Source organism: Bacillus sp. SJS (genome assembly GCF_000732485.2).
In the GTDB taxonomy this organism is placed as follows: Bacteria; Bacillota; Bacilli; order Bacillales; family Bacillaceae; genus Metabacillus_B; species Metabacillus_B sediminis.
The window spans coordinates 170,525-228,195 of record NZ_JAQV02000022.1 but is presented as its reverse complement, the minus strand read 5'-3'; the positions used below and the strand labels follow the sequence as shown (position 1 = coordinate 228,195).

The following is a 57,671-nucleotide window of genomic DNA, read 5'->3' as shown; positions in this document are numbered from 1 at the left end:
TATGTGGATGAAGGAATGGACACAGGTCCGATCATCGACCAGATGAGAGTCGCTATTCCAGAATCTCTTGAACAGCTAAAAATAAATATTCACAAGGCGGAGCACGCTTTTTTTCCCGCCGTCCTTCAGCATGTACTGAAAATCAAGACAGAGGTGAAGCAATCATGACGATTAAACGAGCACTGATCAGCGTATCCAATAAAGAAAATCTTGTTCCGTTCGCGAAGCGCCTTGGTGAACTTGGGATTGAAGTGATCTCAACCGGCGGTACGAAAAAAATGCTTCAGGATGCGGGAGTAAAGACAATCGGTATCTCCGAGGTAACAGGCTTCCCTGAAATCATGGATGGCCGCGTCAAAACTCTTCATCCGGCCATTCACGGCGGACTTCTTGCCGTAAGAGACAACGAGAGTCATATGAATCAGCTGAAAGAGAACGGCATTCAGCCAATCGACTTAGTTGTCGTGAATCTATATCCGTTCAAAGAAACGATTTCCAAACCGGATTTCACATTCGATGAAGCAGTTGAAAATATCGATATCGGCGGCCCCGGCATGCTTCGTGCATCGGCTAAAAATCACGGGGATGTTACGGTGATTGTTGATCCTGCTGATTATAATTCCGTTCTGGATCAAATTGAAAAAGACGGAGACACAAATCTTGAATTCAGACGCAGGCTTGCTGCGAAAGTATTCAGACACACAGCTGCCTATGATGCTCTGATTGCAGAATACATGACATCCATTACAGGAGAAGAAAATCCTGAAACGATGACCGTTACATATGAAAAGAAACAGGATTTGCGCTACGGAGAAAACCCGCATCAGCAGGCTGTATTCTATCAAACGCCTCTTAAACGGAAGGCATCCATTGCGGAAGCGAAGCAGCTTCACGGCAAAGAGCTTTCCTATAACAATATTAAAGATGCAGACGCTGCCCTTCAAATTGTCCGTGAATTCGCAGCGCCGGCAGCTGTGGCCGTTAAGCATATGAATCCATGCGGAGTCGGAACAGCCGATAGCATTGAACAAGCCTATCAGCGTGCTTTTGAAGCAGATCCCACCTCTATTTTCGGCGGAATCATCGCGTTGAACAGAGAAGTGAATGCGGCAACAGCTGAGAAACTGCATGAAATTTTCCTTGAGATTATTATTGCGCCTTCCTTTTCAGAGGAGGCATTGGAAATTTTGACGTCCAAAAAGAACCTCCGACTCTTGACGATTGAACAGGAGGAAAAAGGAGCAGCAGCCAAGCAGCTTGTGTCCGTTGCAGGCGGTATGCTGGTCCAGGACGAGGATACGCTGACAATTGATGATGCGGAAGTTTCCATTCCAACAAAGCGTGAGCCGACGGAACAGGAGTGGAAGGATTTGAAACTTGCCTGGCAAGTGGTCAAGCATGTGAAATCCAACGCGATTGTTTTAGCGAAGGATGAAATGACAATTGGAATCGGAGCAGGACAGATGAACCGAGTCGGCTCTGCAAAAATTGCGATTGAACAAGCCGGAGCAAAAGCAGGAGGAAGCGCAATGGGATCCGACGCATTTTTCCCAATGGGAGATACAGTGGAAGCCGCAGCAAAAGCCGGCGTCACGGCCATCATTCAGCCGGGAGGCTCCATCAAAGACGAAGATTCCATTCGCGCTGCAGATGAGCATGGCATCACAATGGTATTCACAGGCATTCGCCATTTCAAGCATTAAGAAGGGAGAGCGATCCTTTTGAACGTACTCGTAATCGGACGCGGAGGCCGCGAGCATACCATCGCATGGAAGCTCGCTCAATCCGGCAGGGCAGAAAAAGTATTTGCGGCACCGGGAAATGACGGAATGACCGATTGTGCGGAAAGAGTTCCAGTGGACGAGCTTGATTTTGCCGGCCTTATTGCTTTTGCAAAAGAGAATGAAGTCGGATTAACGGTGGTTGGTCCTGAAGTCCCTTTACTCGAGGGAATCACAGAAGCCTTTGAAAAAGAGGGGCTGCGGATTTTTGGACCGTCAAGCCAGGCGGCGATGGTGGAAGGCAGCAAGCAGTTTGCGAAAGAGCTGATGGAGAAATCCCGCATTCCGACAGCGGGATATGCGGCTTTTACCTCCTATGAAGAAGCACGGGCGTATGTGGAGACAAACGGGGTTCCGATTGTGATCAAAGCGGACGGACTGGCAGCCGGAAAAGGGGTCACGGTTGCCATGACAATGGAGGACGCACTTCAGTGCCTGAAGGATTTCCTCCTCGATGAAAAGTTTGGGGAGGCGAGTAAATCCGTTGTCATAGAAGATTTTCTAGAGGGAGAAGAATTTTCCCTCATGGCCTTCGTGAATGGAGAAAAAGTGTATCCAATGGTCATCGCGCAGGATCACAAACGTGCATTTGACGGCGACCGCGGACCGAACACAGGAGGAATGGGCGCCTACTCTCCTGTACCGCAAATACCGGAAGAGGCGGTGGCTGAAGCGATCCGGTCCGTGCTTGTGCCGGCTGCGAAGGGCCTTGTACAAGAGGGGACACCTTTTACCGGAATCTTATACGCAGGACTCATGCTGACGGCAGACGGTCCGAAAGTCATCGAATTCAACGCGCGCTTCGGTGATCCGGAAACACAAGCCGTTCTTCCGAGAATGAAGAGCGACCTGGTCGACGTGATCGAAGCAGTGATGGAAGGCCGGGACTTTGAAATTGAGTGGACAGATGAAGCCGCCGTTGCCGTGGTGCTTGCTTCAGAAGGATATCCGGAAGCGTACGAAAAAGGAACGATGCTGAACGGACTGGCTGAAGCCGGGGGTGAAGCTGCGGTATTTCATGCAGGTACAAAACGCTCTGGAGACACCTTCGTTTCCGACGGCGGCCGGATTCTCGCAGTTTCTGCAAACGGCAGGACCATACAGGAAGCACAGGAAAAAGCATATAAATCGATTCGATATATGGACGGGAACGGCGTTTTTTACCGGACGGATATTGGAAATAAAGCTATTACAGCAAAAACCCCCTACTGAAAAGGGGGTTTTTAGTATATGCTGCTCCGATATCGGCGAAAAAAAGGATATATCGGCGAAAATATCAATATATCGACGATTTTTATAGGATATCGACGATTTTTTATTTTTATAGGCGAAAATAGGAGAATATCGATTATTCGGGAGAATTCGATAACGCCCTCCCCTTACAAAACAAGCCATACTAAAAAGAACCCATATCCAATAAAATATAAGGAAGGAGGAATGAGCCATGGACGAAAAGTACCCGATAGGAACCTTCCAGCATGAAGGGAACATTTCAAACGAACAGGTGGAGAAATGGATCACTCAAATTGAAGAACTGCCTCAGCAGCTGCGCCAAGCGGCAGGCCACCTTACGGAACAGCAGCTGGATACCCCATACCGTCCCGGCGGATGGACTGTACGCCAAGTCGTCCACCATCTGGCTGACAGCCATATGAATGCGTTTATCCGATTTAAGCTTGCCATGACAGAAGAACGGCCGCTCATCAAACCATACAATGAAGGCGCATGGGCCAGGCTTTCGGACTCAAGTTTGCCTGTTGAGCCTTCGCTTCAGCTGATTGAAGCCCTTCATATCCGGCTGGTGGATGTGCTGCGAAGCCTGACTCATTCTGATCGAAAACGGGTTTTCGTACATCCAGACTCCGGCGAGGTATCACTCGGGAGAAACATTGGTCTGTATGCCTGGCATGGAAGGCATCACCTTGCACATATTAAGAGCACCATATAAAACAAGCCTCCGCACATGCGGAGGCTTGTCCTCATTTTTTATAGGATGTTGCCTAGCAAACCGCCAAGCAGACCATCATCATCTTCGTCTTCGTTATCACTGCTGCCTTCATCCTCGTCATTTAAAATACTGCTTAACGATAAGCTGGCCCCAACATTTAAATCAAGCTCCTGGCTTTGCTCATAGCTCCAGCCCATGCTTTCCATCCAGTCCTGCATTTCATCTTCGCTCATGCCTTTTTCATCGGCCCATTTTTCCAAATCACCGGCTTGCCAGTCATTTTCTTCAGCCCATTTGCTGAATTCATTGTAAGAAAAGGACTGTTTGGACTCATACTTCGCATCCAGCACCGTTTCTAAATCCAAGTCTGTTGATTTCTCTTGTGCAGATGCGGCTCCGCCTGCTGCTCCCAAAGCGAGTGAAAGGGCTAATCCTGATGTTGCGATGGTTTTAAACATTCAAAATCTCCTCCTTAAAATTTAGAATCACCAAGCATACGGAGGAGGTTCATATAAAGATCAGTATATTTCAGGGGTTGGGAGGAAGGGGCTATGATCTGTAAAGGATGTTATTTACCTGTCATAATTAATAGATTTAAAGGGGTTTTCTGTGATTTTAAGGTTTTTGGAGATATTAAAGGGAGAGAAAAGATGTGGAATTTTCAATATGCTGCTAAAAAATAGAGACTATGATCATGCTTTTAATTTGTTTCTGGCAGAGTACCCAAATACAAAGCTGAGAAATGATAGAAACGAATAAGGGACAAGGCTGCTATAAAACCGTCAGCGTTGACCCTCAAAAAGCAGTTTGGAAAAAAGGATTTTTATTTGGCCGTTTCTTCAAATTCAGTAATCGTAGCGGAAAATTTTATTTGAGTCTCTTTGATGATGGTTTGGAGGCTGTTTGTGATGCTGCTGACTTTTTGCGCTTCTTTTGTGATGTTCTCCACGTTGGAGTTAACTTTATCAATTGCTTCGTCAACGTTCGTTGATAATCTGCGGATTTCATCTGCGACCACTTTAAAGCCTTTTCCTTGCTCGCCAACCCGTGCTGCTTCAATTGCCGCATTTAAGGCGACCATATTGGTCTGTGATGAAATATGACTGATGGTTTTGGAGGTCTGGCTAATCAAATCGGTTTGGTTTTGCAGGGCCTGGACTGCCTGAATGCTTTCCTTTGTATTGGCAACGACCAGATCCGCTAATTCTTCAGGCATGCTTTTCAGGTCGGATATAATGGTATGCGTTCTGCTTTCATGATCCGTTATATTGGTAGCAATTTTTAAAACGGCTGTTACTTCTCCGGTTTCATCTGCCACGGGAATATAGGTTGCCTCAAACCAAAGCAGACTACCGTTTTTGCTCACGCGCAATATTTTCTCCTGAAACTTCAGCCCTTTTTTCAAATTTGACCACAGGGCCTCGTATTCCTCGCTATTCTGAAATGCTTCTGTGCAAAACTCCTGGTGCTTCATCCCGGTCATTTCTTCGGGCCGGTAGCCCATCGCTGAAGAAAAATTCCCGTTTACCCAGATGACTTCTTTGTTCAAATTGAATTCAATCATAGCCAAATGTGTTTCCAGCGCTTTTAAAACGGCATCTGTACTTAAGACCTGAGTAATTGTCATTCGATTGTCCTCCAAATCCCACGTATATATTAGGTATATCGGACCATAAAGCGAATTCTTTAGTAAAATAAAGAACGTCCCGCAAACAGGACGTTCATCTATCTAACCCGTCTTTTCCTTCTTACAAAAACAAACGCCAGCGCCACAATTCCGCCGATCAGAGAAGCGTAAACAAAAATCATGTCTCTCATGTATTCAAGAAACCCCAATACATCACCTCATTTTGAGGGGTCTGTCCCCTGGTGTGATAAAAGAATAAAGCTTGGGCACCGGTTACCGAGAGGCTTTGCCGCTCAAAGGCCCGCGGCTATTCGTCTTAGTCCCCTTCTCCGTTAAAGCAGTGCAGGACTGGCACCGGGTCAGTCCCGCACTCTAATAAAGAAGTAAAGCTCCGGCACCGGCGCTGGAACACATTGCAACTAAAGGCTTCCCGGTGTTTGGTCTCCGTCCCCATTTGCTTTAAAGTAAAACGGGACTGACCCGCTTGCAAATGTTACGATCTCAAGAAGGATTATAGGTTTCACCGCTGTGCTCATCATCCTGATTCGTTTCTTTCGCCTGATCATACATAAGCGTCAGCGGGCAGAAGCGCAGAATTCCTTCTCCAACTTTCATAGCTCCAAGAATGATCAGAAGAATGAGTGACTCTCTCCATGGTTTTTTTGAATATTTGGCAGAAGCAACAGCAACTAATGTTAATCCGGCCGTAATGCGAATCAGGGCATTCACAATGCCGATATTAGGTTTAATCATGGGAAGACCTCCTTAAATTGTGAAAAGTTTTCAAATTATTTTGTTCTTTTATGCATTAACGTATTAATTGTGATAACATGAAAAGGAAAATTAAGGACGCAAACTGCACTTTTGTGAAAGCGTTTGCCTAATGATTTCAGAAGGAGGATTCTTCGATGCCGGAACACCGTGCCGTTTGGAAAAATGACCAGATTCGCGAACAAATCCAAGTACTTGACCAGGAAATGGCGCCGACAATCCTCTTGAAGAATGCGGTCATTTTAAACTCATACTTGAAGCAATGGATCCATGGAAACGTTTGGATATATGGAGATCGCATTGTTTATATAGGCGAAGAGCTTCCGAAACATTCAGACCAGACCGAAATCATGGATTGTGAAGGGCTGTATCTTGTACCGGGATATATTGAGCCTCATGCCCATCCTTTTCAGTTATATAATCCCCAGACATTGGCCCGATATGCGGCTCAATATGGAACAACAACGCTGATTAGCGACAATTTAAACCTGCTGTTTCAAAACGATCAAAAGAAAGCGCTTACTTTGTTGAGACACTGTTCAGAGGAGCTCTTTCATCATTTTTGGTGGGCTCGGTTCGATCTTCAATCTGAAGTTGAAAAGGAAGATTTCATCCTTTCTCCTGACAGGATTTCCGCATGGCTCGACCATGATTGCGTCTTGCAGGGAGGCGAGCTGACGGGATGGCCAAGCCTGCTTTCCGGAGATGACCTCATGCTTGACCGGATTCAGGAGGCTAAAAAGAAACGCAAGCGTGTGGAAGGGCATTTCCCTGGAGCATCTGAAAAAACACTAACTAAGATGAAGCTCTTTGGAATAGATGCCGATCATGAAGCAATGACTGGCAAAGAGGTTTACTCGCGGCTGCTTGCAGGCTACACGGTTGCACTCAGACACTCTTCAATCAGACCGGATCTTCCCAAACTGCTGAAGGAAATCAAGGAACTGCCGATCGCCTCCTATGAGCATTTATTTTTAACGACAGACGGGGCAACCCCGGCTTTTTATCAAAACGGGGTGACGAATCCTTTAATAGAGATGGCGCTGAACGAAGGAGTCGATCCAATTGATGCGTATCATATGGCAAGCTTCAATATTGCACGCTACTATGGAATTGAACATATGCTTGGCTCGGCTGCAGCAGGCCGTTTTGCAACATTGAACTTCTTAGAGGATCCTTCAAAGCCGAATCCGGTTCATGTCATGGCAAAAGGGAAATGGCTGAAAAAGAATCGTCAAAATGTTCAAGAGGATTTGGAGGAGCTGCCGTGGAAGGACTGCGGATTTTCTCCTCTCAGCATGACGTGGGGGCTGACGATGGATGACCTTCAGTTTTCCATGCCGCTCGGTTTGCACATGGTGAATGGCGTCATCATGCAGCCCTATTCCGTCAGCCGGGATTTGGCCACAGATGAATTATCCACTGACCATGATGAATCATTTCTGGCTTTGATTGACCGGAATGGAAATTGGAGAATTAACACCGTACTGAAAGGATTTGGCGGAGTAAAAGGCCTGGCAAGCTCCTTCTCGGCTACTGGCGACATTTTGCTTATCGGCAAAAATAAGGAAGATATGATTGCCGCTTATAAACAGATGGTTGAAATCGGCGGCGGCATTGTCATCTGTGAGGATGGCAGCATCCGTTATGAACTTCAGCTTGAACTGAACGGGACGGCTTCCAAAGCAGAGCTGCCTGAGCTGATGGATAAATACCGGGAGTTCCATTCCTTTCTTAAGGAGAGAGGATACGCATTCGAGGATCCGATTTACACGCTGTTTTTCCTTTCCTCCACCCATCTCCCATTTGTCCGGATTACACCAAGGGGAATTTTCGACGTGAAGAAAAAAACGATACTCTTTCCGTCGATAATGCGTTAAAATAGGAAAGGATAACGAATAATTATAACTAATATATTATTTTCTTCCATTTCCTTTGAATTTTAGACTGAATGCCATAGATTAACATATAAAAAGGAGAATGACTGCATGCAAATTGATAAATTGCGCGGCAAAGAGCTTGATCAACTGTTTGAATCAGTGCTCTCCCTAAAAGATTTGGATGAATGCTATCGGTTTTTTGACGATTTGTGCACGGTGAATGAAATTCAATCTTTGGCACAGCGCCTTGAAGTGGCAAGAATGCTTCGCGAAGGGTTTACGTATCATAAAATTGAGACGCAAACGGGTGCAAGCACAGCAACCATTTCCAGAGTAAAGCGCTGCCTGAATTATGGAAACGATGCTTATACAATGGCGCTTGAGCGCATTCATAAACAGCCAAATGAATCATAAGAGAGACGCCCGCTGAGGTGTCTTTTTTTTGTGCTTCTTTTCCATCAATCAATGCCCGGCTAATAGTGTTCAACCCACCTTAATTTGATATAATAATGAAATGGTTAAAAGGGAGGCGTACATGATGTACGATGTAAAAGAATGGCGCCACGCGTTTAAGCTAGACCCGGACAAGCTGATTACGGATGAAGACCTGGAGCAGGTTTGTGAATCGGGGACAGATGCGATTATTATTGGCGGAAGCGATCATATAAACGAAGAGGATATTTTAAATTTAATGTCCCGTGTTAGACGGTACCTGGTACCATGTGTTTTGGAGGTTTCGAACCTGGAAGCCATTGTTCCCGGATTTGATCTTTATTTTATCCCGACGGTTTTCAACAGCCGCGATCCAAAGTGGATTGTCGGGCTTCATAAAAATGCGCTAAAAGAATTCGGGGAATTGATGGACTGGGATGAAACGCTTGTGGAAGGCTATTGCATCTTAAATGAAGACTGCAAGGCCGCTAAACTGACGGATGCCGATACTACCATTGAGCTTGAGGATGTAAAAGCCTACGCCCGGATGGCGGAAAATATGTTCCATCTGCCGATATTCTATTTGGAATACAGCGGTACATATGGAGATCCTTATGTTGTGGAAGAAGTGAAATCCGTTTTGAACAGCACAAAGCTGTTTTACGGAGGAGGCATCACGACTCCTGAGAAAGCAGCGGAAATGGCTGAATTCGCGGATACGGTCATTGTCGGGAATGTCATTTACGACGATTTAAAGGCAGCTCTAAAAACCGTTGGCGCAGTGAAAAGCTGATTGCAAAAACAAGTGGATAGAATTAAAATAAAAGTAAGAACAAACGTTTGGTTAGGCGGTGGAAATAGTGGATTTTATAGCACAGCAGTTATTAAACGGATTAAATGAAGAGCAGGGGAAGGCCGTAAAAGCTACTGATGGCCCTCTTTTAATTATGGCTGGAGCGGGAAGCGGAAAAACCAGAGTGCTTACTCATCGGATTGCTTATTTAATGGCAGAAAAACGAGTGGCTCCCTGGAACATTCTTGCTTTGACCTTCACAAATAAAGCAGCAAGAGAGATGAAGGAGCGGATTGGACGCCTTCTTGGACCAGGAGCCGATGATATTTGGATTTCAACGTTCCACTCCATGTGTGTCCGTATTTTACGAAGGGACATCGATCGGATCGGAGTGAACCGGAATTTCTCCATCCTCGATTCAGCCGATCAGCTGTCCGTCGTAAAGTCCATCCTTAAGGAACGGAACCTTGATCCGAAGAAATATGATCCCCGTGCCATTTTAGGCTCGATCAGTTCGGCAAAAAATGAATTGATTGATGCGGAGGAATACGCCAAGTCCTCAACTGGCGGTATGTTCGAGCAAATCGTCAGCGATATTTACACCGATTATCAGAGAAAGCTGCTGAAAAATCAGTCGCTGGACTTTGATGACTTGATTATGACGACCATCCGCCTATTTGAAAGAGTTCCTGAGGTCCTTGAATTCTATCAGCGCAAGTTTCAATATATTCACGTGGATGAGTATCAGGATACAAACAGAGCACAGTATCTTCTTGTCAAAATGATGGCCTCCCGTTTCCGTAACCTGTGTGTGGTAGGGGATTCGGATCAGTCCATTTACGCATGGCGCGGAGCGGATATTTCCAACATTCTCTCCTTTGAAAAGGATTATCCGAATGCAGAAGTGATCATGCTTGAGCAAAACTACCGGTCAACACAAAGAATTTTGATTGCAGCGAATCAGGTCATTCAGAATAACTCCAACCGCAAGCCGAAAAATCTTTGGACGGAAAATGCTGAAGGAACGAAGCTGAGCTACTATCGCGCAGACTCTGAATCAGCAGAAGGCCAATTCGTCGCGGGGAAAATCAAGGAGCTGTACGATCAGGGAAAAAGGAAGTTTTCAGATTGTGCGATCCTTTACCGCACCAATGCACAATCACGGGTAATGGAGGAAATCCTGATCAAGTCCAGCATTCAGTATCAAATCGTCGGGGGCATCAAGTTCTATGACAGGAAAGAGATCAAGGATTTGCTCGCCTACCTTCGGATGATTGCGAATCCGGATGATGACATCAGCTTCGCCAGAATCGTTAATGTGCCGAAGCGGGGAATTGGAGCGACTTCAATCGACCGTGTGGCAGGCTATGCGGCAGAAAATGATCTTTCCATGTACCAGGCCATTCACGAGGTAGACTTCATTGGATTGCCGGCAAAGGCGACGAACGCACTGATTGAATTTCGTGATTTAATCCGCAACCTCACCGGTATGCAGGATTATTTATCCGTCACAGAATTAACGGAAGAAATTCTTGAGAGATCCGGCTACAGAGAAATGCTGAAATTGGAGAAGAGCATCGAAGCACAAAGCCGCCTTGAGAATATCGATGAGTTCCTGTCTGTAACGCAAAACTTTGAAAAAAACAACGAAGATAAAACCCTTGTTTCCTTCCTGACGGATCTCGCGCTCATTGCCGATATCGACTCGCTGAGTGAAGAAGAACAGGAAAAACAGGATGCGGTCGTTCTTATGACGCTCCACTCGGCAAAAGGGCTGGAATTCCCTGTCGTTTTCCTTATGGGAATGGAGGAGGGAGTATTCCCTCACAGCCGTTCTCTCATGGAAGAAGGAGAGATGGAAGAAGAGCGCAGACTTGCATATGTAGGGATTACAAGGGCTGAAGAAGAGCTGTATTTAACCAATGCCCAGATGAGGACGCTTTTTGGCCGGACCAATATGAATCCCGAATCCCGGTTCATTGCTGAAATACCTGAGGAATTATTGGAAAACCTAAATGAGAGTAAAAAAATGATGACCACCCCGTTCGGCAATACGAAGCGGGACCGCCAGCGCATGGCCCAGGTCCAACGTCCGGTTAAAGCTTCAACTGGTGGAGAAGGATTTGACTGGGGTGTTGGCGACAAAGCCGAGCATAAAAAATGGGGTGTCGGAACCGTTGTCAGTGTGAAGGGCGAGGGTGACAGCAAGGAACTTGATATCGCCTTCCCGAGTCCGGTAGGCATTAAGAGGCTTCTTGCAGCATTTGCTCCCATAAAAAAAATGTAATAATCACGGATAGCTTTAGGAAAGGGTTGGGATTATGACCGATTTTCAATCATCCCAGAAGAGAGTTCAGGAGCTGCATGAGCTTTTAAACCGCTACAATTATGAATACCACGTCTTGGACAAACCAAGTGTGCCTGATGCCGAATACGATCAGCGCCTTCATGAGCTGATCAGTCTTGAAGAGCAGTTTCCGGAGCTGAAAACGCCTGATTCCCCTTCCCAGCGTGTTGGCGGAGCGATTTTGGAAGGCTTCAGCAAGGTCGAGCATAAAACGCCGATGCTCAGCCTCGGCAATGCATTCAATGATCAGGATCTGCGGGATTTTGACCGCCGTGTCCGCCAGAATGCAGGAGACGATGTCCAATATGTCGTAGAGTTAAAGATCGATGGCCTCGCTGTATCGCTCCGTTATGAAAACGGAGTGTTCGTCCAGGGAGCGACAAGAGGGGATGGCTCCATCGGGGAGGATATTACCGAAAACCTCCGTACGATCCGCTCAATTCCGCTCCGCCTGAGAAAATCCTTATCCATTGAGGTAAGAGGCGAAGCATTTATGCCGAAAAAATCGTTTGAAAAGCTAAACGAGAAAAAAATTGAGCTGGAGGAAGAGCCGTTTGCAAACCCACGGAATGCGGCTGCCGGCTCTCTGCGCCAGCTCGATCCGAAAATTGCCGCGAAACGTAATCTCGACATTTTCGTCTATGGTATTGGAGACCTCGGTGAAACAGGAGTTGAAAGACAAAGTGAAGGTCTTGATCTTCTGGATGAGCTTGGCTTCAAAACGAATCTTGAAAGAAAGAACTGCGAAACCATTGATGAAGTCATTGAAATTTTGCACACCATTCAGGAGCAGCGCAATACACTTCCATACGAAATTGACGGAGTTGTCATCAAAGTAGATGCGCTAAGCCAGCAGCAGCAGCTTGGATTTACAGCGAAAAGCCCGCGCTGGGCCATTGCCTATAAATTCCCGGCAGAAGAAGTGATGACAAAGCTGCTTGATATTGAACTGAACGTGGGAAGAACCGGAGTCATTACACCTACAGCCATTCTTGAACCTGTCCGGGTAGCGGGGACGACTGTTCAGCGCGCTTCCTTGCACAATGAAGACCTGATTCGTGAAAAGGATATCCGTTTAGGTGATTACGTGATCGTGAAAAAAGCGGGAGATATTATTCCAGAGGTCGTAAATGTTCTCGCCGACCACCGAACCGGTGACGAAAAAGAATTCGCGATGCCAACCGAATGTCCGGAATGCGGCAGTGAACTCGTCCGCATCGAAGGGGAAGTGGCATTAAGATGTATTAATCCGATGTGCCCTGCCCAGCTTCGCGAAGGTTTGATTCACTTCGTTTCAAGAAACGCCATGAACATTGACGGTCTTGGCGAGCGCGTGATTGCCCAGCTTTTTCAGGAAGGATTAATAACCGATGTGGCAGATTTGTACGAGCTCACAAAAGATCAGCTGCTCGCACTTGACCGGATGGGTGAGAAATCAACGGAGAATCTATTGAATGCCATTTTAAAATCAAAAGAGAATTCTCTTGAAAAACTTCTGTTCGGACTCGGAATCCGCCATGTAGGCTCAAAAGCTGCAAAAACACTGGCTCAGAATTTTGAAACGATGGACCGCCTTATGGAAGCAGGCCGTGAAGAACTGCTCGCTATTAACGAAATTGGGGACAAAATGGCCGATGCCGTCGTTACGTATTTTGAAAAACCGGAAGTGGCCCAGCTCATCGATGAATTGAAAAGCCATGGAGTAAATATGAATTATAAAGGGCCGAAGCTTGTCGCACCTGAAGAAATCGACTCCTACTTTGCCGGCAAAACCATTGTGCTGACCGGCAAGCTTGAGGAAATGGGCCGAAATGAAGCAAAGGCCGAGATTGAAGCATTGGGCGGAAAAGTAACAGGCAGTGTCAGCAAAAGCACAGATCTCCTGATAGCCGGGGAAGCAGCAGGGAGCAAGCTGTCAAAAGCACAAGAGCTAAGCATTGAAATATGGGATGAAGTAAGAATGATAGAGGAATTAAAGAAATAAAGCAGGGAGTGGGCATTCTTTGAAAAAATGGATCGTCATCCTGGCGGCCTGCAGCATGCTGTTAAGTGCATGCGCACCAAGCTTCGGAGATGACAATGAAGTCGTTCAGGAAACAAACAACGAAAAGCAGAAGGCGATTATTCCGAAAAGCACCATCTCTGACGCTGACTACAGCGTTGTCCTCCCGTTCAAAACGGGAGCAGCAAGAGGTCTTACGGCTGAAAACCTGAACACAAGACTTGACCTTGACCAGTTCGAAACAGGCTTGATGGACCTCGCTCAAGAGTCATTTCCATCGAAAAACAACTACTATTATCAAGAAGGCCAATATCTGAAAGAAGATCAGGTACGCGGCTGGCTAAGGTATAAGTACGAAGGAAAAGCACTCGAAACAAAAGAAAAAGAAGCTAAAGACAGCAAACAGGAATTCAGCAACGCCGGGCTCAATCCGGTCATATCCGACCTTGAAGCAACAGACACTCCAAAATATCTGGCAAGTGTCCTTGAACAAAACTATTTCAAGAGGGTAGACGACAAAACGATCGAGCTTGGCGGTGTCATGATCGGGGTTGCCTTAAACTCCGTTCATTATTATAAGCAGGATGATATTGCAAAAGAGACTAAACTGGACAGCTCCACCATCCGCAAGGAAGGCGAAAAAATTGCCGCTCAAATTGTAAAGCAAACACGCCAAAACAAAGAACTGGCAGATGTCCCGATAACAGTAGCACTGTATGTCCAGCAGCCGAAATCCTCAATCGTGCCAGGAGAATTTATCGCGAAAAGCGAAGCAAAACCGGGAAGCAGCAACCTGGAAGGCTGGAAGGATATCAACGAAAGCTATCAATTCTTCCCATCACCGGAAGCCAAATCAGAAAAACCGGAAGACGCGGATACATTTGAACGCTTCAAAGAAGAAATCGGCGATTACTTCCCTAACTACACGGGCGTAATCGGAAAAGCCCATTATAAAGACGATGAACTGAAGGAACTGAAAATCGAAATTCCCATGCAGTTTTACGGAAAAGCAGAGGTCATCGGCCTCACCCAATTCGTCATCGAAAAAATCAACCAGTACTTCCCGCAGGACTACATTGACCTGGAAATCAACATCACCTCCACCGGCGGACAGGAAGCCCTTATCACCCGCAAAGCAGGGGATAAGAAACCTGTTACGCATATATTTAAATAATGTTTTTGAGACTGTCTGAATGATGCGGGCAGTCTTTTTCTGTGCGGTGGGGGGCGGTTGTGGCGAATATTCGTGTGACTGGTGCAGCTGAGCGCTGGGTGGAGACCTGTGCGCAATTGAGTACGCCGGTGGACCAGTGGACCTGTGCGCGCCTGACCCGCACTCTGCTAAAGCATGAAAGCTCCGGCACCTGCCCGGGAAACCGCTGGGACGCAAGGGTTTGCAGAACACTGCCTCTGTCCCCCGATGCGGTGAAGGATGAGGGGACTGGCACCGTGCCAGTCCCGCTGTTCTCTGCCAGATTAAAGCTCTGGCACCTAAGCGATTAACTGCCTGGTATAGAAGGGATTGCAGACATTAGTCTTTGTCCCCCGATGCTTTAAAGGATAGCGGGTCAGGCGCCGCGTTTACATTTCTGTTCTTTCGGCCGCTTCGCCGGCCCTGTCAAAGTCAAAGGAAGAACGACTTTGTCAGTTCCGGCTCCACCGTCTCTCAGCGCTTGGCAAGCGCCCTTTCGAACTTGGTTTCCGTGTCTAGCTCCGGCGGCTAGCCTCTCGAGGTCATAAGCCCCTCATCCTACGGAGGCCCGCAGGAGGCGGGTCAGTTCGGGGGAGCGACAGGACGTCGCGAACTTCCCCCGAACTTCCTTTATGCCTTCCTCCGGCTGATTGTCTTATGCTTGTCGAGGCTTAGCAAGCCGCCTCCGCTTTTCTTAGTGTCCAGCTCCGGGCGCTAGCGCTTCGGCCGCTTCGCTGGCCCTGTCAAAGTCAAAGAGCGACTTTGTCAGTTCCGGCTCCACCGTCTCTCAGCGCTTGGCAAGCGCCCTTTCGAACTTGGTTTCCGTGTCTAGCTCCGGGCGCTAGCGCTTCGGCCGCTTCGCCGGCCCTGTCAAAGTCAAAGAGCGACTTTGTCAGTTCCGGCTCCACCGTCTCTCAGCGCTGAGCAAGCGCCCTCCGCTTTTCTTAGTAAAATAAAATTTGTAACAATCATTTCTATGTTTGAATGGTTGGGAATAATCAGTTAAGATAGATTTGTAACCGTTTTATTTTAAAAGGAGGCGTATTTTAATGGTAGTACCTTACAAGCATGAGCCGTTTACGGATTTTTCGGTAGATTCTAATAAGCAGGATTTTGAGAAAGGATTGGCAACAGTAGAATCCTATCTTGGGAAAGATTACGATTTGATTGTAGGTGGAGAGAGAATTTCCACTGAAGATAAAATTGTTTCTATTAATCCGGCAAATAAAGAAGAGGTAATCGGACGCGTTTCTAAAGCAACTCGCGAGATTGCGGAAAAAGCGATGCAGGTTGCTGATGAGACGTTCAATACATGGCGCAAGACGAAGCCAGAGGTTCGCGCAGATATTCTTTTCCGTGCTGCAGCCATTGTACGCCGCCGCAAGCATGAGTTCTCTGCCTTGCTTCTTAAAGAAGCTGGTAAACCATGGAATGAAGCAGATGCAGATACGGCAGAAGCCATTGATTTCATGGAGTACTATGCGCGTCAAATGCTGAAGCTGAAAGACGGACAGCCGGTTGAGAGCCGTCAAGGCGAATACAACCGCTACAGCTATATTCCGCTTGGAGTAGGTGTGGTCATTTCTCCTTGGAACTTCGCATTTGCGATCATGGCTGGAACGACAGTTGCTGCACTTGTAGCAGGAAACACAGTTCTATTAAAACCAGCTTCCACGACGCCGGTTGTGGCAGCGAAATTCATAGAAGTTTTAGAAGAAGCAGGCCTTCCGAAGGGCGTTGTCAACTATATTCCTGGAAGCGGTGCAGAGGTTGGAGACTATTTGGTTGACCACCCGCGCACTCGTTTCATTTCCTTCACAGGTTCCCGCGATGTAGGCTTGCGCATTTATGAGCGCGCATCCAAATTGAGCGAAGGCCAAATTTGGCTGAAGCGTGTAATCGCTGAAATGGGCGGTAAGGATACGATTGTAGTAGATAAAGAGGCAGACCTTGAGCTTGCTGCACAATCGATTGTAAAATCTGCTTTCGGATTCTCCGGTCAAAAGTGCTCCGCTTGTTCCCGTGCGGTGATCGTAGAAGATGTATACGATCAAGTTGTAGATCGTGTGATTGAGCTGACAAAAGAGTTAACGGTTGGCGATACGACTGACGGTTCTATTTTCATGGGTCCGGTTATCGACCAGGCTGCTTTTGATAAAATTATGGAATATGTTGAAATTGGACGCAGCGAAGGACGTCTTCTGGCAGGTGGAGAAGGGGACAGCTCAAAAGGCTACTTTATCCAGCCGACTGTTGTGGCAGACGTTGATCCAAAAGCCCGCGTTATGCAGGAAGAAATCTTTGGACCATTTGTTGCCATTGCCAAAGCGAAGGATTTCAATGAAGCGATTGAAATTGCCAACAACACAGAGTATGGTCTGACTGGTGCTGTTATTACAAACAACCGTGATCACATCGAGCAGGCGAGAGAAGATTTCCACGTCGGAAACCTTTACTTCAACCGCGGATGTACGGGTGCCATTGTAGGTTATCAGCCATTCGGAGGATTCAATATGTCCGGAACCGACTCAAAAGCAGGCGGACCTGACTATTTAGTTCTTCATATGCAAGCGAAAACGACTTCTGAAACGCTTTAATAGAATAAGAGAAAAGCCCGCTGAGTTCGTTCAGCGGGCTTTTTTACACGCGAAAAAAGCCATTCAACCCTTAAGCTGAATGGCTTTTCCTAAATTTAAACAAACGTTTATTTGGTCTCTTTGGCCAATACGGTTTCCATCTCTTTGAACCCCTCTATCACTTCATTAGAAGGCTCTGCTGTCATCTTGCTAACCACAATTACAGCGAGAAGACTTAAGAAGAATCCTGGAATCATTTCATACAAGAAATCTGTTAGTCCAGGAATGGTCAGCCAAATCAGTACAGTGACTGCACCAGTAATCATGCCGGCAAGTGCCCCCCATTTCGTCATGCGTTTCCAGTAAAGGCTTAGCAGGATCGCGGGTCCGAAGGCGGAACCGAATCCAGCCCATGCATTTCCGACCAGATCAAGGATCGTTCCGCTTGGCTTAAGGGAAAGCAGGATTGAAATGATCGCTACAACGAGCACAGCCAGTCTTCCGACCATAACCAGTTCTTTATCTGAAGCATTGCGTTTAAAGAAGGTTTTATAGAAATCCTCTGTCAGAGCACTGGATGTAACAAGCAGCTGAGAGGATATCGTACTCATAATCGCCGCGAGAATTGCAGATAGCAAGAATCCTGTAATAAGCGGATGGAAAAGAACATCTGAAAATTTGATAAAGATCGTTTCCGGGTTACCTAAGTCAATTTGATTGGCTTTTACATAAGCAATACCGACAAGTCCAGTCATCAAGGCACCAACAATCGAAACAATCATCCAGCTCATCCCGATGCGGCGGGCCGGCTTTAATTCTTTAATAGAATTGATTGCCATAAAGCGGACGATAATATGAGGCTGTCCGAAATAGCCTAGTCCCCATGCAAGAAATCCGATGATTCCTAGAACGGTCGTTCCGCGAAATACATCAAACAATTTCGGATCGATGGCTTTTACTTGATCAACAGTTGTTCCTAAACCGCCTAAATCAATCAGGGCAACCACAGGTACGAGCACTAACGCTAGAAACATGATGATTCCTTGTACAAAGTCCGTCAGACTCACTGCAAGGAATCCGCCAAATAGTGTATAGGCGATTACGACACCAGCTGTTATCAGAAGTCCGGTCATATAGCTTAATCCAAAGGAGGATTCAAACAGCGTGCCTCCAGAAACCATTCCTGCAGAACAATAAAGCGTAAAGAATATCACGATAACAATCCCGGAAAAAAGGCGAAGCATTTTGGATTTGTCGTGAAAACGATTTTCGAAGTAATCCGGAATTGTAATCGAGTTATTCGCTACAATGGTATACGTTCTAAGTCTTGGAGCAAGTATTAAGTAGTTTGCATAAGCTCCCAGCGTTAATCCGATGGCAATCCACATGGCAGCAAGCCCTGTTGAATACATTTCCCCAGGCAGTCCCATGAGCATCCATCCGCTCATGTCGGAAGCACCTGCAGAAAGAGCCGTAACAGCAGGACCGAGTCCTCGTCCTCCAAGCATATAGCCTTCTACATCACCGGTAGATTGCTTAAACGCATAAAACCCGATTCCGAGCATCATAATGAAGTAGAGAGCTAATGATATATAAACTCCAATTTCCACAATATCTCTCCTATTCTCATTTTTTTTTGCTACTAAACAAACCGCTCAAAACCTTTCACACGGGATGAACCATCCCTCCATACGGTGAAAAAAGCCGTATGCATCCGCTATAAGGACAGCGGTCATCCATATTTTGTCGTCATTTCAATCGAGCAAGGAAAGTGATCCTGCTCACCCCGAAAAAGAATACAGCCCTTACCGCCGGCAATTCCGGCTTTACCTTCTGGAAAATTAGCGCAGCTTTGTCATCTGGAGAATCCAGACAGAGAAGAAAAACAACAATGTATGACAAATCAGGGTCTCTTTTTACAGGAAGGATTGATCAAGAAAGGGATTACGCTGAATCTTAACTGGTGTGAAATGGCGGCGAGCACCGTTCGCAGCTTACGGTTTCTTAACCTAACAAATTAATCCCCAATATTCAAGCAGTCTAAACGTGTCGGAAATTGGAAGCGGTAGCGGGATGTATAAGTTTCATGGTTATGTAAGCGATTACTCAAATGAATTGAAGTAAAACTATTCTGAAAATAAAATTTGGCCTATTTTAGGGAAATGCAAGACTGAAAGGACCTGCTTTTTCGACAAACTCTTTAAATGTTATTTAGGGCGATATCCTTAATTTTCATTCATTTACAAAAACTTTAAAATAATTCTCATAAAACTACAATTCAAAGTGATACGGTTTGGAGGGAAGAGACTGAAAATAAGGTGAAACGGGGAGATGAAGATGAGAAAGCCACGCAGGTTATTAACCGTACTTTTTGCATCTGTATTAGCTGCTCAAACGGCTGCCGCAGGAGTGATGCTGCCAGTTCAAAACGCATCTGCGGAAGAGACAGGCTATTCATTGGGACAAGTCATCGATCAGTGGGAGAAAAAAATTGCACCGGGAATTGAACAGGAGTCGGTCACAATAGGAAGCAGCCGCGGAAGGCAGGAAGCATTTGTTATGAACGTGGACTTGAATGCGCAAAATCTGGACATCGACGCGGGTCTCCCAAATGGAAAAGACCTTGGCATGCAGCCGGTCCGCCAGCAGGCAGCTGCCGTCTCAAAGCCCGGACAGGTTGTAATAGGGGCGTTTAACGGAGATTTCTATAACATGTCCAGCGGAATTCCGAATGGAACCGTCATCCACGATGGCCGCATCCTTAAATCGGGATACAAGGAATCATTTGGGATGAAGAAGGATGGAACACCGCTCTTTGGTATCCCAGGGGTTCAATTCAAGCTGCATGCAGACGGAAATATTCAGCATATTGATAATTTAAATGGAACGAGATCAAATAACCTGCTTGTCTTATATTCAGATCCATTGAAGTCAACCGGGACAAACACAGCCGGAACGGAAGCAGTTTTGACAGTCGAGTCCGGGGATGTACATAAACCGGGAAAAATGAAGGCAAAGGTCGAATCGGTTATTGAGGGAAAGGGCAATCAGTTGATTGAAGAAGGAAAGCTTGTTCTGTCAGGCCATGGAACCAGTGCTGAAAAGGTGAAAAACCTAAAGCCGGGTCAGGAAATTGAAATTGAAACACAGATATCATCTCAATGGCTGGAAGCGGAAGAAGGATTGAGCGGCAATCATAAGCTCGTTCAAAACGGCCAGAAGGTCAATTTGGTTTCAGATGACTTTACAAAAGCAGTGGCTCCCCGGACCGCTGTCGGTAAAAAGGCGGACGGAACGATTTTCTTTGTGGTCATTGACGGCCGCTCACCGGGATATTCAGAGGGAATCACTGTTTTCGAGCTTCGTGACATGATGTTTGAAATGGGCGCTGTAGAAGCATTGAATCTCGATGGCGGCGGATCCTCCACCTTTGCAGCAAGACAGCCGGGTGAAGATGGTCTGGGCCTCGTCAATCGTCCCTCCGATGGCTTTGAGCGCGCTGTCGCTAACTCATTTCTTATTACAACATCCGCTCAGCCGGGAAGCGTGAGCCAGCTTGCGATGCAGCCCGACCACCTGCTCATGCTGAAGGGAAGCACTGAGGATCTTGATGCAAAAGGAATGGATGCAAATTTCTTCCCTAAACCAATAAGCGGGGAGGCGGACTGGTCCGTCTCTGATACCGACCTCGGAACAGTGGATGAAAAAGGTCTGTTCACTGCAGGAAGCAAAGCCGGAAAAGGCATGGTCCTTGCGGATAAAGACGGGGCGAAAGGATCATCGGCCATTACCGTAACGGATAAATTAAGCAGCATCCAGCTTCCACAGGATTCCTTAACCGTAAAAAAAGGAGATGAAATCAACCTCGCTCCTAAAGCCATGCTTGACGGGAAAACGGTTGACGCCGATCCATCCCTTTTTGAATGGAAGATAGAAGGAAATATCGGAACCGTTGATAAAAATGGAATATTCAAGGCATCAAGCCAAGCGGCATCCGGGAAAATTACCGTTCAATACGGAGGGATAACCGATACGATGGATATCCAAGTAGGAAAGCTGCCAATCATTCTAGCAGACTTTGAGAAGGATTTTGCAAATTGGACCTATAGCGGCGCCCGCTTCAACTCCATTTCCATCAAGCAGACAACCTATCCGGAGCCTGCCAGATTCGGAGAGCACTCCCTTCAGCTCAACTACGATTTTTCAGGAACAACGGGAACTTCTGGTGCATACGCCCATCCGAAGCAGCCAATCACGATTGAAGATTACCCGGAATCCATTGGAATGTGGGTATATGGCGACGGAAAAAACCACTGGCTGAGAAGTCAGATGAGAGATGGAAACAACAGCGCGTTCGCTCTTGATTTTGCAACGAAAATGGACTGGACCGGCTGGAAATACGTCGAAGCAAAAGTACCTGCAGGAAAGGCCCTTCCTTTAAAAATGGACCTGCCCGTCCGACTCATGGAGACGAGCGATGCCAACAAAAATGCAGGCTCGATCTATGTTGATAACATCCGGGCAGTATATGGCGAAACAAACGATGATTTAATAAACCCATCGATCGAATCTATCCAGCCTTCGGATCAAGCAAAGGTAACCGATGCAAAGCCGGTTATATCAGCCATCGCAAAGGATGAAGACACCGGGATCAACCCGGCTCGCATTACGTTGAATGTAGACGGAAAAGAAGTGAAAGCTCAATTTGATCCTGAATCCGGCAAAGTTTCCTACCAGCCGGGAAGCCCGATGCTGGACGGATACCATATGGCCAAGCTTACCGTTCAGGACAACTTCGGAAACGAAACAACGAAGTCCTGGACGTTTGAAACCGAAGCCGGCCAGCCTGGCTTCAAAGCGACTGCCCCTGAATCTGCCTACATCGGCGGAGCTTTCCCGATCAAGCTTCAGGCAAGCAAAGCGGAGCAGCTGGATACGCTGAAGCTGAAGTTAAAAGCCAATTTAAAAACAGAAGGCAAATCTGTAAGGCTATCTGAATCCATTACCTCCGATATGATTGTAAAAAACGAGATGACAGAAGACGGTACGATCGAGCTTGAATTAAAAGGATTGAACAAGCTGAAAGGCGATATGGAAATTGGGATCGTGCCGCTTTCCATCCCTGCTTCGGCAAAAGGAAAAGCAGCGGTTGACTTCGTTTCAGGATCACTTGGAGAAACCGATCTGTATCTACCGGACATCGAAAAAAATCTGAAAGCCCATTTCAATGTCAGCACCGACCGGGCATCTACTGGATTTCCCTCCAAAGTAACAGTCAAGGATGAAAATGGAAAACCTGTTCAGGGAGCAGAAGTAAAGGTAACAGCACCGGATTACAAGATTGCAAAAGTAAAAGCGAAAATGACTCAAATCCGAAAAGAAGCGAATGACGTCTCGGAATTGGTGGCTCCGGTATCAAAGAACATTGTGCTGGCTGTGACAAAAACAGAGGGAGACTGGCTTCAAGTCCGCCTGGGAGATGTGCAGGGCTGGCTCAAAGCAGCCGATGCAGAGCTAAGTGACTGGACGCTTGGCAAAACCGGTTCAGACGGTACCATTAACACGAACCTGCTATCTGTCATGCCCGGCAAAGTAACAATCCAGGCAGCAAAAGAAAATAAATACAGCTTCACACAGGAAGTAAATGTGCTGAAGCATCTTGGAACGAACAAACCGGAAAGACTGAACGTTACTTTTACTGGCAAACCATCAAGCCGCAATATCAGCTGGACAACAGCTCCGCAGGTCACAGACTCTGTCGTTCAGATTGCCAAATTAGAAGATTACAAGAAAGATGGCTTCAACGGCAAACGATTTACAGCCAAAAATGGCAAAAGCACACCGCTTGCCATGGACGAAGGCGAGCTTCAGGCACATACCGCTGAAGTCATCGGAATGGTACCGGGACAAATGTACATGTACCGCGCTGGAGACGGAACGCCTGAAGGATGGAGCGAACCTGCAGAAATCAAAGCAAACGAATCGCGGAAAGACCCATTCACCTTCCTGCTGATGGGAGATACCCAGGCACCGCCGAACCAAACGGAATCGGGCTTCGGCATCTACACGGAACTGTTTAAAAAAGCAAAAGCGGACCATCCTGATGCCGCATTCATGATGCACGTCGGCGATATGATTGATGATGGAAACCTATACTCGCACTGGAATGCATTCTTTGAATCTATGAAAGACAAAGAACTCGCGCCTTCCACCGCCATCATGCCAACCGTCGGAAACCATGAAAACATCGGCACTGGCGTCACCACATTCAAGAGCCTGTTCAACATGCCGGACAATGGCCCGGACGGCTTTGAAGGAACGGTTTACTCCTATGACTACGGCGACGCACACTTCGCCGTCCTGAACACCGAAACGGACACCGCAGGTCTCCAAAAACAGGCAGACTGGCTCATCAAAGACATGGCTAAATCGAAAAAGAAATGGAAAATCGTCACCTATCACCGCTCGCCATACTACTCCAATCCTCAAGGCGGAGCAGAAGCAGTCAAAAGTGTATTCCCGAACGCATTCGACAAGGCAGGCATTGACCTCGCCATCTCAGGCCACGACCATGCTTACGTTCGAACGCACAAACTGAAAGACGGCAAGCAAGTGGAAAAAGGCGGCACCACTTACCTGATCGCCGGCTCAACCGCCGGTAAATTCTACGACGCCGTGCCGCAGGATTACATGGATGTGTATTTTGAAGAGAAAACACAAGTGTACTCCAGCGTAACGGTAGGGGAAGATGGAATAAAGATTACGGCTAAAGCACGTGATGGCCGGGTAATTGACGATCATACGATTACAAAGTGACAGGGTTTAAAACCGGGGGCAGGGTGCTGCTCCTGGTTTTTGTGGTTTTTGCACTGACCCTCAACACAGCACCGCGACGGGGGTCAGAGGAGGACGCCGAGAAAGTGCCGGAGGGCAAGGGCTTGAGAGGTGTAGGGACGGAGATTTAGTGCGGTAGAGAAGCGGGGGTCAGTGCAATGCACTGACCCTCAACACAGCACCGCATCGGGGGTCAGAGGAAGAAGCCGCGTAAGTTCCGGATGGCAAAGGCTGGTGAGGGGTGGGGACGGAGGTTTAGTGCGGTAGAGAAGCGGGGGTCAGTGCAAACTTTATTGACTGGCGCCCCAACACACCCGCTGCGGCGCCTGACCCCACATGCATCACCGCAGCGGGGGACGGAGACGGAAGCATGTGAAGGCTTATGTATCGAGGGTTTACAGAGCCGGTGCCAGAGCTTTAGTTCGGCAATAAACAGCGGGACTGGCACCGTGCCAGTCCCCACATCCTTCACCGAAGCGGGGGACAGAGACTGAAGCCGCTCAGCCCTTGCGTACCAATGGTTTACAGCATCGGTGCCGGAGCTTTCATCCTTTAGCGAACCGCGGGTCAGGCGCCGCCCAACCGCCGCCCCAACCGCTGTCAAGCCGCCAAGTCTGTGAACTGCCGCCCCCCAATCCCGCAATGCCTTGCTTTATAGCACTAAATTTTGTTATCATCAGAGTATTGTTTATGCACGATTTTATTGGAGGTGAACAGTTGATGTCACGCATTTCGACTGATCAGGTTAAGCACGTTGCGCACCTTGCCCGTCTTGCGATTACAGAAGAGGAAGCTCAGATGTTTTCGAAGCAGCTTGATGCCATTATTTCATTTGCAGAGCAGCTGAATGAGCTCGATACGGACAACGTTGAGCCGACGACTCATGTATTGGATATGAAAAACGTAATGAGAGAGGACAAGCCGGCTAAAGGTCTTCCGGTTGAGGACGTTGTGAAAAACGCTCCGGACCAGAAAGACGGATACATCCGCGTTCCGACCATTCTTGAATAAGGGAGGGAAACCTAGGTGTCATTATTTGACCATAAGATTTCCGAGTTAAAGCAGCGTTTACATAAAAAAGACATTTCCGTTACGGACCTTGTTGATGAGTCCTATAAACGGATTAACGAAGTAGAAGATAAAGTACAGGCGTTCATGACGCTTGATGAAGAGCGCGCGCGTTCTTATGCAAAACAATTGGACGAGGCAGTCGGTACACGCGATGAGTTCGGTCTCCTTTTTGGAATGCCGATCGGCGTAAAAGACAACATCGTAACAAAGGACCTTCGTACAACTTGCTCCAGTAAAATCTTAGAGAATTTCATGCCGATCTACGATGCAACGGTTGTGCAAAAGCTTCAGCAGGCAGAATCCGTTACGATCGGAAAATTGAACATGGATGAATTCGCGATGGGTTCTTCTACAGAGAACTCCGGATTCAAGCCGACAAGAAATCCGTGGAATCTTGAAACCGTACCAGGCGGATCAAGCGGCGGTTCGGCTGCATCTGTTGCAGCAGGCGAGGTTCCGTTCTCACTTGGGTCTGACACAGGCGGTTCGATCCGTCAGCCGGCAGCTTATTGCGGGGTTGTTGGATTAAAGCCTACGTATGGCCGTGTTTCCCGTTACGGACTTGTGGCATTTGCGTCATCTTTGGACCAAATCGGCCCGATTACCCGTACCGTTGAAGACAATGCGTATCTTCTTCAAGCGATCGCGGGAGGAGACCAAATGGATACAACCTCTGCAAATGTGGATGTTCCAGACTATGTTTCTTCCTTAACAGGCGATATTAAAGGCCTGAAAATCGCGGTTCCAAAAGAATACCTTGGTGAAGGTGTCAGTGAAGAAGCGAAAAATTCCGTGCTTGAAGCGCTTAAAGTTCTGGAAGCTCAAGGAGCGACTTGGGAAGAAGTATCGCTTCCGCATTCTAAATATGCGCTTGCAACCTACTACCTGTTGGCATCCTCTGAAGCGTCATCCAACCTTTCGCGTTTTGACGGAATCCGTTACGGATACCGTACAGACAATGCGGAAAACCTGATTGATCTTTACAAACAGACCCGTGCAGAAGGCTTCGGGAACGAAGTAAAGCGCCGGATTATGCTTGGAACGTTCGCACTGAGCTCCGGTTACTATGATGCGTACTATAAAAAGGCGCAAAAAGTGCGTACGCTCATTAAGAAAGATTTCGAAGATGTTTTTGAAAAGTACGATGTCATTGTTGGACCGACGACTCCGACTCCTGCTTTCAAAATCGGCGAAAAAACAGACGATCCGCTTACGATGTATGCGAATGATATTTTAACGATTCCGGTTAACCTTGCAGGTGTCCCTGGAATTTCCGTCCCTTGCGGATTCTCAAACGGTCTTCCGCTCGGACTTCAAATCATCGGCAAGCACTTTGACGAAAGCACCATCTACCGTGTTGCCCATGTATTTGAGCAGGCGACGGACCATCATAAAGCAAAACCTGAACTGTAAGGGGTGAGAAACGAATGAACTTTGAAACGGTGATTGGACTTGAAGTCCACGTTGAGCTTAAAACGAATTCAAAAATCTTTTCCGCTTCTCCGAACCATTTCGGAGCGGATCCGAATACAAACACTTCCGTTATCGACCTTGGGTACCCTGGTGTCCTTCCGGTACTGAATAAGGAAGCTGTAAACTTCGCGATGAAGGCTGCGATGGCGCTGAACTGTGAAATCGCAACGGATACGAAGTTTGACCGCAAAAACTATTTTTATCCGGATAACCCGAAAGCGTATCAAATCTCTCAATTTGATAAGCCGATCGGCGAAAACGGCTGGATTGAAATTGAAGTAGGCGGCCAAAAGAAGAAAATCGGAATTACCCGTCTTCACCTTGAAGAGGACGCGGGCAAGCTGAACCATACGGGTGACGGCTTCTCCCTTGTTGACTTCAACCGTCAGGGTACACCGCTTGTGGAGATCGTTTCCGAGCCGGATATCCGTACGCCGGAAGAAGCGTATGCGTATCTTGAAAAATTAAAATCCATTATTCAATATACAGGTGTTTCTGACTGTAAAATGGAAGAGGGTTCTCTTCGCTGTGACGCGAACATTTCCCTTCGTCCAGTCGGCCAGGAGCAGTTCGGTACGAAAGCCGAGCTGAAAAACCTGAACTCCTTCAACTTCGTCCGCAAAGGATTGGAGCACGAGGAAAAACGCCAGGCAGAGGTACTATTATCCGGCGGAATCATCGAGCAGGAAACACGACGCTTTGATGAATCCACAGGCAAAACCCTCTTAATGCGTGTAAAAGAAGGATCCGACGACTACCGTTACTTCCCGGAACCGGATCTTGTGTCTCTTTACATTGATGAAGAGTGGAAAGAACGCATCCGTGCTGAAATTCCTGAGCTTCCGGATGAGCGCAAAGCGCGCTACGTAGCGGAGCTTGGTCTTCCTGCATACGATGCAATGGTTCTGACTCTTACTAAAGAAATGTCCGACTTCTTTGAAGCAACCGTCAAAACCGGTGCCGATGCGAAACAGGCATCCAACTGGCTGATGGGAGAAGTTTCTGCATACCTGAACTCGGAGAACAAAGAGCTTGAAGACACGGCTCTAACTCCTGAAGGGCTGGCAGGCATGATCAAGCTGATCGAAGCAGGAACCATTTCTTCTAAAATCGCGAAAAAAGTCTTCAAAGAACTGATCGAAAACGGCGGCGATGCTGAGAAAATCGTGAAAGATAAAGGACTTGTCCAAATCTCTGACGAAGGCGCGCTTCGCACATTTGTAAATGATGCGCTCGATGCCAATCCGCAATCGATTGAAGACTTCAAAAACGGGAAGGACCGCGCAATCGGATTCCTTGTCGGCCAAATCATGAAAGCATCCAAAGGCCAGGCGAACCCGCCAATGGTCAACAAGCTTCTCATGGAAGAAATTAATAAACGATAAGATAAAAGCTTCCGGGGCGTTTGCTCTGGGAGCTTTTTTCGTGTTACATGCTCCAGAAATCGGTAAGAATTCAATATTCAGCTGCTCCTATCAACTTTTCTATTGAAAAAACCACATTAAAAACATATGGTAAATAGTGGAGGTGTACCAATTGATCCGATTCCAGCAAAAATTGAGAACGGCCGCTGTTTGCTCGGTATGCGGGGCCTTGTTATTTGTGCTCGCATTCATCCTAAAAGGTGGACGAGTGGATGAAAACCCAGGTACGTTTATTGCGATGCTTATCACTTTTTCCGTCTATGCCTTTATCATCTTTGGCATCATCGGCATCCCGGTTTCGTACCTCGCAGACGTCATCACGAATCGCAAAAATCTAAAATTCCTTGTCTACTTCATGGCTGGGGCACTGATTCTTCAGCTCACCCATCTCTTCACGGACTATCAAACCTTACAATCCTCTCTTTTTCTTAGTTTGCTTGGAGGAGTTACAGCAACAGCCTTCTATCTATGTGAACGGCTTCTTCTTCTTCGCCATTAAAAAACGACCCGGTCGTATAATCGGGTGGTTTTTGTTATAGCCTTTCAAGATACCGTTTAAACTCTTCCAGCTGGGCTTGATTCTTAAACGATCTTTTCGGAATGATGCAGGCCTGCATAGAGTTGATGTAAATCAAATAGTGTTCCTTTAATTCTACTGCTTTTTCTGCACTCTCCCAGGTGGTGCTGTGCTTGCCGGACTCGCTGATGTCTGTCAATCCGCTGTCATCCAGTATGAGTGTATGTTCCCCAAGTATTTTCCCATTGCTTCCCTCATGCATGAACTTTTTAATTCTCCCTTTAAAAGACTTAAAAAAGTATTTAGGGTAGAGAAAGAACCAGGCAGCTGCGAGAATTAGAAAAACAGTGATCATCGCAAGAAAGTCATCCTTTCCCCAAGAAAAAACAAAGGGGAAACTTAAAAAAATGACGGGTCCTATTATTCGCTGAATCCAAAATGATTGCATGGCGGTCTTTGATTCTTTTACAAAATGAAGGTTAAATGCCGCATAATCTTCAAAGGTTAATTCATATTGATGTTCCAATTGTATTCCCCCATTCTCTACTGATTATAAGGGGGATTTCTTGCTAATGCTACTTGATCTTTCCCTTGTTTCGCGCCAGCCATCCCAGCTGCCAAATCACCAAATGTCCTTACATCGTCCATATAATCGAAATTCCGGTTCTGCCCTGCTTGATTCAGCATTCTTACCGCAACGGCATTATACTCCGGCATGACAAGGCAAATGCAGCCTGTTATGCCGAGCAGCTGATAGGAGCCTTTTGGAACGTTGGGGCCAATTTCGTTCTTTGGAAAATCCTCTTCCTTCACCCACCAGAAGTATCCGTGCTTCGGCAATTGAGGCAATCCTGTAAATTGCACCGAAGTCATTTCATTGAAAGCATCTGGAGTTAATATTCCGGCATTTTTTCCTCTTGCAAGAAATAATTCTCCCCATTTAGCGAGATCTCTTGTGCTGCAATACAGGTTGCTGTCTACGCCGCTGTCATCCAGCTGCAGGGAAGGGTCCGATAGAAAATTTAAAACTAAATTTTCCTCAGACTTTTCCCAGCCGCTCTCTGAAAATCCTGCCTTTTGAAACACCTGCTCATCCAGTATCTGGGCCACGGTCTTTCCTGAGACGGTTTGAAGAAGGCTGATCAGCAAGTTCACTCCAGCATTGTTATAAAACCAGTTTTCACCAGGAGGAAACATGCGGATCCATTTTCCATCCTTTTCTGCGAGACCATGTGTATGAGTAAGAACATGGCGGATGGTTGTTCCTTCAATGACAGGAATTTCAGGAAAATAAGCGTAAAGATTCTGATCTAGCCCCCGGATTTCCCCCTCTGCAATCATGCAGGCAAGTGCAAAGCCGATATAGGATTTCCGTATGGATGCAATGTTGAACCTGGAGTCTTCCTGTACCTTTTTCGCACCGTACTCTCGGCTATGAGTCCCTGTGTAGGATTCATAAACCGTCTTTCCGTCTTGAAGGATCAGGCAGGATAGCGCGGTCGCCCCGGTTTCTTTGTATACTTTTTGATTGTGTGATTCCAATGAAATCAAGTGATTCGCCCCTTTATGGCTCCCATTTAATCCATGATTTAAATGGATATGAAGAATAGATGTTCATCAAACATTAAAACGTGATCTTCCGAAAATCCGAATTTTAGATAGAATTCTTTTCCTGCTTTATTTTCAGGATGGACGGTTAACTGCAGACGGGTACATTGGGGATGATTGTGTTCAATGTGTTTCACTATTTCTTTTAATGCTTTGGTTCCCAGTCCTTGCCGATGGTATTTTTTATCAATGAAAAAATGGACTATCCAATAATCTTCTGCACTTTCAGGTGTGTAGTGCAGATTAAAAAATCCTGACAGCGTGCCATGATTATAAATTCCATAGGGTTCTACCATCTTCCCGCCTGGTCTGATGTATGCTTTAGCCAGTGCAATGGCAACGGGTGGATGGACAGAAGCTACGAATTTCTGTTGTTCATCATGTACGGATAGTTCCAATGCTTCTCTCCAATTAGAAGAATTAATTCTTTTAATTTCAATAGGCATAATTCACCTTCTTCTCAATAGGTTTTGACCTTCGAGGTGCAGAAAAGCAGGCGGCCAGTATAATCATAAAGAGCGGACTCCATCAGCCCGCTCTTATTCTTACTGAGTAAGGGTCCTTTTCCTGTCTCTTTTTTCCGTAATCATCAATGCCCACCAGATAAACAAATACAGAAATCCGGCCAATACATAAACCGCCCAAAGAGCACCGATCTGGAGCTCACTGATAAAATGCTGCCATTCATTCGTTCCTTCCTGTCTTCCGATTGAGCTGAAGAAAGCGACTGGCGGAATCGTCAGGGCAGCCGCGAAGGCTATGGCTGAGTAGGCTTTGCCGTTCTGCCGAATCAGCCGGAAAAGCGCGGTTCCAAGTGTAATCAGAAGAAACAGGTAATAAAAAATCCATATCCAGGCGGGCAATGTAGACATGCTCATTTGCTTTTTCTCCTTTCTATTGCACTCTCTGCAGCCGGGCATAAGCTCCATTTCTGTTCATCAGCTCCTGATGTGAACCCTGCTCAGCGATGCCGTTTTCTTTCAGAACGATGATCCGTTCTGCGTTCCGGATGGTGGACAAACGATGGGCAATAACAAGGGTGGTGCGGTTTTTGGCAAGCCGCTCGAGTGAGTCCTTGACCACCTTTTCGCTTTCGTTGTCAAGGGCGCTGGTCGCTTCGTCAAAAATGACGATGGGCGGATTTTTCAGGAAGACGCGGGCGATGCTGAGCCGCTGCTTCTGACCGCCGGAAAGCCTTACGCCGCGCTGGCCGATGTCCGTGTCATATCCGTCCGGCAGCTTCATGATGAATTCATGGGCATGGGCGTTTTTGGCCGCTTCGATGATTTCTTCATCTGTCGCATCACGGTTCCCGTAGCGAATGTTCTCAAGGACGGTTCCGGCAAAAAGATACACATCCTGCTGGACGACGCCGATGTTTTTGCGCAAAGAGGCTAGAGTGATGTCTTGAATGCTGATTCCGTCAATCTTGATCTCACCTGACTGGATATCGTAGAAACGGGGAAGGAGGGCGCAAATCGTGCTCTTCCCGGCCCCGGATGGACCGACGAGTGCGGTGTATTCGCCTGCTCCAATGTTCAGTGAAAGATTTTCAACGACATTCGGCTGGCTGTCATCATAACGGAAGCTGACATCCCGGAATTCGATGCTCCCCCTGACATGCTCCAGCTCAATGGCCCCGGGGGAATCCTTAATGTCCGGCTCAATTTTCATCATTTCCATAAACCGTTCAAATCCGGTCATCCCTTCCTGATACAGAACCGCCACATGGGTCACCTTCTGAATCGGCTCAATCAGGAAACCGACGTACAGCAAGAACGTGATTAAATCTGCGAGATCCATTGAGGAGTGCAAAATAGCTGCTCCTCCCGCCACAATGACCGTGATGCTGATCAGCTGGATAAACAGTTCAAATCCGTTAAAAAAATAGGCTTCATACCTGTATCCGGTTTTCCTGCTTTCCAGAAAGCGGAGATTCTCATATTCAAACTTTTCCTTTTCAAGTTCCTCATTCGTGTACGATTGAACAACCCGGATACCTGCAAGGTTATCCTCGACTTGCGCATTTATGTCACTGATTCGGACTTTGTTCCGCTTTAAAGCGATATTCACTTTTTTGTTAAAATAAAGCGCATATACAGCCATAAACGGCAGAAAGGTGAAAATAGCCATCGTCAATGGAACATTAATCGTCAGCAGGATGACGAAGGATCCGATGAATTTTACCGAGTATTTCAGAATATCCTCCGGTCCGTGGTGATACAATTCGGATAACCAGAAGAGATCGTTTGTCATTCGGGACATCAGCTGTCCGGTTTTCTGCCGGTCATAGAACGGGAAGGACAGGCTTTGATAATGGCTGAAAAGCTCGGAGCGCAAATCGCTCTCCATCAACGCTCCCATCCGGTGCCCATGATAATCCATCACATAGTTGAAGCCCGCCTGCAAAACTGCCAGGGCAAGCATTGCCGCCCCTGTAAGCAGGATCTGAATGAGCGCATTTTCGTCAATCCCATCCAGAACATCTTTTGTGATGTACCGGGTAAGCAGCGGATAGGCAAGGGAAATCGCGGATCCGAGAATGGAACAGGCCATTACAGCAGCAAACAAACGCCGGTACGGCTTATAGTAAGAAAGAAATTTCTTCAATCGATTATTCAAATCATTTACCCCTCTGATGTGCAGATTTCACATAGCTGCACAGACCGGGGGAACGAGCGTTACGTTACTTGCTGCCCCCTTTATGTGCGTGTGACGTTCCGGCCAATGAGAAGTTTTTCATTCGAATTCCTCCTAAAGTTTGTTAATTAAAGTATACCTGATTTACCGGTAAATTCCATATTTTTTCAGGTAATCGTTATCTCAAAAGTTCATAACAGCTGCAGGTTCGTTGCTTTTTTTGAAAAATAAAAAAAGGAGCTGCAGCAGCTCCTCCTAGCATTCGGATTCATTTTGCTTCCACACCTTTTTCATGACAAGGCACATCACACCAATAATTGCTGCAAACAGCAGGCTGAGGAAAAATCCGGAACGGCCGGTTTTTTCCAGCAGAGTTCCCGCGATGGCGGCAGCGAGCATAAGGATACCGGCTGCGGCGATCAGTTTCTCCATAACAGACAGCTTTAAAATTTTCAGCGAAGAGAGGATAATAAAGCTCCAATTGTACAGCAGCATGATACCGGCTGCCGTTGTAATATACTCATAAATCTTACCGGGCAGTAACAGGGATGCGATGATGGAGAGCAGCATACCAGCGGTGGCAAGACCGAGTGACGGAAGGGCGAGCTTCCGTTTTCCTTTTGTAGTTCTGGCAAAAAATTTCGGGGCATCTCCGTCTTCTCCGAGCGTAACGAGCAGGGTCGTGACACCAAACAGGGCGGCAGTGAGGGTGGAAAAGCCCGCAATAATAATGGCTGCATTGAAGACGTGCGGGAAAAAAGAAAGATCGTAGCCGCTGAGAGCCGTGACAAATGGGCTCTCTTTTTCGTTAAAAGAGCCGATGGACGTCATGCTGACAGCAAGGACCAGCGAGGCGATATAAATAGCGGTCAGCAAAATCAGCATGACGGAGCCTGCTTTCGGTGCATCTTCTTTTTTCTCCAATTGCATGGCCATCAGCCCGATAACTTCAATTCCTCCGAAGGCGTAAAACGCATAGATGAGGGAGGAGCCAAAGCCTTTCCATCCATCGCGGAAAAGCTGATCCTGAGCGAGCGGGAGCGACGGATTCTGTGCGTCCCCGGGGATCCAGCCGGCAATGGCAGCAATGGCAAGGATGATAAACATGACAATCGCTGCCACCTTGGCAATGGCCATCATGTTTTCCAGCCGGTCAAAGCCCTTCGTTCCAGCCAGAACGACAAGAATGGAGAGCACTGCGTATCCCGACGCAAACAGCCAGAGCGGCACATGGGGAAACCAGAATTTCGAAAGAATCGCAAGCGCCGTGAGCTGGCTGCCCATAATCAGGATATTCGACATCCAGTAATTCCACCCGCAGCTAAACCCCGCCCAGCGGCCAAACGCCTTTCCGGAGTAATAGCAAAACGAACCCTTTTGAGGGTCCTTTGCCGTCATTTTGGCAAGCAGCCTGTAAACGATATATGTACCAAGCGCAGCGAGCAGGAACGAGAAAATGATTGACGCTCCCGTTACTTTTATTCCAATGCTCGAACCAAGAAAGTAGCCGGTCCCGATTGTGCAGCCGATTCCGATCAGCGACAGCTGCCACCACTTTAATTGTTCTTCCTTTTTGTTTTGCTCCGTCACGTTCAGTCCCCCAGTCTAGCCTTTATTTTTTCCGGGGGAGCTGATTTTATGTGCTGAAAAACAGCCGGAATGCTTCGTAGCCAAAATATAATCCGAACCCAACAAGGGACAGGCCGGATAAACAGGAGATGACCTGCAGTGTCCGGTTATTCAGAAATCCGCGTGCGAAGCTTGAGGCGCCGGCCATGCAGACATCCCATATGAGCAGTCCCAGTAAAATTGAGCCGCTGTATAAAAGAAGCTGTGTGTGTTCATACAGCGCTGCGGTTTTCGCTAGTACCGATCCGTAAATACCGACCCAAAACATAATGGTAAGGGGGTTTGTCAGGGACATCATAAAGCCGATCAGATAGGATTTGGTGAGCGAATTGGAAAGCTCCTTCCTCAGCTCCACACTTTTGCTTGCCTGAAGGAGACTCTCAATCCCGGTATAGGTCAGAACGAAAAAACCGAACAGCCAGAGAAACGCTTTAACAATGGGGATTTCGATAAAATGGACAAGCCCCATGAATACCGCAAGCATATAAAGAATATCAGCCGTAATCGATCCAAGGCCGATAAGCCAGGAATGCCAGAAGCCTCGATTGAAGCCTCTCTCAATTTGCGCCGCATTGATCGGGCCAATGGGGGCGGCAAGAGAAATTCCGAGCAGGATATGACTGATAAATGTATTCATTCGTCCTCTCCTTCGTTGTTTTCTCTATATGTATTCCGGGGCTGTCCAAATATCCCAAAAAAAGAAAAGCTATAGCCCGTAACGGCTATAGCGGACCTTGATCTTCTAGTGATTCCAACGTTTCATGCAGATGGATGGCCTGTTCGGCTGCCAGGTCCAGGTGATGCCGCTCTTCTGGATCAAGCTCATCATTCTGATGCTTTTTAATTTGCTCCTTTGCGAGCTGAAGTTTTTGGAACGCCCGCTGGAATTCCCCTGAGCCTGGGTTTCCCTGTGCATCAACAACTGCTTTTTCCGCGTGATGAAGGGCGTGCAATGCGTCATCAATCATTGTAAATCCCCCTTTTTTCTCTTAGCTTTTACAGGTATGAAAACAACTATTCTAAGCTGTTTACATTGAATTTTTTTAGGATATATAATACGAAACAGCATATTAGGGGGGAAGTTCATGCACGACAGCAGGGAGTATGAGAACTGGAAATGGCTTTCTCTGGAATCATTTGATGACCGGCTTTTAGAAACGCTTGACTATAAGGATCAATGGAAGAGCCTGATCCAGTATGGCCACGAAAATCAAATGCACGTACAGGCGCTGAAACTGGATGGGGAAGCTGTTTACGGCTCTCTCGTCTACAGTGATGAGGGAGAGGATGTCCAAAAGGTTTTCCGCTATTACATAAATAAAGACCAATTAGTGACGATTGGATTGGATACCCGGTCGCTGAAACAGGTGAATGAACATGACTTGCAACAGAAGCTTCAGGAATCTGAGCAGGCTCCTGAAGGTTTTTTCGTGCTATTGCACGGATTGGCGAAGCATTATCTGGACGGCATTGATGAGTTTGAGCAGAAGATGGAAAAGGTCCTGAAGGAAGTGCAGCGTAATAATAAATCGAGCATCCTGAACAAAATCTATGATCTGCGGCATTCTCTGCTGACATGGAAAAGTCTGATTTTGAAGGTTGTGGAAGTGAAAAAAGGAATTGAAGAAGCATTTTTAGGAGAAACCGATTCATGGGTGGAATTTAAACGAATTGATAAACAGCTGGAGCGGGGGATGTCCCTTCTAAAGGAATACCAGGAGGAGATTGACACGGTTATCCGCCTCGAGGAGGTCATTTCCACAAATAATGGAAATGAAATTATGAAATCCCTTACCATCATTACCATTCTGTTTACACCATTAACCGCATGGAGTGCGCTGTGGGGGATGAATTTCGAAAAAATGCCGGAGCTGAAATGGGAGCTCGGCTATCCGCTTGCAATCCTGCTCATCGTTTCTACGACCGTTTTCATCTATTGGTATATGAACTCAAAAGGCTATATGAAGGATTTATTGAAGCGAAGAAAGGATTGAGTCTGGCTCACAGCGGGTCAGGCTTTTTTGCGGAATGAAACGGGCTCCGCAAGGAATAAACTGCAAAAGACGTTTGATAGAGAGGGGATTCAGCATGTACCCATATTACCCCTATTACAGCAAGAAAATAGAGTGTGAAGAAAAGCCGCTGACCTTCCCGCCTCAAGCTCAGGACCAGCAGCCGGGCTTTGAATACTTGATGAACCCGAGGCCGATTTCCGAGAATCTGGATTATATAGGAAGCGGAAAACTGGAGGGGAAAACGGCCATCATCAGCGGGGGAGATAGCGGAATCGGAAGAGCAGTGGGCTATGCTTTTGCAAAAGAAGGAGCGGACTTAGTTATTCCTTATTACAATGAACACCAGGATGCGGAGGAGACAAAGCGGAGAATCGAATCCTTTGGGAGACGCTGTCTACTTATTCCTGGGGACTTAACGAAAGAGAAGCAGAATGAAATGGTTGTATCCGAAACCCTTGAGACCTTTGGAAAGATTGATGTCGTAGTTAATAATCTCGCGGTTCAATATCCACAGGTGGATTTCCTGAAGATTACCGCCGAGCAATTTGATAAAACGTTCAAAACCAATATCTATGCGTATTTTTATATGGCGAAGGAAGCCGTCCCCCATCTGAAACAGGGAGCATCCATCATAAACACAGCTTCTGTCACAGCCTATAAAGGACAAAAGGAACTTGTCGACTACTCTGCCACAAAAGGTGCCATTGTTTCATTTACCCGTTCTCTTTCATTAAACCTCATACCTAAAGGCATCCGGGTGAACAGCGTGGCCCCAGGTCCTGTCTGGACACCTCTCACCGTCTCTAGCTTTGACGCAGACCGGGTGAGTAAATTTGGTCTGCAGTCAGCTTCAAAAAGGGCTGCCCAGCCTTTCGAGCTTGCCGCGGCATACGTTTATCTCGCCTCGGATGACTCGCGATATGTCACAGGGGAGACCCTCCATGTAAATGGGGGGCAAATGGTCACAGCGTAAGTGTAGCCAAATTCCATTTAGGGTATGAAAAGAGTAGCAGACAAAAAAGGAGACGGGATTATGGCACGCAAACCGATTATAGGGATAACAGGATCACAAAAAGAAGTGAACGGAATTGATCATTCCTTCGTACACGCCAAATATCCGGAAGCCGTCCTTAGAGCGGGCGGCATTCCGGTTATTCTGCCGCTCGGGAACGATGAAGCGGCAAAGGCTTGGATGGACACGATTGATGGATTGCTTTTAAGCGGAGGAGAGGATGTCGATCCTCAATCCTATGGGGCAAATCCGCATCCGGAGCTCGGCAAAGTCATTTTGGAACGGGATGAAACGGAAATCGCGCTTGTGAAGGAAGCGGAAAAGCAGCGCACACCGATTTTCGCCATCTGCCGTGGGATTGCTTCATTAAATGTGGCGCTTGGGGGTACACTGACCCAGGATATTCACAGTCAGCTTGAGGGTGGAATCAAGCATCATCAGGAAGGTTCCCGAATCAACGCCACCCATGAATGTAACGTAGAAGAGGGAAGCCGGCTGCACAGAATTTTAGGTGAAACGAAGATCAGCATCAACAGTATGCATCACCAGGCACTCGACAAGGTAGCCGATAACCTAAAAGTTACGGCCAAAGCACCGGACGGCGTCATTGAGGCGGTAGAAGGCACAGATTCCAGCTGGTCCATCCTTGCTGTTCAATGGCACCCGGAGGAAATGGCTGTGAAATACGAAAGCATGCAAAGACTGTTTGATTCATTTGTGGAAGAATGTTCAACGAAAGAAAAGGTGTAAAAATAAGAAGCGGGACTCACGTCATAGTGAGTCCCGCTTTTTTTAATCAATCTCCTGCCTTTTCTTTTGATAATAATGAATATTTTACCAATAAAAAGATGATATGATAATAGAAAATAGGGGGTGTCGGCATGTTTTCTGGAATCTTAATCATTCATATCGCAGCTGGATTTATCTGTTTAGTAACCGGGCTCGGAGCCATGCTGTCACAAAAAAGAAGGGGAAAGCACAGCTGGTTTGGTGAGGTGTATCACGGTTCGTTTGTGGTTATTTTTCTTAGCTCCATAACCATGGCGATCATGCATTGGGAAGAGAGTGCGTACCTGTTTTACATCGGCTTCTTTTCCTACTCTTTTGCCATCATCGGGTACCTGACCGTAAAAAAGAAGTGGAAAAACTGGCTAAGGTATCATATCAGCGGGATGCTTGGCTCTTACATAGCCGTCATTACAGCGGTTCTTGTTGTAAATGCACCGAAAATCGCTTTTTTTCAAGGCATTCCGATTCTCTGGATCTGGTTTTTGCCGACGATTATCGGCAGTCCTCTTATTGCCCTCACGAATGTTAAATACCGCAGCAAAAAAGCATCAGCCACCTGATGCTTTTTCCATTCACTTGTCTTCCTGTATAATCTCCACCCCAAAGCAGCGGGCCGGTCCATTGGTCATGATTGTGACGATGCTGTTTGCCATATATGCCGGTGAATAGACCATCCCGTTTTGCAGCCACCAGATCATCATTCCGTTGCAGGCAGACGAAATAAATGTGAGGATGAGCTCTCTTGGCAGAAGCATGTTTTCTTCCTTTAGCCCAGCCTTTGAATATTCGGAATCGAAGCGCCCTTTAATAATTCCAAGCATTTTATGAGAGAAATCCTGGCTTCCTTTTCCTCCAAGCATCGCCTGGAAAAAGTCAGTATGGCTGGAGATGGCTTCAAAAACAGAGGCTATCGAAACCTTTAAGTTGCCGGTATGCAGCTTTCCGTCGATCAAATGCAAGGAGGGATTGATGTTGCCGATTACATCCCCAAGTATGTCTTCTGTCAGCTTCTCCATCAAATCAAATTTATCCTGATAATGCAGATAGAACGTGCCCCGGTTTATCATAGCTTTTTCGGTAATATCATGGATCGTCATCGTATCGAAGCCTTTTTCCGTCACAAGCTGGATAAAGGCATCCTTGATCATTTTCCGGGTGCGGATGACCCGTAAATCGGTTTTGCTCGACATATGAAATCCTCCATGAAATTTTTAATGAACAATTTATCTCAATATGTTGTTTATCCGGCAAAGTGTATGTTTTTGATGATTGTAACGATCTCCTATCTAGAATACCATGTTTTATGTACAGTATGTAAGATAAAAGACAAACTGTCGATTATAATCAGGAGGTAGACCAATGAACGTACTCAAAAGGTTTTTTACCCAGCGGATGTTTTGGGGAGGACTTGCAGGTCTTGCAGCAGCAGCTCTTATTTTTACTTTTGCCTTCCTTGGGTCGGTAGTGAACCCGGCTCCAAAAGACTTGCCTGTCGCTATTGTTGTCCAGGATGAAGGCGTCCAGCTTCCAACCGGTCAAAAACTTGAAATAGGGAAACAGCTCGAGGACAAACTGACACGCAATAAAGATTTGCCTTTTAAATGGTCGGTAGTAAAGGATGAAAAAACGGCGAAAGACGGACTGAACGACCGGACCTATTATGCGGCACTCATTCTTCCAGCTGATCTTTCTCAAAAAGCCGCGTCTATTCAGTCCCCGAAGCCAGTTCAGGCAGAGGCTAAACTGATTCTCAATCAGGGGAAAAATCTGAACGCAGCGAACAGCGTTGGATCCATTATGGATAAAGTGTTTGCAGGGGTTAACGGACAAATTCGCGAGCAAATGATTGCCCCGATTAAAGCACAGGGAAAAATGATTTCTCCTGAACAGGCGAGTTTGCTTGCCAATCCAATCCAGCTCAAATCGGAAACGGTGAATAAGGTAGGGGAGAATAACGGCGGAGGGAACTCTCCGGCGATGATGACTCAAATCCTTTGGCTGACAACGATCATCAGCTCTATAATCATTTTCCTGACGATGAAAAAGGCGTCGGAAAACCGGATTACACCAGGTTTCATCACAGGCCAGCTGATCGCAGGTCTCATCTTTACAGCGATGAACTCGCTCATCATTCTATCGATTGCAACGGGAATTCTAGGGCTTGATGTGCCGGACTTCGCCGCTGCATACGGATTTATGGTTTTCACGGCATTCATGTTCTTCCTTATGCAGGGAGCGCTTCTTAACTGGATCGGATTTGGTGCAATGCCAATTCTTATCCTATTGTTCTTCTTCTCAAGCCCGGTTTTAAGCCTGGCACCCGAATTCCTGCCGGAAGCAACCAGAACATGGCTTCTATCATGGATTCCATTCACTCACAGCGTGGAAGGATTCCGCAGTCTATTCTTCTTCGGCGGCAATGGATTTGAAGAGCAGCGCTGGATCCTTGGAATGATTGGTCTTGGTGCTTTTGCTGTTATGGCTGTGTCGATGGTGAAGGGACTGAAGAAACAGCCGGTTTCAAAAGGACAAACGGCAGCAGAAAATTAAGAAAAAAATAGGCAAAAGGGTAAAAGAACGAATGATAGGGCCGATAAAAAGACTGAGCCGGTAAAACGGTGCAAAAACTAGAATTTATCCTCAATAGATCTTCTGTTCAGCCTCAAGACCCAGACAGCAGCCTTCACCGGCCGGCTGTCTTTTCTTTTAGCTTGATAGTTTGTATTCTTCAAATTTAATATAATGATTAATCAATAGGATAATTGAAAAGGGGGGTGTGATATGTCTGAAATTACATTCCTGGCATCATCCAAACCATTTATCATACCGGATGAAATCAAGGAGTATAATCATCGCACTGTTTTTGAACGGATGGAGGATTTTATGGGATTATGGGCGAGTGAAGTGGATGAGGATGGATGGGGTGACTGGGTGAAAGGGATCTTTACCTTGCCATACATTTATGAAATCTCAGGTGCTGATAATTCATTGTTTTTACTATATCTTGAAAAATATATGGAAGAAGGAGATGTGTTGGAGCTATTGCATTTACCCAATCAGCACAACTTTGAGTATTATGAGAGAAGATTAATGGATAAGCCTGAACCGATTGAAATTAACGCCGGCAGTTTTACATATCAAGATAAATATGGAACGTATCAGCTGAATCCTAAAAAATGGGCTGAAGAGCTGAGTCATAAAAATTATTTAACAGAATACGGGATTACAACAATCGTTAAGTATAATTAAATGCTTTAATCGGAAAACCTCTATTAATATGGATTTCTCTGTATGCAAGTATTAACTTATTACCTGTTGCTTGAGCGGAAAACTTGAGCGGCCTGAGCAAGGGTAAGCGAACGCCAGCCAAGTTTAACAGAAATAGTAAAAGAAAGGCCGCAGCGAATTCTAAAGGATTACGTTGAACTTTTGCTTAGAAATGGATAAGAAAGATTCCCTTTGGTTTTTTACCAGGAGTGGTTTCGAAAACCAGTATTTAGGGGACTTTATAAGGGCGGGCTGATTGAAGGTCTGCATCAAAAGTGGTAGACTGAATGAAGCACAACAATGGTACGAAGAAATAACGTATAGGATGATGGGGAATGAAAAGAGCGAGAATTATTTATAATCCAACCTCCGGAAGGGAAGCGTTCAAGCGCCATTTGCCGGAAGTGTTAGCAAAGTTTGAAAATGCAGGCTATGAAACATCCTGTCATGCTACAACATGTGAAGGAGATGCGGTTCAGGCGGCGAAGCTTGCTGCAGAACGCGGCTTTGATCTTGTCGTTGCAGCCGGCGGGGATGGCACAGTCAATGAAGTGGTAAACGGAATTGCCCGTTTTGACAAGCGTCCGGAACTCGGGATTATTCCGGTCGGTACGACAAATGACTTTGCCCGTGCAATTGCGCTTCCGCTGAACGATGTACTGGCAGCGGTCGACATGCTGGTGGATGGAGTTGCCATTCCGATTGATATTGGACGTGTAAACGATACCCATTTCATTAATATCGCTGGCGGCGGGAAGCTTACCGAGCTGACCTATGAAGTGCCAAGCAAGCTGAAAACAATGCTTGGACAGCTGGCCTATTACTTAAAGGGGATGGAAATGCTGCCTTCCATTCGTCCGACAGAGGTGGAGATTGAATATGACGGCAAGCTTTTCCAAGGAGAAGTCATGCTGTTCTTAGTGTCTCTTACTAATTCTGTGGGCGGATTTGAAAAACTGGCACCAGATTCCAAGCTCAACGATGGATTGTTCGACCTCCTCATCCTGAAAAAGGCGAACCTCGCCGAATTCATCCGGGTTGCTTCATTGGCGCTCCGCGGGGAGCACATGAATGATGAGCACGTCATTTATACGAAGGCGAGCCGCGTGAAGGTTACGACGAAGGATAAAATGCAGCTCAACCTGGATGGAGAATACGGTGGGCTTTTGCCGGCAGAATTTGAAAACCTTTATCGCCACCTCGACATCATCATGTCTAAGGAAAAGGCGCATGAAATGTCTGAGCCTTCCGCTGAAGAGCAGGAAGAGGAAGTATCTCAGCCTGTGAGTTCGGAAGAAAAGCAAAAAGAAGAGCAGTGAAAAAGCAGACCGATCGGGGTCTGCTTTTTTTTACGCCTGTTCTTTCAGCAAATCAAGAATTTCCCTCATTTGAACCACTTCTCTCGGAATCTCATCCTCTTCCTTTTGTGCTTTGGCTAACGGCTTAAGGAAATGTTCATAGGCGAGCGAAAACTCTTTGAAGAAAACCGGTGCCGGAAACGACGTCTCCTCAATCGTATTAAGTGACTCTGAGGGCATTTTTTTGATATCGACTCTGCTCCTGTCAGGGCTGAACTGAAAAGCGATAACATTCTCAGACTCGACTCCGAACGGCGTGACCTTAAATGATTCAAATTTACGGATCAGCTTCATCGCCACATCATAAATCACCGTCTTTGAGACCTCAGTCAAAAATTGCACCGATTTTGCCTCGTATGTAAAAACAAACCTTGTGTCGCCGTTTAAATACGTAAGGAAACGATCTCCCTCTGTCAGGTTTTCTGCTCCAAGTGCTTCTATTTGAATCATTCTATCCCTCCCTTGCTGATTGGTTTATTATACAAACTTTATGTTACATGCTGGTATCATTTGGTTAACATATGTATGTTTTCAAAGGGGGTGATTTACATACGGCAAAAAAAAGAGTGCCATATAGGCACTCCAGGTTAGCTTGCTTTCTTGTATTCAGTCTTCTTCTCTTTAATTCCAACTTTATAAAAGACCAATCCAAGGATGATAAACAGCACAGGACCGATCACCATCGGCGCATATTCGGAAACGGTCGTATCTGTTGAAGGAATCAGGGTCAGCACAATCGTACCGACAACAGAAAGCAATCCTACCCCAGCGACGATGTATGCTGCCGCATTGTGCTTGATTTTAAACGGACGTACAGCTGTCTTATCTGTCATCCGCAGCTTCACATAAGCGGAGATGAGGAACAGATACGGGATAAAGAAGGCAAGTGTCGCCATCAGAATCAGCATGTTCAAGGCAGCAGAAATCGTCGGGATAAAAGCAGAGAATAAGAGGATAACCGTAACGCCTGCTGCCTGCCAGAGAATCAGGTTCACCGGCATTTTGTCTTTGTTGATTTTCAGCAGCGCCTTCGGCAGAACCTTTTTGCCGCTTTCGTACATCATGACGCTTGGATTCAGGATCAGGAAGGACAGCGATCCGACAACCGCAATGACGAAGCAGATACCCAACAGCTGGGATAAGCTAAACGGCAGATTAAACTGAGCGGTCACTTTATCTGCGAACAGGTACAGCGCATTCGCCGTCTGATCCGGTGTAATTTGAATCACAAACTGGAACGCGACTGTTGCCATGATGTAAATAACGGCAATGATGGCGGATGTGAAGAAAATCGCTTTCGGGAACGTTTTTTGCGGATTCTTTACGTCTTCCGCAATCGTTCCAAGCATCTCCATACCTGAAAAAGCGAACATCAGCGTTGATAAAAACATGATTGTATCAAAGGAAACAGAATTCGGCATAACGGATTCTGCAGAGAACGGTGTTGCAGAAGGCTGTCCACTGACAAGGCTCGCAATTCCGAATCCGAAAATGAGAAGAGCGGGAACGACAACGCCAAGCGGCGCACCAAATGATGCAAGCTTCTCACTCATCCGCGTTCCTTTTAGCGTCAAGAGTGTAATGAGCCAGAAAATCACGATAGAGATGATGTTCGTCGTCCACGTGCTGTCCATAATTTGCTGCTGATTGATCGCGTACGCCAGATTGACGGTAATACCGATCAGGAGCGATGGATAATACGTAAAGTTTGCGACCCAGAAAAACCAGCCGGCGAGGAAGCTCGCCTTTTCGCCAAACGCCCGCTTCACCCAGGCGCTGATCCCGCCCTGGTCCGGGTAGGTGGTCGAAAGCTCGGCCACGATTAAGCTGATAGGAATGAAATATAGGAAAGCTGCCGCGATCCAGAAGACAATCGCCGATGGCCCGATCGTAGAGGCAAACGGAATGTTCTTCAATCCGAGAATCGCATTAATGCTGATAAGGGACAACCCCATCAAGCCCAGCTTTTTCGATTTTATAGTCGTCATGGTGTTAACCTGCCTTGTGTGAGTATTTATTCACTTGATAGAATGATTATACAACGGATTTGTATGAATCTCTGATAAAAGTGTATTAGTACAATTCAGATAATTTGAAGGAGAAAACAGACAAAATTTAGAAGGTGCGAAGCCGTGAATGTTTGCATAGCGGATATGGTAAAATGAAAGCAGCATATTTGAAAAGGACGATAAGAATGCCAAATATAGAAGTACCTGTAATGAAAAATGAATTGTATGATGTAACGTTCGAGGACCTGACACATGAAGGAGCGGGAGTCGCCAAGGTCGAGGGCTTCCCGATTTTCGTGCAGAATGCCCTGCCAGGCGAACGCGCCAGCATTAAAATCATAAAGGTGAAAAAGGGCTTTGCCTTTGGCCGCCTGATGGAAATAAAGGAACAAAGCCTCGAGCGAAGAGAAGCTCCATGCCCGATCTACAAGGAATGCGGAGGCTGTCAGCTTCAGCACCTGAGCTATGAAGGCCAGCTCGATTTCAAGCGCAAGCAGGTCGAAAACGTCCTCAGCCGGATCGGTAAGCTCAACCTGGATGAAGTCACCGTCCACCCGACCCTCGGCATGGACAATCCATGGAACTACCGCAACAAAGCACAGGTGCCTGTCGGCGAACGCGAAGGCGGCTTAGTCGCAGGCTTCTACCAGCAGCGCTCCCATGAGATCATCGATATGCAGAAATGCCTCATCCAGCAGGCTGAAAACGACGACGTCGTCCAAGCCGTCAAGGAAATTTGCAGCCGCTATGGTATCCGTGCCTATAATGAAGAAAAACACAAAGGCTGGCTCCGCCACATCATGGTCCGCTACGGCCAGATGACCGGAGAAATGATGGTCGTCTTCGTCACCAGAACGAACGACTTCCCGCACAAAAACGAAATCATCGAAGAAATCACAGGCCGATTCGGACAAGTAAAATCCATCGTCCAAAACATCAACAGCAAACGGACCAACGTCATCTTCGGAGACGAAACCAACGTCCTCTGGGGCGAAGAATACATCTACGACAGCATCGGCGACATCCGCTTCGCCATCTCAGCAAGATCGTTCTACCAGGTCAACCCAGAACAAACTAAGGTCCTGTACGACAAAGCCTTAGAATTTGCCCAGCTGACCGGTGAAGAAACCGTCATCGACGCCTACTGCGGCATCGGAACCATCTCTCTGTTCCTCGCCCAGAAAGCGAAAAAAGTATACGGAGTCGAAATTGTACCGGAAGCAATTGAAGACGCCAAACGCAATGCAGAGCTCAATGGACTGAGCAATGCAGAGTTTGGTGTTGGAGAAGCAGAAGTGGTCATTCCGAACTGGTACAAGCAGGGGATCAAAGCAGACACCATTGTCGTAGATCCGCCACGGAAAGGCTGCGATGAAGCGCTGCTGATAACCATCTTGGATATGAAGCCAAAGCGGGTTGTGTATGTAAGCTGCAATCCGGGGACTTTGGCTAGGGATTTGCATGTGCTGGAGCAGGGAGGGTATCAGACGGTTGAGGTACAGCCGGTGGATATGTTTCCGCATACGATGCATTGTGAGGCGGTTGTTCGGATAGAGAGAAAATAGGCTAATATCTAGGCTTTCAAGGGTTTAAATTATATAGTAACTAGTACCTGTAGATTGGACTCTTCTACAGGTATTTTTTATATATTTGGATTTCAGATTACGGGATTTAAGGGAACTATTTTTTGGTTTATATATAATTCAAATGTGTGGGAACCTCATTTAGTTGAGTATTTCCTTTTTTGGCTATAAATCATATGTGATATTAGTATCTGAAAATATTTTTCTAATAGGGTGCAAAAAGTCTCATTTTTAGGTTATTAATTCGAAAACTATGGGAAATGAGAAGGGAGGTGTGATTTAATGTAATATATAGGAATTTAGGGAATTTTTTGACAAGTGAGGGAGATAAAGTGTTTGGTGAATCTATGTCCGAATTACGTCAACAGCTAGCAAAGAAAGAACAAGAACTTACAGAGCTTGAGAATGCTGCAACACAATTGGAAGAGATTTATCAGGATTTTCTTGATAATGAGAAATTAATATCAGAACCTATCTTAGGAGCAAAAACTTGGTCGGGAAAAGCAGCAAATAAATTCAATGCGGCCAGGGGAAGAGAACTTACTGAAGCTTATAGAGAAGTTTACTTGCAATTGGTTCAGGCATATCGGGTTGTAATTTATTGCATTAATGAAACGAAAGAAGATATAGCATCATTAAAATCTAAAATTGTACAACTTGAGGAAGAAGTGAAATTAAAAGCATTGAATGCTTAATAAAGGAAGAGAAAAATGGCCAACGAAATTAAAGTTAAATTGGAAGAAGTGTACAAATCACTGGATCAACTCAATAAGACTGCTGAAGGATTAAGTTTCAAGACAATATCTCTTAAAGGCGATAATGTTTTAAACATGGCACAAAAAATGGATCAGCTTAACAAAGATATCAACTTGTTAACAGAGGAATACAAATCCTTATTGAAAGTTAACCTTCAGTTAACGAAGCAATCAGTAAACGAATTGGATAACGCAGATAAGGATGTAGCTTCTTTTTATAAATAAAGACAGGAGATTTTAACATATGAAAGTTTTGGATGTAAATGCTTTAAACGACGGGATTGATGCTACTGTCAAAAGCATAGATGAACATTTGAAAGAGATAAAGGGTTTTGCAGAATCTTTATCGTCCTTTTTATCAATTGAAGATTCCTTTAAAGGGGAGACTGCAAATGCTATTCGATCCTTTTATCAGGAAAGCCATATTCCATTCATTGTTTATTACGGCAGAGTACTAACTGAATATCGCCGAAATTTAAAAAGTATGTCTGATGCTATCCAAGCCGTCGAGCCGGAAAGTAACGGATATATTATAGAGAATTTCTTGGAAAAGGACGTAACTGAGGGTCTTAATAAAGTAAAGGATGTAACTATCAGCCTTACAGATGAAGTAAACGCAGTAATTGATCAGATAAAAGATATAGCCTCAATTAATCATATTAAAGATGGGGAATTAATAGATGAAGTGAAAGCAATGAAAAATCGTTCTGAAGAAACCATTAAAAGCCTCCAAAAAATGGACTCTGAACAATCTAAAACACTCGATGAAACAATAGAAAATGTTACAGTTCTCCAAAGCTATACTAAAGAAATTAAATCCAAGTTCAGCAGCAACAAACTGTCCGTGAGTAATTTCAAAATTCCCCAGCTACAAGAAGTAAAGAGCTATCAGAAGCTTCAAGAAAAAATTAGTGAGAAGGATTGGACAGCTTTGGAAGTGATGGATACAGGCATTTTATTTGATGCAACAGCGCCTGTTTCTTCTGCGGGCAGCGCTTTTGGAGTTATTTCTGAAGGCATTGCCTTAGGAAGTACTGCATGGTCAGTGAAAAAAGGATTTGAAATTACAAGTAAAAACAACACTTACTATATAAGAGGCGGCACCGCCATTGGACTTAAAACAGATGAACTAAGAAAATTGCCTAAAAATTACGTTGAAAGTCAGGCGAAAATAGGAAATCTAACAAATGTAGCTGAGCAGGTAAGACCCGCAACAGCTATAAAACAAGCATTAAAAAGTAAGCTGGGCTGGTTTGGCATTGGAGTTTCAACTGTAGAGAATATAAATAAAAATGTTCAAGCCAATGAATCCAATGCTAAAATTACTGGAGACGCAATAGTTGATGTAGGGGTAGGAGCTGTAACCCTTGCAGCTGGTGCTACTTCAGTTGCGCTAGTGACAGCATTGGGGGCACCTGTTTTAGGAGCAGCAGCAATAGGGTTCGGAATTTCGGTCGGTGCGTCTTATCTATTAGACGGGGTTAAGTTTGGTAAAGAAGAAACTAGTATATCCGACGGTATAAAAAGTGGAGTAGAAAAAGGTATTAAAACTATTGCAGGATGGTTTAAGTAAAACTAAATTACAGGTGGTAAATCATATTGAAAATCAGCCAAGATAAAAAACACAGGAATCTCCCAGACCATATAATTGAGCATTTAAGTTTTTTTCCTCCTTTTCAGATTAAATTTTTGGTTGGAGGAACAACATTTTTTTTGCTTGATTTGTTCATTCTTATTCCGCTCATAGCTCCGAAAAATAACCCTTTGCTAATACTTATAGGGACTCTTTTAGTATTCATTAGTCTTTGGGCCCTGTGGATAATAGTAAGAAATCCTAAGGATACGGAATTAGAGTCTATTCTCTTCTTTGGATATCTCGGTGCAGTGGGAGCCCTCTCATATTTTGGAGTAGGCCTTAAATATAGTTATATGATTGGAATTACTCATCCAATTTATTATATAGCTTTGAGTTTGCTATTTTTAAGTTCCATTTACTATTTAATAAGATATTACAATAGGAAATTTTCTTCCCTAAAAGAATTTGATAAGAAAGCTACACCCAAGTGGCATTTTACTATTGCAGGTATATCAGTACCAGCAGGCTACATAGCTGCAAATTATTTTATGGGAGTATCAGATTTTATAATGATATCTTTTCTTAATTTATTGTTTTTTGGACTATCCTTTTTCTTTATTTTTATTTTAGCTAAATATTTCCACAAGTACTTTTTTATGAAAGCTAACTTACACTTTGTAAAATTCTCGAACAAAAAAATCACTTCAAAAAAGGCGGATGCATAAAATGGAAAACCTTTTGCCAATAGGATCTATTGTTATTTTAGAAGGTGGAAATATTAAACTTATGATTTATGGGAGAAAACAAATATTAGTAACAGATGATGATAGAAATGGTCAGTTATTTGATTATCTATCTGCACCATATCCAGAAGGGTACGTATCACAGGAATATACATATGTCTTTAATCATGAAAATATTGCCGAAGTTGTTTTTAAAGGTCACATTGATTCTGAAGAAGAGGAATTTCAGAAAGTGCTGCAAAAGACAACTGCAGAATAAGTGTTTGTGACTTAATAAGTTCCATTAAGAACGTAGAATTAGATTTGGTCAGTAATTTAAATCGCCGAAAAAAGTTTTAAATAAAATAGTCCGATACTAAGGTACCCCTTAACACCTCAAAATCTTGAACTACCAAATTTTTATGCAATTTATATCTAATCCTACCTTAAAACTGCTGAAATAACCGCCCTGAAGATTACAGTAGGGCGGTTTCCATGATAGGAGATTTATTAAGAGTAATTTTTTTTCACCCTCTCCCCAATCCTCCCAATCGACTCCACATCCTCCTCCGTCAACAAACTCAAAAAATGCTCTCTTATAGCCTCCGAAACAACCGGCTGAGCCTCATTCAACGCGGTTTTTCCAGCTTCCGTAATAATAACTTGAACTCCCCGATCTAGGTCTGATGGTTTTCTTCTAACAAGTCCGCGCTTCTCCATTCGTGTCAGGTGGTGAGAGAGTCTGCTTTTGTCCCAGTTCATGGAGTCGGCGAGTTCCTGCTGGCGGAGTTCTCCGTTTCCAAACTGATCGAGCCGGTCGAGGATTCCGAAATCCCCCTCAGAGAGGCCGGTTTGATCTGTCAGGTCTTTGACGACGCGGCCGAAGATGCTCTGATAGGATCCTTTCCACATATGCCATATATTCATTTCTTCTTGACTGATTTGTTTTTTCTTCATGCAGCTATCATATCACGGTTGACGTATCAACCTCAAGGTACTACAATGTGTTTAGGTTGACACGTCAACCTAATGACAAAGGGGTGGATGATGAGATGAATTATGTAAAGCTTGGGAGATCTGGGTTGGATGTTTCGCGGCTGTGTCTTGGATGTATGAGCTTCGGTGAGCCGGAACGCGGCAATACTCCGTGGTCGTTAAGTGAAGAGGAGAGCAGGCCCATTATTAAAAAAGCACTGGATATGGGCATCAATTTTTTCAGCACGGCAAATATGTATTCCGATGGTACGAGTGAAGAAATCGTAGGGCGCGCTTTAAAAGATTATGCCCGTAGGGATGAGGTGGTCGTTGCCACGAAGGTATTTGTTCCAATGCGGAAAGGACCGAATGGAATGGGGCTTTCCCGTAAAGCGATCATGACTGAGATTGATAACAGTCTGCAGAGGCTTGGGACGGACTACATCGATTTGTATCAGATTCATCGCTGGGATCCGCATACCCCGATTGAAGAAACGATGGAGGCTCTTCACGATGTAGTCAAGGCAGGAAAAGTGCGTTACATTGGAGCTTCCTCTATGCTTGCCTGGCAGTTCCTGAAAGCTCAGCATACGGCGGAGCTTCATGGCTGGACCCGCTTTATCTCCATGGAAAACAGGCTCAACCTGCTTTACCGGGAGGAAGAAAGGGAAATGCTGCCGCTTTGCAAGGAGGAGGGAGTGGGCGTCACCCCATACCTGCCGCTGGCTGCCGGCCGGTTAACACGGGAATGGAATGAGCAGACCCACCGATCTGAAAATGACCAGATTGCAAAGGCGCTGTTTTCAAGAACAGAGGAGGCGGACCGGAAAGTAGCGGAGAGAGTAGCGGAAGTGGCAGCTGGACGTGGCGTTCCGCGTGCACAGATTGCTCTTGCCTGGATTCTGCAGAAGGAGGTAGTCACATCTCCGATCATCGGAGCGACGAAGGTGAACCATCTTGAAGATGGGGTTTCGGCATTGTCTATCAGATTAACAGAGGAAGAGATAAAGAGTTTGGAAGAGTTGTATGTGCCGCATAGGCTGGTGTGATTATACAGATGTATAATTTGATCGAAAAAAACGAGTGGTAAAAATTGAATAAACGCCGGTGAGGCGTTCTTTTTATTTGTTCTGGTTCTGGATGGCAGTTTAGTTTTGATAGGGAAGAACAAGCGATAGTTCAATCCAGAATTGAATTACGGAATGTTACAGAATATAATGTATATACAGATGTGGATACGGAAATAGTAGGAGGAGTGAGGTCTGTGTTCGATTGGGATCGAGGAAATATCGAGCATATATTTCAGCATGACATTTCACCTCAGGAAGCGGAAGAAGCTTTTTACGATCCGGACCGGAGCATACATCATGCACATAGTGGAAATAGAAAAATTATCGGCATGACAGAAGATGGACGGTTACTGGCCATCATTTATACAAAGCGTGAGAAGAAGATTAGACCTATCACAGGATGGGATGCAACGGAAACAGAACGAAAATCATACAATAGAAAAAGGAGGCAGTAAAGATGGATGAGGCTCGAATAAACAAGAAAAGAATGGATGAGCTAGGAAGAGTTTTCATTGATGACCTGAATGAAATTCCTCAAAATATGACTGAAGAAGAAACCAAGCAATTTTGGGAGAAGCATGCAATGAGCGAGGGCTTACTGAATACCACACATATTGAAGATGAGGAAGATTTGCCTTTACCCCGAAAGCAGTCCACTAAGCCCATTAACCTTAGAATAGAAAGCGACCTGCTGTCCCGGCTTCAGAAGGTGGCTGAAAAGAAAAATGTACCTTATCAGACTTTATTAAAGCAGTTTGTGGCAGAGAGAGTTTATGAAGAAGAGAAGAGAGAGAAAATTTTGTACTAAAATACACAAAAAACCACCCTCCCAGGTGGTTTTTTCATATCCTATTTCCCGCAGCACTTCTTATACTTCTTCCCGCTTCCGCAAGGGCAGGGAGCATTGCGGCTGATTTTTTCAGTTGGTTCAGTGGATCTTGGAGATGGCGGTGTCAATACCAGCTTTCGATTGCTTCTTTTCGCTTCTCTTTTTTCAATGACTGATTTCCATATATGCAGTTTCGGGTGTTCGACGCCAGTGATGATGCAGGTTGCATAAAGGTCCTTTTCGAGTTCAAGAAGACCATCATCATATCCTTCTTCCATAAAGTCTGCCACTTTGGGAATAGCTTCGGTTGAGAGCTGGCTGCATAATGCTTCTGCCATTAGTGTTTTCGCTGTAAGATCGGTTGCTTGATCGAATAGTGATAAAAGTTTTTCGACAGCAAGCTCAGATTTAATATTTTTCAGTACGGCAATGGGGGAGTAAAATTCATTTGGATCCAGTGCATAGGGAGCGACTTCGGCAATGACTTCATCCGATCCAATTTTAATGAGTGCCTCTTCAAGTTCTCCAATTAGAATTTCTTCATCTCCGCGCAATAGCAGCTTTGCTAAATCCTTAACCAGTGAGTGGATCTTCAGTTCACCTGCAGCATACACAGCTAAGAAACCTTCATATGAAAAATACTCCTTATGTAATTCCTGCTGAATGATTTGCTGAATTTCTTCCGAGGTAATGGCATTCAATTTAATCATCCGGTCGTAAATCCGTTTGGCACCGGAAAAAAGATTATGGTCATAAAATCGCTGTTTTTCAATTTCCTTCAGGACTCCAACAAGTTCCTCCTGAAGTTCTTCAACTGAAAGGTGATTCAAAGCTATGATGTTCTCCAATGGAACGAGGTATTTCTCGTGGACAGACGAACGGATCTCTTCGTAATACTCCTCAATCAGGTCGGAATTTATAGGGGTTAACATTAAAAGATACCAAGCGAAGTTAGCATCCTTTCTTTTAATATGGTCTACAAGCCGCTGCATTTCCTTTTGTCCAATTTGATAATGTTGTGTATACGGCAAGATTTTATTTGTCATTTTTTGAGGGATGTTCTTATCGTTCGCATCCAAAGCCAGATGGAAGGTCTCTTCATTTCCGAGACGGGATTTATCAATGGTATCCATGGCGAAATCCTGAATGATTGGGTCCTTGCTTAAAATGTAGGGCTGGATGGTTTTCAGGAAGTTAGTCATTAGGCTCATGCTCCTTATTTTTATACAGTAGATTAGGATAGATTTATTTTAACATTTGGATTCTGCCATGGTAATAGATAGTAAGAGAATTGGAATATAGTAAGTACAATTATCCAGTGCAAATGGCAAAAAGAAAAAGCACTTTGCTTTCTTGGCAAAGTGCTTTAATCAAATATCATTTCTTAACCGGCACCGGCAAAATCTTCACCAGCTCTCCAAGTGCTTCCTCCACGTTTTTCACAGAAAGCGTAATTCTCTCTTCCTCCGAATACCGCATTGCAGTATGCTCGTAGCGCGGGTCATAGTAGTATTCAAGCAGCAGCATGACCGCATCCTCGTACTCTCCGGCGTTAAGGGATGCTTCAATTTGAGCGGCTGCCGGGGTATGGATGCGGGCTTTGATCCGATAGAAGGCCTTCATGCACTCTTCATGGTGCTCCCATGGCCGGTAGTCTTCGACGAGGAACCGGGCGCGCTCGGCTCTTGGGATGTCGAGGAACAGCTGGGTTCCCTCTTCTTTCTTTTCCGCGATAAATTCGGGAAGTACGGCTTTCCCGATTCGCTTGCTTTCCGCTTCCAGCACGACATAAGGAGAGGCCTGAAGCGGGAGGGCTTCTTTGATCAGCAGGGAATCGAACGTTTTCTGATTGTGGGGATTCAGTCCGATCTGACCGAAGATTGAGCCCCTGTGGTTCGCCATTCCTTCCAAATCCAGCACAGGATAGCCCTGTTCCTTTAGCTTATGGAGCAGCATCGTTTTTCCTGAGCCGGTGTAGCCGTTCAGCACATAGGCATTCGGTCTGAAATGGATGGTTTCAATTTTATCGACAATCCACCTGCGGTACGCTCTCACTCCGCCATCCAGCCGGAACGTTTTGATGCCCATTAAATCAAGGACAGTGGCGGACGTTCTGCTCCGCATGCCGCCTCTCCAGCAGAAGACAGCCTTATGGTTTGGGATGGCACTGAATGTTTTAATGAATTCCGGAAGCTTTGCCGACACAATTTCGAGTCCGCGGTCCTTTGCCGCCTGAACGCCGACCTGTTTATAGATGGTGCCGATCTCAGCCCGCTCCTCATCGTTAAAAAGGGGGATGTTCAAGGCGCCGGGAATAGTCGCTTCCTTGTATTCAGACGGAGAACGGACATCCACCGCCGTAATTTTCTTTTCTTTCTGCATTTCTAATAGCTGGTCAACCGTTAAGTCCTGAAACACCGTCATTCCGCCCTTCTGCCGTTAAAGCTTCTCAGCAACCGTGATGTGTCCGGGATGATCCGCTGTTACTTCACCGATCATGGCCGCTTCCACACCAGCATCCAGAAGGTCCTTCATCAGGGCATCTGCTTCTTCGCCTGCCACTGAAATGAGCAGTCCTCCGGATGTCACCGCATCGCACAATATATATTGATCAATATGGTCCATGTTTTCCGGGAACGTCACATCACCCTGAAGATGGGCGAAGTTGTTTTTCGTCCCGCCCGGAATGACGCCCTGTTCCGCCAGCTCCCGCACTCTCGGGAGGACAGGGACTGCTTCATTTGCAATCCGTACGCCTGCCTTGCTTCCTTTTGCCATCTCAGACGTGTGTCCGAGCAGCCCGAAGCCTGTCACATCGGTACACGCGTGGACATCATACGGTGCCATCGTTTCGGCTGCTGTTTTATTCAGGGTCGCCATGACTTCTGTAACCCGTGCAATTTCTTCCTCCGTCAGCAAGTCTCTCTTAATGGAAGAGGTCAGGATGCCGACACCGATCGGTTTAGTTAAAATCAGTTTGTCACCGTTCTTAGCGCCTGCATTGGCTCGTACTTTATCAGGATGGACCGTTCCGGTTACCGCCAAACCGAATTTCGGCTCTTTATCTTCAATGGAATGGCCGCCGACCAGTGTCGCCCCGGCTTCTTTCAGCTTATCTCCTGCACCGCGGAGGATGTCGGCAAGAATCTGCTTGTCCAAGTCCGCAATCGGAAAAGCGACGATGTTCAAGGCCGTAAGCGGTGTTCCTCCCATCGCATAAATATCACTGATCGCATTCGCCGCGGCCACTTGACCGAAAGAATACGGGTCATCAACAATCGGGGTGAAGAAATCAAGCGTTTGGACAATCGCAAGGTCGTCCGTCAGACGGTACACTCCTGCATCGTCGCTCGTATCAAGACCGACAAGCAAATCGGGATTGGGCATGGCAGGGGGGAGAGAGCGGATGACCTCCTGCAGATCAGCCGGTCCGATTTTGCAGCCGCAGCCGCCCTTTGTGGATAAGGATGTTAATTTTATTTTTTGTGTCATAATGACGCCAACCTTTCTGTATTCACTATGATTAGTATAAATGACCTTTCCCGAAAAAGCATGGCACAAGCCTGCTGCATGTCTGACGTGATATAATTTGATATTGTCTTAATTTCTATTGAAACGGGGAATGAAAAATGGCTCAAAGTGCTCTTCAGCAAACACAGCCCTCTGGAAAAAAAACCATATGGCTTGTGACTCTGTTTCTAGTGATTGCTGCTGCAGGCCTATTATATGTAAAGTGGGTGCCGTATCTTGAAAAGTCTTGGATTGCGGCCTCCACCCACTCTATCGGAGACTCGATTCTCGGCAGCCCTGAAGCAGGAGCTTCTCCATCATGGGGCAGTGCATGGGAATATGCAGCTGTCTATTTCAAGGCTGTCTGGAAAGCAGCGATTCTCGGCATTGTGCTTGGCTCGCTCATTCAAGTTCTGATTCCATCCCAATGGCTTTTGCGCGTTCTGGGAAAAACCACATTCGGCAGCACGGCCGCAGGCGGACTGGCTTCGCTTCCCGGCATGATGTGCACGTGCTGTGCCGCACCGATGGCGGTAGGAATGCGAAAAAAGAACGTATCAGCGGGAGCAAGTCTCGCTTTCTGGATCGGGAACCCAGTGCTGAACCCGGCCGTTCTCGTCTTCATGACCTTTGTGCTTTCCTGGAAATTCACCTTACTTCGTCTTGCTTTTGGACTCCTCCTGACATTCGGCGTCAGCTACCTGGCCAACCGCTTCATGAAGGAGGAGCCACCGCTTCCGGCAGAAAAGCTGATGGAAGAAGCGGAACAAGCACAATCCGGCTCCTTTCTTGCAAGATGGGGGAAAAGCCTTGGAACGATGCTCCTTTATGTCGTCCCGGCATATGTATTATCCGTTCTTCTGCTTGGCGCAGCGCGCGTCTGGCTGTTCCCGAACGTTGGTGAAGCTGCCGCTAACAGCATACTTGTTCTCATTCTATTCGCTGTCGCCGGCATGCTCTTCGTCATCCCGACCGCGGCCGAAATTCCAATCATCCAAACCTTTATGGCAGCAGGCCTCGGAGCAGGACCGGCCGGAGCACTCCTCATCACGCTTCCAGCTATCAGTCTCCCGTCACTGTTAATCTTGGCAGGTTCTTTCCCGAAAAAGGTTCTTGCTTTTGTGGCTGGGTCCGTCGTTTTGCTTGGGATAGCAGCCGGGTTAATAGGAATGCTTATATTGTAAGAGTGCAACCAGCTCTGTTCTGCTTTTTTGCGGGGCGGGGCTGGTTTTTTATAAAATGTACTAGTTTGGCATGAATATACACAATTCATACGAACATGAAAAACTTATAAAACGAACTTATTAAAATACGTTAAAAAATAATACGGAACCATCCAGAAATAGTGATTATCTAGCTTATGATGAATTTTCAATGCGCAGGTAGCCCCTCTAAAGATGCAATTCCCAAGCCTTCGTGTATCCCCTTCTAAAATTTCCAGTGACTATTCAGAAACCCCACTAATTAATCGTAAATAACCCCATCTTTCTCCTTTATAATGGAAAGATTCAGTACAAAAGGCGTTCAAAAATGAGGTGTTCTCATGCAGCCAGGCCTGCAGTTGGAGAATGGACACAGAGTCCTACCGGAACAGCAGCCCATCTGTGCCGCTCAGTGATGAAAGGCTGCCAAACTACAGGCGGTATCGGAAACCGT

Annotated in this window: 54 protein-coding genes and 1 pseudogene (2 of these 55 running past the window's edge); 34 read left to right on the top strand and 21 right to left on the bottom strand. The window is 46.0% G+C overall.

Translation table 11 applies throughout. The features are described 5' to 3' along the window. From purN to AS29_RS13390, 4 genes are all read left to right on the top strand, one after another. Positions 1-168 carry the 3' end of a phosphoribosylglycinamide formyltransferase gene (gene purN / locus AS29_RS13405; RefSeq protein WP_035407737.1) on the top strand. 420 nt of this gene lie to the left of the window's left edge, so only the last 168 of its 588 coding nucleotides appear in the window; the start codon falls outside the window, past its left edge; its stop codon occupies positions 166-168. Continuing rightward, complete coding sequence (gene purH, locus AS29_RS13400; RefSeq protein ID WP_035407734.1) at positions 165-1,703, top strand: bifunctional phosphoribosylaminoimidazolecarboxamide formyltransferase/IMP cyclohydrolase; 1,539 nt, start codon at positions 165-167, stop codon at positions 1,701-1,703. The genes purN and purH overlap by 4 nt, the downstream gene beginning before the upstream one ends. Positions 1,704-1,721: 18 nt before the next feature. Further along, complete coding sequence (gene purD / locus AS29_RS13395; RefSeq protein ID WP_035407731.1) at positions 1,722-2,993, top strand: phosphoribosylamine--glycine ligase; 1,272 nt, start codon at positions 1,722-1,724, stop codon at positions 2,991-2,993. 232 nt (positions 2,994-3,225) lie between these two features. Further along, complete coding sequence (locus AS29_RS13390; protein ID WP_035407728.1) at positions 3,226-3,729, top strand: YfiT family bacillithiol transferase; 504 nt, start codon at positions 3,226-3,228, stop codon at positions 3,727-3,729. Positions 3,730-3,767: 38 nt separating this feature from the next. On the opposite strand, the gene AS29_RS13385 is transcribed toward AS29_RS13390, so the two are convergent. The 5 genes and pseudogenes from AS29_RS13385 to AS29_RS13375 all read right to left on the bottom strand — a co-directional run bounded on the left by AS29_RS13385 (position 3,768) and on the right by AS29_RS13375 (position 6,109). After that, positions 3,768-4,187, bottom strand: coding sequence for a hypothetical protein (locus tag AS29_RS13385; protein WP_035407724.1), 420 nt, complete (start codon positions 4,185-4,187; stop codon positions 3,768-3,770). A gap of 365 nt (positions 4,188-4,552) precedes the next feature. Continuing rightward, positions 4,553-4,945, bottom strand: a complete 393-nt coding sequence (locus tag AS29_RS22070) for a methyl-accepting chemotaxis protein (protein ID WP_442854533.1) — start codon at positions 4,943-4,945, stop codon at positions 4,553-4,555. Positions 4,946-4,993: 48 nt separating this feature from the next. After that, positions 4,994-5,293, bottom strand: a pseudogene (locus AS29_RS22065) (PAS domain-containing protein); the annotation flags it as partial. 161 nt (positions 5,294-5,454) lie between these two features. Continuing rightward, on the bottom strand, positions 5,455-5,565 hold the full coding sequence (locus AS29_RS21970) for an EYxxD motif small membrane protein (protein ID WP_331712027.1): 111 nt from the start codon (positions 5,563-5,565) through the stop codon (positions 5,455-5,457). Between the two features lie 292 nt (positions 5,566-5,857). After that, on the bottom strand, positions 5,858-6,109 hold the full coding sequence (locus AS29_RS13375; protein ID WP_035407718.1) for a YgaP family membrane protein: 252 nt from the start codon (positions 6,107-6,109) through the stop codon (positions 5,858-5,860). Between the two features lie 155 nt (positions 6,110-6,264). On the opposite strand from AS29_RS13375, the gene AS29_RS13370 reads away from it, so the two are divergent. The 7 genes from AS29_RS13370 (at position 6,265) to pruA (ending at position 17,370) form a co-directional block, all read left to right on the top strand. Continuing rightward, positions 6,265-8,007, top strand: a complete 1,743-nt coding sequence (locus AS29_RS13370; RefSeq protein ID WP_035407715.1) for an adenine deaminase C-terminal domain-containing protein — start codon at positions 6,265-6,267, stop codon at positions 8,005-8,007. 108 nt (positions 8,008-8,115) lie between these two features. Next, complete coding sequence (locus AS29_RS13365) at positions 8,116-8,421, top strand: YerC/YecD family TrpR-related protein (RefSeq protein WP_035407713.1); 306 nt, start codon at positions 8,116-8,118, stop codon at positions 8,419-8,421. Between the two features lie 124 nt (positions 8,422-8,545). Next, entirely contained in the window at positions 8,546-9,232 is a 687-nt protein-coding gene (locus AS29_RS13360) for a heptaprenylglyceryl phosphate synthase (RefSeq protein WP_035407710.1), read from the top strand. Positions 9,233-9,299: 67 nt separating this feature from the next. Then, entirely contained in the window at positions 9,300-11,519 is a 2,220-nt protein-coding gene (gene pcrA / locus AS29_RS13355; RefSeq protein WP_035407706.1) for a DNA helicase PcrA, read from the top strand. A gap of 34 nt (positions 11,520-11,553) precedes the next feature. Next, positions 11,554-13,563, top strand: a complete 2,010-nt coding sequence (gene ligA / locus AS29_RS13350) for an NAD-dependent DNA ligase LigA (RefSeq protein ID WP_035407701.1) — start codon at positions 11,554-11,556, stop codon at positions 13,561-13,563. A 19-nt stretch (positions 13,564-13,582) separates the two neighbouring features. Continuing rightward, entirely contained in the window at positions 13,583-14,755 is a 1,173-nt protein-coding gene (locus AS29_RS13345; protein ID WP_035407698.1) for a CamS family sex pheromone protein, read from the top strand. A gap of 1,067 nt (positions 14,756-15,822) precedes the next feature. Next, positions 15,823-17,370, top strand: coding sequence for an L-glutamate gamma-semialdehyde dehydrogenase (pruA, locus tag AS29_RS13340; protein ID WP_035407696.1), 1,548 nt, complete (start codon positions 15,823-15,825; stop codon positions 17,368-17,370). Between the two features lie 107 nt (positions 17,371-17,477). Here pruA and putP read toward each other — a convergent pair whose 3' ends face one another. Continuing rightward, positions 17,478-18,959, bottom strand: a complete 1,482-nt coding sequence (gene putP / locus AS29_RS13335; protein WP_035407692.1) for a sodium/proline symporter PutP — start codon at positions 18,957-18,959, stop codon at positions 17,478-17,480. Positions 18,960-19,686: 727 nt separating this feature from the next. Between putP and AS29_RS13325 the strand changes: the two genes are divergently transcribed. The 5 genes from AS29_RS13325 (at position 19,687) to AS29_RS13305 (ending at position 28,650) form a co-directional block, all read left to right on the top strand. After that, a complete protein-coding gene (locus AS29_RS13325) occupies positions 19,687-24,165 on the top strand; it encodes a phosphodiester glycosidase family protein (RefSeq protein ID WP_197491611.1) in 4,479 nt (1,492 codons plus the stop codon). A gap of 738 nt (positions 24,166-24,903) precedes the next feature. After that, on the top strand, positions 24,904-25,194 hold the full coding sequence (gene gatC, locus AS29_RS13320) for an Asp-tRNA(Asn)/Glu-tRNA(Gln) amidotransferase subunit GatC (protein ID WP_035407683.1): 291 nt from the start codon (positions 24,904-24,906) through the stop codon (positions 25,192-25,194). A 15-nt stretch (positions 25,195-25,209) separates the two neighbouring features. Further along, positions 25,210-26,667, top strand: coding sequence for an Asp-tRNA(Asn)/Glu-tRNA(Gln) amidotransferase subunit GatA (gatA, locus tag AS29_RS13315; protein WP_035407680.1), 1,458 nt, complete (start codon positions 25,210-25,212; stop codon positions 26,665-26,667). Between the two features lie 14 nt (positions 26,668-26,681). Beyond that, positions 26,682-28,112: an Asp-tRNA(Asn)/Glu-tRNA(Gln) amidotransferase subunit GatB gene (gene gatB / locus AS29_RS13310; protein ID WP_035407677.1), complete on the top strand. Its 1,431-nt coding sequence runs from the start codon at positions 26,682-26,684 to the stop codon at positions 28,110-28,112. 151 nt (positions 28,113-28,263) lie between these two features. Next, a complete protein-coding gene (locus tag AS29_RS13305; RefSeq protein ID WP_035407674.1) occupies positions 28,264-28,650 on the top strand; it encodes a hypothetical protein in 387 nt (128 codons plus the stop codon). A gap of 34 nt (positions 28,651-28,684) precedes the next feature. Here the strand turns inward: AS29_RS13305 and AS29_RS13300 are convergent, their stop codons facing one another. The 8 genes from AS29_RS13300 to AS29_RS13265 all read right to left on the bottom strand — a co-directional run bounded on the left by AS29_RS13300 (position 28,685) and on the right by AS29_RS13265 (position 35,513). After that, positions 28,685-29,194: a YcxB family protein gene (locus tag AS29_RS13300; protein ID WP_035407671.1), complete on the bottom strand. Its 510-nt coding sequence runs from the start codon at positions 29,192-29,194 to the stop codon at positions 28,685-28,687. 17 nt (positions 29,195-29,211) lie between these two features. After that, positions 29,212-30,219, bottom strand: coding sequence for a serine hydrolase domain-containing protein (locus AS29_RS13295; protein WP_051860675.1), 1,008 nt, complete (start codon positions 30,217-30,219; stop codon positions 29,212-29,214). Positions 30,220-30,257: 38 nt separating this feature from the next. Further along, positions 30,258-30,722 (bottom strand): GNAT family N-acetyltransferase, encoded by a 465-nt coding sequence (locus AS29_RS13290; protein ID WP_035407668.1) that lies wholly within the window; start codon positions 30,720-30,722, stop codon positions 30,258-30,260. Between the two features lie 99 nt (positions 30,723-30,821). Beyond that, positions 30,822-31,154, bottom strand: coding sequence for a hypothetical protein (locus AS29_RS13285; RefSeq protein WP_035407665.1), 333 nt, complete (start codon positions 31,152-31,154; stop codon positions 30,822-30,824). Positions 31,155-31,170: 16 nt separating this feature from the next. After that, the gene (locus tag AS29_RS13280; RefSeq protein WP_035407662.1) at positions 31,171-32,898 is read right to left on the bottom strand and encodes an ABC transporter ATP-binding protein; all 1,728 of its coding nucleotides are present in this window, start codon (positions 32,896-32,898) and stop codon (positions 31,171-31,173) included. 273 nt (positions 32,899-33,171) lie between these two features. Further along, positions 33,172-34,512, bottom strand: a complete 1,341-nt coding sequence (locus AS29_RS13275; RefSeq protein WP_051860674.1) for an amino acid permease — start codon at positions 34,510-34,512, stop codon at positions 33,172-33,174. Positions 34,513-34,552: 40 nt separating this feature from the next. Further along, the gene (locus tag AS29_RS13270; RefSeq protein WP_035407656.1) at positions 34,553-35,182 is read right to left on the bottom strand and encodes a LysE family transporter; all 630 of its coding nucleotides are present in this window, start codon (positions 35,180-35,182) and stop codon (positions 34,553-34,555) included. 85 nt (positions 35,183-35,267) lie between these two features. Continuing rightward, positions 35,268-35,513 carry a hypothetical protein gene (locus tag AS29_RS13265; protein ID WP_035407653.1) on the bottom strand — a complete coding sequence of 82 codons (246 nt, stop codon included), beginning with the start codon at positions 35,511-35,513 and terminating at the stop codon, positions 35,268-35,270. Between the two features lie 117 nt (positions 35,514-35,630). Here AS29_RS13265 and AS29_RS13260 point away from each other — a divergent pair, with 117 nt between their 5' ends. The 4 genes from AS29_RS13260 (at position 35,631) to AS29_RS13245 (ending at position 38,921) form a co-directional block, all read left to right on the top strand. Next, complete coding sequence (locus AS29_RS13260; RefSeq protein WP_051860673.1) at positions 35,631-36,539, top strand: magnesium transporter CorA family protein; 909 nt, start codon at positions 35,631-35,633, stop codon at positions 36,537-36,539. 94 nt (positions 36,540-36,633) lie between these two features. Further along, positions 36,634-37,533: an SDR family oxidoreductase gene (locus AS29_RS13255; protein WP_035407650.1), complete on the top strand. Its 900-nt coding sequence runs from the start codon at positions 36,634-36,636 to the stop codon at positions 37,531-37,533. A 60-nt stretch (positions 37,534-37,593) separates the two neighbouring features. Further along, positions 37,594-38,322, top strand: coding sequence for a gamma-glutamyl-gamma-aminobutyrate hydrolase family protein (locus AS29_RS13250; RefSeq protein ID WP_035407647.1), 729 nt, complete (start codon positions 37,594-37,596; stop codon positions 38,320-38,322). A gap of 131 nt (positions 38,323-38,453) precedes the next feature. Next, a complete protein-coding gene (locus tag AS29_RS13245; RefSeq protein ID WP_035407644.1) occupies positions 38,454-38,921 on the top strand; it encodes a hypothetical protein in 468 nt (155 codons plus the stop codon). Positions 38,922-38,933: 12 nt separating this feature from the next. Here the strand turns inward: AS29_RS13245 and AS29_RS13240 are convergent, their stop codons facing one another. Then, on the bottom strand, positions 38,934-39,551 hold the full coding sequence (locus AS29_RS13240; RefSeq protein ID WP_035407641.1) for a TetR/AcrR family transcriptional regulator: 618 nt from the start codon (positions 39,549-39,551) through the stop codon (positions 38,934-38,936). A 169-nt stretch (positions 39,552-39,720) separates the two neighbouring features. Between AS29_RS13240 and AS29_RS13235 the strand changes: the two genes are divergently transcribed. The 3 genes from AS29_RS13235 (at position 39,721) to AS29_RS13225 (ending at position 42,947) form a co-directional block, all read left to right on the top strand. Continuing rightward, entirely contained in the window at positions 39,721-40,911 is a 1,191-nt protein-coding gene (locus AS29_RS13235) for a YhgE/Pip domain-containing protein (protein WP_035407638.1), read from the top strand. A gap of 231 nt (positions 40,912-41,142) precedes the next feature. Further along, positions 41,143-41,610 (top strand): hypothetical protein, encoded by a 468-nt coding sequence (locus AS29_RS13230; protein WP_035407636.1) that lies wholly within the window; start codon positions 41,143-41,145, stop codon positions 41,608-41,610. A gap of 353 nt (positions 41,611-41,963) precedes the next feature. Next, positions 41,964-42,947, top strand: a complete 984-nt coding sequence (locus tag AS29_RS13225) for a diacylglycerol kinase (protein ID WP_082883854.1) — start codon at positions 41,964-41,966, stop codon at positions 42,945-42,947. A gap of 30 nt (positions 42,948-42,977) precedes the next feature. Here AS29_RS13225 and AS29_RS13220 read toward each other — a convergent pair whose 3' ends face one another. Next, on the bottom strand, positions 42,978-43,436 hold the full coding sequence (locus AS29_RS13220) for a hypothetical protein (RefSeq protein ID WP_035407633.1): 459 nt from the start codon (positions 43,434-43,436) through the stop codon (positions 42,978-42,980). A 137-nt stretch (positions 43,437-43,573) separates the two neighbouring features. Beyond that, a complete protein-coding gene (locus AS29_RS13215; protein ID WP_035407630.1) occupies positions 43,574-44,974 on the bottom strand; it encodes an APC family permease in 1,401 nt (466 codons plus the stop codon). 206 nt (positions 44,975-45,180) lie between these two features. Between AS29_RS13215 and rlmD the strand changes: the two genes are divergently transcribed. The 6 genes from rlmD (at position 45,181) to AS29_RS13185 (ending at position 49,911) form a co-directional block, all read left to right on the top strand. Next, positions 45,181-46,560 (top strand): 23S rRNA (uracil(1939)-C(5))-methyltransferase RlmD, encoded by a 1,380-nt coding sequence (rlmD, locus tag AS29_RS13210; RefSeq protein WP_035407856.1) that lies wholly within the window; start codon positions 45,181-45,183, stop codon positions 46,558-46,560. A gap of 350 nt (positions 46,561-46,910) precedes the next feature. Then, complete coding sequence (locus AS29_RS13205; RefSeq protein WP_035407627.1) at positions 46,911-47,273, top strand: YwqH-like family protein; 363 nt, start codon at positions 46,911-46,913, stop codon at positions 47,271-47,273. Between the two features lie 15 nt (positions 47,274-47,288). Then, positions 47,289-47,558: a DUF5344 family protein gene (locus AS29_RS13200; protein WP_035407624.1), complete on the top strand. Its 270-nt coding sequence runs from the start codon at positions 47,289-47,291 to the stop codon at positions 47,556-47,558. Positions 47,559-47,577: 19 nt separating this feature from the next. Then, the gene (locus AS29_RS13195; protein WP_035407622.1) at positions 47,578-48,906 is read left to right on the top strand and encodes a T7SS effector LXG polymorphic toxin; all 1,329 of its coding nucleotides are present in this window, start codon (positions 47,578-47,580) and stop codon (positions 48,904-48,906) included. Positions 48,907-48,932: 26 nt separating this feature from the next. Next, a complete protein-coding gene (locus tag AS29_RS13190) occupies positions 48,933-49,634 on the top strand; it encodes a hypothetical protein (RefSeq protein ID WP_035407619.1) in 702 nt (233 codons plus the stop codon). Continuing rightward, positions 49,627-49,911 (top strand): DUF4176 domain-containing protein, encoded by a 285-nt coding sequence (locus AS29_RS13185; RefSeq protein WP_035407616.1) that lies wholly within the window; start codon positions 49,627-49,629, stop codon positions 49,909-49,911. Before AS29_RS13190 ends, AS29_RS13185 begins: the two co-directional genes overlap by 8 nt. 230 nt (positions 49,912-50,141) lie before the next feature. Here AS29_RS13185 and AS29_RS13180 read toward each other — a convergent pair whose 3' ends face one another. Then, positions 50,142-50,588 carry a MarR family winged helix-turn-helix transcriptional regulator gene (locus AS29_RS13180; RefSeq protein ID WP_035407613.1) on the bottom strand — a complete coding sequence of 149 codons (447 nt, stop codon included), beginning with the start codon at positions 50,586-50,588 and terminating at the stop codon, positions 50,142-50,144. Between the two features lie 95 nt (positions 50,589-50,683). Between AS29_RS13180 and AS29_RS13175 the strand changes: the two genes are divergently transcribed. The 3 genes from AS29_RS13175 to AS29_RS13165 all read left to right on the top strand — a co-directional run bounded on the left by AS29_RS13175 (position 50,684) and on the right by AS29_RS13165 (position 52,484). After that, the gene (locus AS29_RS13175) at positions 50,684-51,655 is read left to right on the top strand and encodes an aldo/keto reductase (protein ID WP_035407610.1); all 972 of its coding nucleotides are present in this window, start codon (positions 50,684-50,686) and stop codon (positions 51,653-51,655) included. Between the two features lie 215 nt (positions 51,656-51,870). Continuing rightward, entirely contained in the window at positions 51,871-52,131 is a 261-nt protein-coding gene (locus tag AS29_RS13170) for a BrnT family toxin (RefSeq protein WP_035407607.1), read from the top strand. A gap of 2 nt (positions 52,132-52,133) precedes the next feature. Next, complete coding sequence (locus AS29_RS13165; protein ID WP_197491610.1) at positions 52,134-52,484, top strand: CopG family antitoxin; 351 nt, start codon at positions 52,134-52,136, stop codon at positions 52,482-52,484. 41 nt (positions 52,485-52,525) lie between these two features. Here the strand turns inward: AS29_RS13165 and AS29_RS21420 are convergent, their stop codons facing one another. The 3 genes from AS29_RS21420 to selD form a co-directional block, all read right to left on the bottom strand. Further along, positions 52,526-53,707, bottom strand: coding sequence for a YecA family protein (locus AS29_RS21420; protein ID WP_035407604.1), 1,182 nt, complete (start codon positions 53,705-53,707; stop codon positions 52,526-52,528). A gap of 175 nt (positions 53,708-53,882) precedes the next feature. Then, entirely contained in the window at positions 53,883-54,923 is a 1,041-nt protein-coding gene (gene mnmH, locus AS29_RS13155) for a tRNA 2-selenouridine(34) synthase MnmH (protein WP_035407850.1), read from the bottom strand. A gap of 21 nt (positions 54,924-54,944) precedes the next feature. Continuing rightward, the gene (gene selD, locus AS29_RS13150; protein ID WP_035407601.1) at positions 54,945-55,997 is read right to left on the bottom strand and encodes a selenide, water dikinase SelD; all 1,053 of its coding nucleotides are present in this window, start codon (positions 55,995-55,997) and stop codon (positions 54,945-54,947) included. Between the two features lie 137 nt (positions 55,998-56,134). Here selD and AS29_RS13145 point away from each other — a divergent pair, with 137 nt between their 5' ends. Together AS29_RS13145 and AS29_RS13140 are read left to right on the top strand one after the other, a co-directional pair. Beyond that, positions 56,135-57,199 carry a permease gene (locus AS29_RS13145; RefSeq protein WP_035407597.1) on the top strand — a complete coding sequence of 355 codons (1,065 nt, stop codon included), beginning with the start codon at positions 56,135-56,137 and terminating at the stop codon, positions 57,197-57,199. A gap of 346 nt (positions 57,200-57,545) precedes the next feature. Next, positions 57,546-57,671: the 5' portion of a hypothetical protein gene (locus AS29_RS13140; RefSeq protein WP_035407593.1), read on the top strand. 99 nt of this gene lie beyond the right edge of the window; the window shows 126 of its 225 coding nt (coding positions 1-126); it begins with the start codon at positions 57,546-57,548; the stop codon falls past the right edge of the window.

Bases quoted from the DNA above. Each gene is read 5' to 3' on its own strand.
- AS29_RS13255 (WP_035407650.1), top strand. From the start codon at position 36,634: ATGTACCCATATTACCCCTATTACAGCAAGAAAATAGAGTGTGAAGAA.
- AS29_RS13240 (WP_035407641.1), bottom strand. From the start codon at position 39,551: ATGTCGAGCAAAACCGATTTACGGGTCATCCGCACCCGGAAAATGATC.
- AS29_RS13165 (WP_197491610.1), top strand. From the start codon at position 52,134: ATGGATGAGGCTCGAATAAACAAGAAAAGAATGGATGAGCTAGGAAGA.
- AS29_RS13185 (WP_035407616.1), top strand. From the start codon at position 49,627: ATGCATAAAATGGAAAACCTTTTGCCAATAGGATCTATTGTTATTTTA.
- AS29_RS13270 (WP_035407656.1), bottom strand. From the start codon at position 35,182: ATGAATACATTTATCAGTCATATCCTGCTCGGAATTTCTCTTGCCGCC.
- AS29_RS13360 (WP_035407710.1), top strand. From the start codon at position 8,546: ATGTACGATGTAAAAGAATGGCGCCACGCGTTTAAGCTAGACCCGGAC.
- AS29_RS13225 (WP_082883854.1), top strand. From the start codon at position 41,964: ATGAAAAGAGCGAGAATTATTTATAATCCAACCTCCGGAAGGGAAGCG.
- AS29_RS13260 (WP_051860673.1), top strand. From the start codon at position 35,631: ATGCACGACAGCAGGGAGTATGAGAACTGGAAATGGCTTTCTCTGGAA.
- AS29_RS22070 (WP_442854533.1), bottom strand. From the start codon at position 4,945: ATGCCTGAAGAATTAGCGGATCTGGTCGTTGCCAATACAAAGGAAAGC.
- AS29_RS13250 (WP_035407647.1), top strand. From the start codon at position 37,594: ATGGCACGCAAACCGATTATAGGGATAACAGGATCACAAAAAGAAGTG.
- AS29_RS13145 (WP_035407597.1), top strand. From the start codon at position 56,135: ATGGCTCAAAGTGCTCTTCAGCAAACACAGCCCTCTGGAAAAAAAACC.
- AS29_RS13290 (WP_035407668.1), bottom strand. From the start codon at position 30,722: ATGCCTATTGAAATTAAAAGAATTAATTCTTCTAATTGGAGAGAAGCA.
- AS29_RS13265 (WP_035407653.1), bottom strand. From the start codon at position 35,513: ATGATTGATGACGCATTGCACGCCCTTCATCACGCGGAAAAAGCAGTT.
- gatC (WP_035407683.1), top strand. From the start codon at position 24,904: ATGTCACGCATTTCGACTGATCAGGTTAAGCACGTTGCGCACCTTGCC.
- AS29_RS13390 (WP_035407728.1), top strand. From the start codon at position 3,226: ATGGACGAAAAGTACCCGATAGGAACCTTCCAGCATGAAGGGAACATT.
- AS29_RS13285 (WP_035407665.1), bottom strand. From the start codon at position 31,154: ATGAGCATGTCTACATTGCCCGCCTGGATATGGATTTTTTATTACCTG.
- AS29_RS13195 (WP_035407622.1), top strand. From the start codon at position 47,578: ATGAAAGTTTTGGATGTAAATGCTTTAAACGACGGGATTGATGCTACT.
- AS29_RS13180 (WP_035407613.1), bottom strand. From the start codon at position 50,588: ATGAAGAAAAAACAAATCAGTCAAGAAGAAATGAATATATGGCATATG.
- ligA (WP_035407701.1), top strand. From the start codon at position 11,554: ATGACCGATTTTCAATCATCCCAGAAGAGAGTTCAGGAGCTGCATGAG.
- AS29_RS13200 (WP_035407624.1), top strand. From the start codon at position 47,289: ATGGCCAACGAAATTAAAGTTAAATTGGAAGAAGTGTACAAATCACTG.
- AS29_RS13365 (WP_035407713.1), top strand. From the start codon at position 8,116: ATGCAAATTGATAAATTGCGCGGCAAAGAGCTTGATCAACTGTTTGAA.
- gatB (WP_035407677.1), top strand. From the start codon at position 26,682: ATGAACTTTGAAACGGTGATTGGACTTGAAGTCCACGTTGAGCTTAAA.
- AS29_RS13175 (WP_035407610.1), top strand. From the start codon at position 50,684: ATGAATTATGTAAAGCTTGGGAGATCTGGGTTGGATGTTTCGCGGCTG.
- AS29_RS13235 (WP_035407638.1), top strand. From the start codon at position 39,721: ATGAACGTACTCAAAAGGTTTTTTACCCAGCGGATGTTTTGGGGAGGA.
- AS29_RS13385 (WP_035407724.1), bottom strand. From the start codon at position 4,187: ATGTTTAAAACCATCGCAACATCAGGATTAGCCCTTTCACTCGCTTTG.
- pruA (WP_035407696.1), top strand. From the start codon at position 15,823: ATGGTAGTACCTTACAAGCATGAGCCGTTTACGGATTTTTCGGTAGAT.
- AS29_RS13375 (WP_035407718.1), bottom strand. From the start codon at position 6,109: ATGATTAAACCTAATATCGGCATTGTGAATGCCCTGATTCGCATTACG.
- AS29_RS13230 (WP_035407636.1), top strand. From the start codon at position 41,143: ATGTCTGAAATTACATTCCTGGCATCATCCAAACCATTTATCATACCG.
- purH (WP_035407734.1), top strand. From the start codon at position 165: ATGACGATTAAACGAGCACTGATCAGCGTATCCAATAAAGAAAATCTT.
- AS29_RS13220 (WP_035407633.1), bottom strand. From the start codon at position 43,436: ATGATTCAAATAGAAGCACTTGGAGCAGAAAACCTGACAGAGGGAGAT.
- AS29_RS21420 (WP_035407604.1), bottom strand. From the start codon at position 53,707: ATGACTAACTTCCTGAAAACCATCCAGCCCTACATTTTAAGCAAGGAC.
- selD (WP_035407601.1), bottom strand. From the start codon at position 55,997: ATGACACAAAAAATAAAATTAACATCCTTATCCACAAAGGGCGGCTGC.
- AS29_RS13325 (WP_197491611.1), top strand. From the start codon at position 19,687: ATGAGAAAGCCACGCAGGTTATTAACCGTACTTTTTGCATCTGTATTA.
- AS29_RS13245 (WP_035407644.1), top strand. From the start codon at position 38,454: ATGTTTTCTGGAATCTTAATCATTCATATCGCAGCTGGATTTATCTGT.
- rlmD (WP_035407856.1), top strand. From the start codon at position 45,181: ATGCCAAATATAGAAGTACCTGTAATGAAAAATGAATTGTATGATGTA.
- AS29_RS13370 (WP_035407715.1), top strand. From the start codon at position 6,265: ATGCCGGAACACCGTGCCGTTTGGAAAAATGACCAGATTCGCGAACAA.
- AS29_RS13215 (WP_035407630.1), bottom strand. From the start codon at position 44,974: ATGACGACTATAAAATCGAAAAAGCTGGGCTTGATGGGGTTGTCCCTT.